We start from the raw sequence: 55061 nt of genomic DNA on the forward strand, positions 1-55061 counted from the left end.
CGTTTTCTTCGCCTTTCTTCTTTCCTTCGCCGCTTGCGGTTGGCAAGGCGCTGGTGGAGCTCACGGCCAACGGAACGCTGCCCCATGCCGTCGCCATCAGCTACTTCCGCATCCTGGTGGGCTGGGCGGTTGGTTGCGCCGCGGCCATTCCGCTGGCGCTCGCCGCGGGCCGGATCGGATTCGTTCGCCAACTGGTCGAGCCGTTCTTCAATTTCTTCCGCTTCGTGCCGCCGATCGCGTTCCTCGGTGTCGCCATCCTGTGGTTCGGCATCGGCGAAGGATCGAAGGTTGCGATCATCATCTACACTTCCCTTTTCACCGTGTTCATGAACACCATGGCCGGCGCCGCCGCGGTGGATGAAACGCCGAGCCGCGCCGCTCTGTGCCTCGGCGCGACCCGGCGGCAGGTTCTGTGGCGGGTCGTCCTGCCCGCGACCGTGCCAGCCATCCTGGTGGGCATGCGGGTGGGCATGGGCTTCTCGTTCATGAGCGTGGTCGCGGCCGAGATGATCGCGGCCAACGAAGGCGTGGGATTCATGATCTACAACGCACGCCTGTTCCTGAAGACCGCCAATGCCTTCGCAGGCATCCTGACGCTGGGCCTGATGGGATTGGTGGCCGATCTGGCCTTCCGGCTCATCGCGCGCAAACTGTTTCCGAAGCACGCACTGCCGTTCTAGCCGGTCTGTCGCGCGCAAGGGCCGTCGGCCCTTCTTGCGCTTTCATGCTTTTTTCTTCTGCCGCGGCGTCATCCGATTGACCCTGCGCGCCGTTCAACAGGGGCGTCACTCGACAGACGTAACCTTTTGGTGCCACCGCTTTCAGAAAGAACCCCATGAAGATCAAGCAACTGATTCTCTCCAGCCTCGTCGCCTTCGCCGGCCTCGCCGTCCTGGCACCCACCATCGCTTCCGCTGCGCCGCACCGTCACAAGGTGTGCCACACGGGCCCGCACCACCACCGCGTCTGCCACTGGGTGCGCTGATTCCGGCGCGGCGTCTTCGCCGCAACGGTCAAAAGCCCGTCTTCGAAAGAAGACGGGCTTTTTGCGTCTAGCGGGAGAGCGGCCCGAAATGGGTCGGATCCTTCTGAAACGCCGCCAGGTCACTGGAGATTCGGGTCAGCGCGGCCGAGGCACCGGGTTCCCGGCGGCGCAAGGCTTCGAGCTGCCTCGCATAGGCATCGGTCAGAACTTGCCAGTGATGAAAGGCCGGGCTGATTCCTTCGCTCGCGGGGCGAAGAAGAGGGTGGGGCAGGAGATGAGCGGTCATGGAAGCTGCGTTCTGGAGGTCGGGTTGTCGCGGGTGCTGCACAACCGCTGTCCTTCCTTATCGGCCGCTTGCTGCAAAACTTAAGTTTGCGTGCTCTCAACTTTTTGTTTTTCTTTGATCGACGCGGCTTCAGAAAAGAACAGTGGCCGCCGAAATGGAAGCAGTGCAGATCCATCGAATAGCGAGCAGGCCATGTCCAGACTCATCGTTCTAGCCCGACACAACAGCGTGAAGCAGGTCAATATCCGCGGGCCGCTCACGACCATCGGGCGCGATCCCGCCTGCGGTGTCCACATCGACAGCCGGGGCGTCAGCCGGCACCATGTGGGGGACTGCCAGCTGCGCTTCCTGTACGACACGCAGCTCCTGCCCCGAGAGGAAGCCTTGCGCCTGGCGACCGTGTTCGACGACTTCATGGACACCGATGCGGCGCGCCAGGGAAGCCTGCGTGCGGCATTCTTCAGCCGGGGCAACGCACCCAGGTACGCCTGAGCCGCGCCGCCCGAGTGTTGGCTAAAGGCTGCAAAGCCTGACGGGCGATGACGCCTGAAAGGCGTTTCATCGGGCGTTGAGCGCCCGCTTCGCGCCACAATGTCATCCAGCATGACGCAGTCTCTCCCTCACCCTGACGACCTCACGGACGATGAACTCGCGGAGCACGCCAAGGCATGGCGCCGGCAGGCTCTGCGCGGCGACCGCAGCGCGCGGGCGCCCGCGCATGCCTATGAGACGGCGCTGCGCGAACGTGTCCGTGCATCGGTCGCCGCGGAACTGATGACCAGCGCCGCCGCGCCCGCGCGCGAGCGCAAGCGCCCCTGGTGGCGTGCATGGTGGCCTTCGCAGGGCGACGGCAGCAGCAGCGGCCGCGCCGTCCCGTGATTCCCGCGCTGCATCGCGGCGCGCATCCGTCCGTCCCTCGAGCCCTGGCCGCCATCCTGCTGGCGCTGGCGGCCCTTCATGCACAGGCCGAACGGATCGACGGCCGCGTCGTCACCGTGGCCGATGGCGACACGATCGTGGTGCTCGATGCCTTGAAGGTGCAGCACCGCATCCGACTCGGCGCCATCGACGCGCCCGAATGGAGCCAGCCCTTCGGCCGCCGCTCGCGCGCGAGCCTTGCGCAACTGATCGCCGGCAAGACCGTGCAGGTGCAGGTGGACCGGCTCGACCGCTACGGCCGTTCGGTGGGCGTGGTGCGGCTGGGCGAGATCGACGTGAACCGGATGCAGATCGAGCGCGGCATGGCGTGGTGGTATCGCCAATACGCCGGCGAACAACGCATCCCCGATCGCCTGGCCTACGAGCGCGCCGAACGCGACGCGCACCGGGCCCGGCGCGGGCTCTGGAGCGATGCCCAGCCGGTGCCTCCCTGGACATGGCGGGCCCGGCACCGCTGACCCTTCTTCGGGTCAATCTGGTTGACATATAAACATTTGAAAAGTAATGTACCTGCACGCCGCGCGCCGTCATGCGCGGCGGTCCATCCCTCTCTATCTCGCGGAGTGCCGGTTCATGAAAATTGCCATCCTGGGCGGAGGCCACGGCTGCTATGCCGCCGCCGCCGACCTGTCCGAAGCCGGCCATGAGGTGCGCCTCTGGCGTCGCGATGCGGCGGCGCTCGCTGCTGTCATCGAGGCCGGCTCGATTCGCCTGAAAGACGCCGAGGGCGCGCGCGACGTGAAGATCGCCGCCGCCACCGCGGACATCGGCGACGCCCTGCGCGGCGCCGAGCTGATCGTGATCCCATCGCCCGCGATCGCGCAGGCGGACATCGCGCGTGCGATGGCGCCGCACTTGGCCGACGGCCAGGTCGTCTTCCTGCCGCCGGGCACCTTCGGCAGCTACGTGATGGCGCAGATCGCGCGCGAGGCCGGCAGCCGCGCCGACGTGGCGTGGGCCGAAACCGGCACGCTGCCGTACCTCGCGCGCAAGCACGGCGAGCGCGAGGTCAACGTCACCGTGCGCGCGGTGCGCCTGCCGACCGGCGTCTATCCGGCGCGCAAGGAAAAGGAAGCGATCGCGCGGATCCGCGAGGCCTATCCCAGCGTGCATGGCTGCGGCGATGCGCTGTCGGGCGCGCTGATGAACGCGGGCCCGGTGATCCACCCGCCGCTGATGGTGATGAACGCCGCGCCGCTGCAGCACTTCGAGCGCTGGGACATCCACAACGAAGGCACGCAGCGCGCGGTCCGCGCCGTGACCGACCGGCTCGACCTGGAGCGCATCGCGGTGCGCGAGGCCTTCGGCCATGCCGCCCCGCACTACCCGCTGGCCGACCACTACAACAACGACCAGTGGATGTACGGCGACGCCCACAAGCAGCTCGTGAAGTCGGGCGACTGGCGCGAGAACATCGACCTCTATGGCCATCGCTACATCACCGAGGACACCGAGCTCGGCCTCGCCTTCCTCGCCTCGGCCGCGCGCCATGCCGGCGTCGATGCGCCGATCGCGCACGGCCTGCTGGCCATCGTCGGCGGCTTTCTGGGCCGCGACCTGCGCCAGGGCGCGCGCACCTTCGAGGCGCTGGGCCTGAGCGGGCTGAGCCGCGATGCGCTGAAAGAGCGTCTGCATGACGGCGCCTGAGTCCGCGCCGCGCTTCGCGGCCGTCGGTGCCGGCCGCATGGGGCGCGGCATCGCGATCGCCTTCGCCTACGCCGGCCATCGCATCTCGCTCATCGACCTGCGCGTGCGCGACGCCGCCGCATGGCACGCGCTGCGTGACGAGGCGCGCGCCGAGATCGAATCCAGCCTGCACGGCCTGGCCCGGCTCGGCGTGTTCGCCAGCGAGCAGGTGCCTGCGATCGCGGCCCGCGTCGAAATCGTGCGGGCCGACGACGCGCCGCGTGCGCTGGCAGCGGCGGAACTGGTGTTCGAGGGCGTGCCCGAAACGCTGGCCGCCAAGCGCGAGGCCTTCGCGCAGATCAATGCGCATTGCCGCGACGATGCGATCCTCACCTCGACCACCAGCAGCATCCTGGTTACGCAGATCGCCGAGTTCGTGAAGCGGCCCGAGCGCTTCCTCAACATCCATTGGCTGAACCCGGCCTATGTGATCCCGGTGGTCGAGCTGAGCCATCACGCCGGCACCGACCCGGCCGTGCTCGCGCGCGCCAGGGCGCTGATGGAATCGATCGGCAAGCTGCCCGTGGTCTGCGGCCCGACGCCGGGCTACATCGTGCCGCGGCTTCAGGCGCTGGTGATGAACGAAGCGGCGCGCATGATCGAGGAGGGCGCTGCCACCGCCGAGGAGATCGACAAGGCCACGCGCTTCGGCCTCGGCCTGCGCTTCGCGGCGCTCGGCGTGGTCGAGTTCATCGACTTCGGCGGCGCCGACATCCTGCATCACGCGAGCCGCGAGATGTCGGCCTCGATCGATGCCGCGCGCTACCGGGCGCCCGCCATCCTCGACCGCATGATGAGCGAGGGCCGCCTCGGCCTCAAGACCGGCAGCGGCTTCTACGACTACCAGGGCCGCGACGTCGCGGCCTACCGCGGCGACGTGTTGTTGCGCACGCTTGGCATGCTCAGGCACGCGGGCCTGTGGCAGCCGCCCGCCGACAAGACCATCGATTGAGGACCACGCCATGAGCGCACTGCGCATCCGCCGCGCCTTCGCCGACCTGTCGGTCGGGCAGGTCCACCATGCATCCGCCGGCGATCCGGCCGCGCCCGCGGTGCTGTTCCTCCACCAGTCGCCGCGCAGCTGGGCCGAGTACCGCGCGGTGCTGCCCCTCGTCGGCCAGCGCCACCACGCGATCGCGATGGACACGGTGGGCTTCGGCGATTCGGCGCCGCCGCCCTGGCCGCCGAGCATCGAGCGCTGGTCGCAGGTCGCTGCCGAGCTGCTCGATGCGCTCGGCATTCGCCGTGCGCATGTCGTGGGCCATCACACCGGCGGCGTCATCGCCGTCGAGCTGGCCGCGGCCTTTCCCGAGCGCGTCGCCTCGCTGGTGCTCTCGTCCACGCCGTTCACCGACGAGGCTTTCCGCCGCGCGCGCGCCGAGCGGCCGCCGATCGATGCGGTCGAACGCAGCGAAGACGGCGCGCACCTGATGCAGATGTGGCGCAACCGGCAATCCTTCTATCCGAAGGGACGGCCCGATCTGCTGGAGGCTTTCGTGCTCGACGGCCTGAAGGCTTCGGGCGACATCGAAGGCGGACATCGCGCGGTGGCCTCGTACCGCATGGAAGACCGCATCGGCCGCGTCACGCAACCGGTGCTCCTCGTGCGCGCGCCGGACGATCCGTTCGCGTCGCCGCATGCCGCCGAGCTGGCCGCGCACCTGCATGACGCGCGTGTCGTCGACATCGAGGGCGGCATGGTGCCGCTGCCCGACCAGTTGCCCGAGGCCTTCGCGCGCGCGGTGCTCGATTTCCTGGACGGCCTGCGATGAAGGCCGTGCGCATCCATGGCTGGAACCAGCCGCCTTCGATCGAAGAGATCGATCCGCCTGCGCGCAGCGCAGGACGAAGCCTCGTGCGGATGCAGGCGGCGACGGTCGGCCACATCGACCGCACGGTCTGGGGCGGACGCTTTCTGCGGCATCCGCCGCTGCCCTATGTCCCCGGCGTCGAAGCGGCCGGCATCGTGATCGAGAGCGATCGCTTCCAGGCTGGCCAGCGCGTCTGGCTGCGCGGCGCCGGTCTCGGCACGCTGACTGACGGCACCTGGCGCGAATGCATCGCCGCGCCCGACGAAGCGCTCGGCCACTTGGCCGACAACGTCCCGATGCCGCTCGGCGCGGCCTTCTTCTCGCCCTGCACCTCGGCCTGGGTCGCGCTGCATGAGATCGCCAAACTCCAAGCTGGCGAGCGCGTGCTCGTGACGGGGGCCACCGGCGCGGTCGGATCGCTGGTCCTGCAACTGGCGCTCGAACTCGGCGCGAAGGCGAGCGCGGTCGTGAGCGACGCGGCCGCTGCGGCCACGCTGCCGGCTGGTGTGGACGCCGTGGTGTTCGACGGCGCAGGCGACGCGCTGTCCGGGCTCGGTGTCGATGCGCTGATCGACACGGTCGGCGGGCCGGTGCTGGCGGCCGCGCTGCCCGGCGTCGTCGCCGGCGGTCGTGCGGTGCTGATCGGCTACACGGCCGGCAACGAACTCAGGCTGGACCTCGCGAACTTCATGCTGCGCGACGTCAGCCTGCTGCCGCTCAACATGTTCCGGCGCGATGCCGTCGGCCGCTCGATGGCGCCCGCCTTGCTGGCGCGATTGGGCGATGGCCGCCTGCGGCTCGAGGTTCGAAGCTTCGCGCTGTCCGAAGCGGCGAGCGCGCTCGAATGGATCGCGCAGCGCGGGCACCGCGGCCGTGCGGTGCTGGTGCCGGACCCCGCTGTCGCGTGATCGCGTGAGCACGGCGCTCTGCGTCGTGCTATGGCTTCACGAGCGTCGCGATGTCGGCGGCCACCTGGCGTGAATTCATGATGACGGTGTGGAAGGTCGGCAGCAGTTGCAGGGGCATCGATCCCAGCTGCACCTCCTTCACCGAGACGATGCCGTCATTCAGTTCGTTGCCGAACAGCGTCCACCGGCCGCGCGGACCCTTGGTGCCCGCATAGATGCGCAAGGGAATGTCCGGAACCGGCAGGCCTTCCATGAAATCGCGGCGTGCCAGCAACTGGCCCATCTCGCCCGTCAGCAAGCGAAACAGCCACCACTTGGACAGCTTGACCGCGAAGCGGGAGGCCGTGCTCGGCGGCGCGAGGAAGACGCCGAGTTCCGGCGCGCATGCCAGGCCCGGCAGCGCTGCCCTGAGCAGGACACCGCCCAGCGAATGCCCCACGACGATGAAGCGCTCGCCCTGCGTGCGCGCGGCGATGAATCTGCGCAGACGCTCGACACAAGGGCGCCAGCGCTCGAACGCGGCCGAATAGCCGAACAGATGCGTCGTCATGCCGGCCGAGCGCAAACGCCCGGCCAGCAGCAGCATCGATGCGGATGTGCGTCCCAGGCCGTGAACCAGGATGGCATGCATCGACTCAGGTCTCGCGGCGCTCCATGCGATAGGGCCGGACCTTGTCCTGCTCGGCCGGGTCGTTGCGCGACACGATGGCGCGCGCCGGCTCCGAAACACTGAGGTTGACCGCGACGTGCGGCACGTCGGGCGGGATGAACAGGAAGTCGCCGGCCTCGCTGATCACCGATTGCGCCAGCCCATCGCCGTACAGCGTCTCGACGCGCCCCTGCAGCACGTAGATCGCCGTTTCATGGCCCTCGTGAAGATGCGGCTCGGAGCGCGCGCCCGGCGGAATCACCACCAGATGCATCGACAGCCCGAGCGCGCCGGCGCTGTGGCCGGAGATGCCGGTGAAGTAGGGCAGGCCCTGGCTCGTGAGCACCTTGCGGTCGGGGCTGATGGCCGTGACCGAGCGCGTTGAAGCGGATTGCATGGAATTTCTCCTGCCGTACCAAGGAACGGAGATGGTGCCAGATCGGCCCGCTGGCGCTCAAGATGTTTCGTGGCGCGGCGTCACCGTGCGCTGTCTCACTCGTCCTCTTGCGTCTCTTCCGAGGGCGCGTTCTCGTGCAGCTCGATCATCCGCCGCAGCGTGGTCTTCAGCGCCTCGGCGCTGGCCAGGCCGAAGGGCTCCAGCACGCGGTGCTCGTGCTCGCGCGCGAGCTCCATCAGCCGCTTCACCGTGCGCTCGCCGGCTTCGGTGATGCGCACCAGCGTGATGCGGCGGTCACTGTCGTGGGGCAGGCGCTCGACATGGCCGCTGGCGCTCATGCGGTCGAGCATGCGCGTGACCGTCGGCTGCTTCATCACCGCCACCTGCGCCAGCCGGCCGATGCTCATCGCATCGCCGCCGGCCAGTGTCGCCATCACGCGCCACTCCGAGACCGAGAACCCGTGCTCGCGCGCGACCTTGTGGAATTCCGACGAGATCAGGTGGCTGGCCTGCGCCAGCAGCGCCGGCAGGTAATCGTCCACGAAGCGCCGGGGCACGGCCGCTGCGGCCGCCGTGCCGTTGCGCGGCAGCTTGGCGGGCACATTGCTTGCGTGTCTAGGGTTATTCATGATTGTGGATAGATTGACTTCTAAAGAATATACGCACTTCGGTCCAATCGGTCCGAGGGTTTTCAAGGAGCATCATGGCTGAACGGTCCTTTGTCGAGGAAGTGAAGAAACTGCGGCTCGGCGCCGGCGAGGTCTTCAGCGGCGAAGGCATCCTGGCGGTGACCAAGGCGCTGCTGGAGTCCGGCGTCGCCTACGTGGCCGGCTACCAGGGCGCGCCGATCTCGCACCTGATGGACGTGCTGGCCGACGCGCAGGACATCCTCGCGGAGCAGGGCATCCGCTTCGAGAACAGCGCCAGCGAAGCCACCGCCGCCGCGACGCTGGCCGCCTCGGTCAACTACCCGCTGCGCGGCGCGGTCACCTTCAAGGCCACGGTGGGTACCAACGTGGCGTCCGATGCGTTGGCCAACCTTGCCTCGGGCGGCGTGAAGGGTGGCGCGCTGGTGATCGTCGGCGAAGATTACGGCGAAGGCTCGTCGATCATGCAGGAGCGCAGCCATGCCTTCGCGATGAAGTCGCAGATCTGGCTGCTCGATCCGCGGCCCAACCTGCCTTCCATCGTCGAGGCGGTCAAGCAGGGCTTCGAGCTCTCGGAGGCCAGCAGCACGCCGGTGATGCTGCAGCTGCGCATCCGCGCCTGCCACGTGCATGGCCAGTTCGTCGCCTCGGACAACCGCCCCTCCGCATTCACGCTGAAGGAGGCGCTCGAAAGCCCGCAGCGCGACACCAGCCGCATCGTGCTGCCGCCCGCGAGCTTCACGCACGAGCAGGAAAAGGTGCAGGACCGCTGGCCGGCGGCCGTGCGCTTCATCGAGGAGCGCCGGCTCAACGAATTCTTCGCCGAAGATGCCGACGACATCGGCGTCATCGTGCAGGGCGGCAGCTACAACACGCTGGTGCGCGTGCTCGAGCGGCTCGGGCTGGCCGACGTCTACGGCCAATCGAAGGTGCCGCTCTACGTGATGAACGTCGCCTACCCGGTGATCGACAGCGAGGTCGTGCGCTTCTGCAAGAACAAGCGCGCCGTGTTGCTGGTCGAGGAAGGCCAGCCCAATTTCGTCGAGCAGAACCTCGCATCCATCCTGCGCCAGGCCGGCATCGGCGCCGCGCTGCACGGCAAGGACATGCTGCCGGTCGCCGGCGAATACACGGCGGCCGCGGTGCTCAAGGGCGCGCGCGCCTTCTTCGAGCGCTACGAGCGCGTGCCGCCATTGCCCGCGCCGCCACGCAAGATCATCCCGCTGACCGCGGTGGCGCCGATCGGGGTCGATTCGGCGCCGGAGCCCTCGCGCCCGATCGAGGAGACCGTGCATGCGCGCCCGCCGGGCTTCTGCACCGGCTGCCCCGAGCGGCCGATCTTCAGCGCGATGAAGCTGGTCGAGCGCGAACTCGGCCCGCACCACATCAGCGCCGACATCGGCTGCCATCTGTTCTCGATCCTGCCGCCCTTCAACCTCGGCAACACCACCATGGGCTACGGCCTCGGCTCGGCCGGCGCCGCGGCGCTCAACGTGCCGGCCGGCAAGCGCGCGATCTCGATGATGGGCGACGGCGGCTTCTGGCACAACGGCCTGACGAGCGGCGTCGCCAACGCGGTCTTCAACCGCAGCGACAACCTCACGATCGTGGTCGACAACAACTACACCTCGGCCACCGGCGGACAGGACGTGCTGTCGTCCGCCGCGATCAATCCGACGCGCAGCACCGGCCACGCGATCGAGCAGGCGGTGCGCGGTGTCGGCGTCAAGTGGGTGAAGACCTTGCGCCGCACCTACGACATCGAAGGCATGCGCGATGCGTTGCGCGAAGCGCTGACGACAACGGAGAAGGGCCCGAAGGTCCTGATCGCGCAATCCGAATGCATGCTCAACAAGCAGCGCCGCGAAAAACCGCTGGTGCGCAAGGCGATCGCCGACGGCAAGCGCATGGTGCGCGAGAAGTTCGGCGTCGATGCCGACACCTGCACCGGCGACCATTCGTGCATTCGCCTCTCGGGCTGTCCTTCGCTGTCGATCAAGCCCAATCCCGACCCCTTGCGCACCGACCCGATCGCGACCGTGCTCGACAGCTGCGTGGGCTGCGGCGTCTGCGGCGAGGTCTCGCATGCGGCCGTGCTGTGCCCCTCGTTCTACAAGGCGCAGATCGTCAGCAACCCGAACGGCTGGGACCGCTTTCGCGAGCGCGTGCGTGCGGCCGTGATCGGCTGGCTGCAGCGCGGCGATGCGCGGCGGCGCGAACGGATGGCGTTCTGACCATGGCAGCTCAACCTATCAAGATTGCGATCCTTGCCATGGGCGGCGAGGGCGGCGGCGTGCTGGCCGACTGGATCGTCGATCTCGGCGAACACAACGGCTTCATCGCGCAGACCACCTCGGTGCCCGGCGTCGCGCAGCGCACCGGCGCGACCATCTACTACGTCGAGCTCTATCCCGGCGCGCAAGCCGCGGCCGACGGCGGTCAGCCGGTGCTGGCGCTGATGCCGTTGCCCGGCGATGTCGACATCGTGCTGGCCTCCGAGCTGATGGAAGCCGGCCGCGCGGTGCAGCGCGGGCTGGTCACGCGCGATCGCACGACGCTGATCGCCTCGACCCACCGCGTCTACTCGATCGCCGAGAAAAGCGCGATGGGCGACGGCCGCGTCGACAGCGCGCAGCTGCTCGCGCATGCCGACGGCGCCGCCAAGCGCTTCATCCGTTTCGACATGGCCGAGGCCGCCGAACGCGCGGGCAGCGTGATCAGCGCCGTGCTGTTCGGTGCGCTCGCGGGCGCCGGCGTGCTGCCCTTCAGCCGGGCGCAGTTCGAGGCCACGGTGGAGCGCGGCGGCGTCGGCGTGAAGCCCAGCCTCAAAGCCTTCGGCGCTGCCTTCGATCGCGCGCAGAAAGCGCCGGACGCCGACGCATCGGAGACCGCGCCGCCGCCGGCCGCCAAGCCCGCGCCGCAGCCTCGCGATCCCGCCGTGCGCGCGCTGGTGGAGCGCGTGCAGCAGTTTCCGGCCTCGGCGCACGAGATCCTGTTCGAAGGCGTGCGCCGCCTGATCGACTACCAGGACCCGGCCTATGCCGGCACCTACCTCGACCGCATGCAGAAGATCCATGCGCTGCAAGCGAACGACGACGGCCGCCTCGCTGAAACGACCGCACGCCATCTCGCGCTCTGGATGTCCTACGAGGACACGGCCCGCGTCGCCGCGCTGAAGACCCGCGCGACGCGCTTCGAGCGCGTGCGCGGCGAGGCGCGCGTGCAGTCCGGCCAGGTGCTGGCCATCAACGAATACATGCATCCGCGCCTGCAGGAAATCTGCGAAACGCTGCCCGGCGGCATCGGCCGCTGGCTGATGAATTCGAGCGCCCCGCGCCGGCTGGTCGAGCGCTTCACGAAGAAGGGCCGCGTGATCCAGACCAGCTCGCTGCACGGCTTCATGATGCTGCGCTGCGTGGCCGGCATGAAGCGCTGGCGCCGCTCGACGATGCGCTTCGCCGAGGAGAACCGGCTCATCGAGCAATGGCTGGCGCGCATCGCGCAGACGGCCGCCTTCAATCCTGCGCTGGCGGTCGAGATCGCGGAATGCCAGCGCCTCGTCAAGGGCTACAGCGACACCCACGAGCGCGGCCTGCGCAACTACGAGGTCGTGATGGAAGCCGCGCAGCGCGCCGGCACCGCGCTGGCGCCGGCCACGCTGCGCGAACTGCGCGACGCGGCGCTGGCCGACGAACATGGCCACAAGCTGCGCGCCGCGCTGGCGCAGCACGCACTCGCCTGAGAGGAAACCGACGCGATGTCCCACGAACGAGCCGCCACCCTCGACCTGCGTGTCGTCGAAGCGCGCACCTTGAACCCGCTGATCCGCATGTTCCGCCTGCGCGCCGCGGACGGCGCGGCGCTGCCGGGCTACACGGCCGGCGCCCACGTGCGCGTGAAGGTCACGCTGGCCGACGGCAGCCAGGACTGGCGGCACTATTCGTTGATCAACACCGAGCCGCAGCCGGACGCGACCGCTGCGCCGCACGACTACCTGATCGCCGTGCGCCGCGAGGACGATGGCCGCGGTGGCTCGCGCTTCATGCACGAGCGGCTGCAGGAGGGCGACACGCTGACCCTCGAAGTGCCGAAGAATGATTTCCCCTTGCATGAAGGCGGTGCGAAGGCAGTGCTGATCGCCGGCGGCATCGGCGTCACGCCGCTGGTCAGCATGGCCGCGCGCCGCAAGGCCGAGGGCGCGCCGGTGCGCATGCACTATGCGGGCCGCAGCCGCGCGCTGATGGCCTTCCTGCCCGAGTTGCAAGGCCTGCTGTCCGACGACCTCGTGCTGCATGCGGATGCCGAAGCCGGTGCGCCGCTTGACGTCGAGGCGCTGCTCGATGGCTGCGCTGCCGACGACCAGCTCTATGTCTGCGGTCCCAAGGTCATGCTCGACGCCGTGCTGGCCGCGACGCAGAAGCGCGGTTGGATGCACGAACGCGTGCATTTCGAGCTCTTCACCACGCCGATGGTGGAGGAGGGCGACCATCCCTTCGAGGTCGAGCTGGCCCAGTCCGGCCAGCGCTACACCGTGCCGGCCGACCAGAGCATCCTCGACTGCCTGATCGACCATGGCTGCGACCCGATGTTCGACTGCAAGCGCGGAGAATGCGGCGTCTGCGCGACGCCGGTGCTCGAAGGCGAGATCGACCATCGCGACTACGTGCTGACGGCGCGCGAGAAGGCCGAAGGCAACGTGATGCAGATCTGCATCTCGCGCGCCAAGGGCGCGCGCCTGGTGCTGGACATCTAGGAGACCCGACGATGACGTCCTATCGTGGAAACCCCGAGGCCATTCGCGCCCTGGTCGAGCAAGATCGCGTGCACCGCGACCTCTACATCAACCCCGAGCTGTTCGAACTCGAGCAGGAGAACTTCTTCGCCAACACCTGGAACTACGTCGGCCACGACAGCCAGCTGCCGAAGCCGGGCGACTACATCCGCAACGAAATCGCCGGACGGCCGCTGATCGTGGTGCGCCACAGCGATGCATCCGTGCGCGTGCTGATGAACCGCTGCGCCCACAAGGGTTCGCGCCTGGTCAGCGCGCCCTGCGGCAACACCGGCAAGTTCTTCCGCTGCCCTTACCACGCCTGGACCTTCAAGACCGACGGTTCGCTGCTGTCGATTCCGCTGAAGAACGGCTACGAAGGCACGGCGCTGCCCGGGTGCGAATCGTCGAAGGGCCTGACGCCGGTGAAGCACGTGCGCCTGTACCGCGGCTTCATCTTCGTCAAGCTCAACGATGGCGGCCCGGATTTCGAGGACTATTTCGGCGAGTCGCTCTCGTCCATCGACAACATGGCGGACCGTTCGCCCGAAGGCGAGCTGGAAATCGCGGGCGGCTGCCTGCGCTTCGTGCACCAGTGCAACTGGAAGATGTTCGTCGAGAACCTCAACGACACCATGCATCCGATGGTGGTGCATGAATCGTCCGCCGGCACCGCGAAGAAGCTGTGGGCCGGCGAGCCCGCGGACGCGCCCAAGCCGATGGCGGTCGAGCAGTTCGTGCCCTTCGTCTCGGACTACAAGTTCTTCGAGGACATGGGCGTGCGCGTGTTCGACAACGGCCACAGCTTCTCGGGCGTGCACTACAGCATCCACAGCAAGTACTCGGCGATCCCCGAGTACGACGCGGCCATGAAGGCGGCCTACGGCGAGGAGCGCACCGCGCAGATCCTCGGCCTCGCGCGCCACAACACGGTCTACTACCCGAACCTCACGATCAAGGGCGCGATCCAGGCCATCCGCGTGGTCAAGCCGATCGCGGTCGACAAGACGCTGGTCGAGAGCTGGACCTTCCGCCTCAAGGGCGCGCCGCCCGAACTGCTGCACCGGACCACGATGTACAACCGGCTGATCAACTCGCCCTTCTCGGTCGTCGGACACGACGACCTGCAGGCCTACCGCGGCATCCAGGCCGGCCTGCATGCGAGCGGCAACGAATGGGTCAGCCTGCATCGCGACTTCGACCCGGCCGAGGTCGGGCAGAAGGATGTGACGGCCGTGGGCACCAGCGAGATCTCGATGCGCAACCAGTACCGCGCCTGGGAACGCTACATGACCGCGGACATGTGAGGCCATCTGCCATGACCGCCATCACCCGCCAGGACCTGATCGACTTCGTCGTCAACGAATCGCGCCTGCTCGACGACCGGCGCTACGACGAATGGAATGCGCTCTTCACCGACGATGCCTACTACTGGGTGCCGCTGGTGCCCGACCAGCAGGACGGCATCCAGCACACCTCGCACCTGTACGAAGACAAGCTCTTGCGCGACCTGCGCATCGAGCGCCTTAAAAGCCCGCGAGCCTTCTCGCAACAGCCGCCGAGCCGCTGCCACCACCTGCTGCAGATGCCGAGCGTCGAGACCTTCGACGAGGCCGCCAACCGCTTCGTGCTGCGTACCGAATTCCACTACACCGAATCGCAGGGCGACGAACTGCAGTTCTATGTCGGCACCTTCTTCCATCACCTGAGCTTGCAGGACGGCGCGCTGCGCATGACGCTCAAGCGCGTCAACATGCTCAACTGCGATGCCGCACTGCCGGCCATCCAGCTTTTCATCTAGCGCCACGATGCACGCCACCGTCCACGACGTCTTCTCGGCCACGGCCGCGCGCACGCCCGATGCCGAGTTCCTCTTCACCGAATCGGTCACGGCCGCGGCCTATGGGATCGCGGCCGGCCCGATCCGCTGGGGCGAGGCCGTTGCCGAAGTCGAGCGCCTGCGCGTTGCCTATGCGAAGGCCGGCCATGGCCATGGCCATCGCGTCGGCCTGCTGCTGGAGAACCGCCCGGCCTTCCTGTTCCACTGGTTCGCGCTCAATGCGCTCGGTGCGAGCGTGGTGCCGATCAATGCCGAGATGCGTTCGGCCGAACTCGCCTACCTGATCGGCCACAGCGAGATCGGCCTGGCCGTCACGCTGCCCGAGCGCGCGGCCGACCTGCACGCCGCCGCGGCAGAGGCGGGCATCGCCTTCGACACCATGCATGCGGACGGCGACGTGCCGCCCGCGAAGACCGCACCGCCGCGCGCCGGCCAGCCCATCGGCGCCGATACCGAATGCGCGCTGCTCTACACCTCGGGCACCACCGGCCGGCCCAAGGGCTGCATCCTGAGCAACACCTATTTTCTGAATGCGGGCGAATGGTATGCGGCGCTCGACGGCGTCTGCAGCATCCGCCGCGACACCGAGCGCGTGATGACGCCGCTGCCGCTCACGCACATGAACGCCATGGCCTGCTCGACGATGGTGGTGCTGGTGGCCGGCGGCTGCCTGGTGCAGCTCGACCGCTTCCATCCCAGGCAGTGGCTGCAGAGCGCGCGCGAAAGCGGCGCCACCATCGTGCACTACCTCGGCGTGATGCCGGCGATGCTGCTCGCGGCGCCGCCGTCACCGGCCGACCGCGAGCATGCGATTCGCTGGGCCTTCGGTGCCGGCGTCGACCCCAAGAACCACGCGCCCTTCGAGGCCCGTTTCGGCTTTCCGCTGGTCGAGGCCTGGGCCATGACCGAGACCGGCGTCGCGGCCTGCATCATGGCGCACCACGAGCCGCGCCTCGTCGGCCGGAGCTGCTTCGGCCGCCAGGAAGATTTCGTCGAGATCCGCCTCGTCGACGACCAGGGCCGCGATGCCGAGACTGGCGCGCCGGGCGAGCTGTGGGTGCGCTCCGCGGGCCGCGATCCGAAGCGTGCCTTCTTCTCGGGCTACCTGAAGGACGACGAAGCCACGCGCGAGGCCTGGGCCGGCGGCTGGTTCCACACCGGCGACCTCGTGCGGCGCGATGCCGAAGGCAACTTCTTCTTCGTCGACCGCAAGAAGAACGTGATCCGCCGCAGCGGCGAGAACATCTCGGCGGTCGAGGTCGAGAGCGTGCTGAACCAGCATCCGGCGGTCAAGGCCTCGGCCGTGGCCGCGACGCCCGACAGCGTGCGCGGCGACGAGGTGCTGGCCTGCATCGTCACGCGCGAGCCGGTGGCCGAGGCCGACTTCGCCACCGTCGCCGCCGGCATCGTGCAGCATGCACTCGATCAGCTGGCCTACTACAAGGCGCCCGGCTATGTCGCCTTCGTACCCGAGCTGCCGCTGACGCCCTCGCAGAAGATCCAGCGCGGCCAGCTGCGCGAGATGGCGCAGGCGCTGCCGGGCCAATTGCATTGCGTCGACACGCGGTCGATGAAGAAGAGGCAAACCCCATGAGCCGTCGTCTCTCCTACGAGGGCGTCGCAGTGGCCGTGCCGGTCACCGTGCCCTATGTGCGCTACTCGACGCTCGGCGCCCACTGGTTCATCGGCCAGGCGCTCGAGGCGCTGGTCAACGCCAGCGGCGTGCCGAAGGCGCAGATCGACGGCCTGTGCCTCAGCAGTTTCTCGCTCGCGCCCGACACCGCGGTCGGCGTCACGCAGCACATGGGCCTGTCGCCGCGCTGGCTCGACCATGTGCCGACCGGCGGCGCCTCGGGCGTGATGTGCCTGCGGCGAGCGGCGCGCGCGGTGCAGGCCGGCGATGCCGAGGTGGTCGCCTGCGTCGCCGCCGACACCAACCATGTCGACTCGTTCCGCCAGACGCTGGGTGCCTTCAGCAACTTCGCGCGCGATGCGACCTATCCCTACGGCTCGGGCGGCCCGAACTCGATCTTCGCCTTCATCACCGCCCACTACATGCGCACCTACGGCGCCAGGCGCGAGGACTTCGGCCGCATCGCGGTCGCGCAGCGCAGCAATGCGCTCGGCAATCCCAACGCGATGTTCAAGAAGCCGCTGACCCTCGACGAGTACATGGGCGCGCGGCCGATCTCCGACCCGATCCATCTGTTCGACTGCGTGATGCCCTGTGCCGGTGCCGAAGCCTTTCTCGTGATGACGGAAGAACGCGCGCGCGACCTGGGCCTGGCGCACGCCGTGATCCGCGGCGCGATCGAGCGCCACAACGCCTTTGCCGACGATCCGGTGATGGTGCGCGGCGGCTGGCTGGTGGATCGCGACGACCTCTATGCGCAGGCCGGCGTGCAGCCCGCCGCGCTCGATTTCGTGCAGACCTACGACGACTACCCGGTGATCGTGATGATGCAGTTCGAGGACCTCGGCTTCTGCGACAAGGGCGAGGGTGCGGCCTTCGTGCAGGCGAACACGCTGACGCACGACGGCAGCTTTCCCAACAACACCAGCGGTGGCCAGCTCTCGGCTGGGCAGGCCGGTGCAGCGGGCGGCTTTCTCGGCATGACCGAGGCGATCCGCCAGCTCACCAGCGATGCGGGACCGCGCGCCGTGTCCGATGCGCGGCTGGGCCTGGTCGCGGGCTTCGGCATGGTCACGTATGACCGCTGCCTGTGCACCGGCGCCGTGATCCTCGGGAGGTCCGCATGACGATGCCGCTCATGCACCCCAAGCGCAAGAACCCGGTCCTGCGCACGCGGCAGATGAACCTGCCGCCGTGGGCGCGCGGCCGCGTCGCGCTCGGCATCACGGCCGCGGCGGCCGAGGGCCGTTTCGAGCTGCAGGTCTGCGAGGTCTGCGGCACCGTGCAGTACCCGCCGCGCGAAGCCTGCCACAAGTGCCTGTCGGCGCGCCTGCGCTGGCGCGCGCAGTCGGGCGAGGGCGAACTGCTCGCCACCACCACGCTGCACCACAGCAACGACCTGTTCTTCCGCGAGCGGCTGCCTTGGCGCCTGGGACTGATCCGTCTCGATGCGGGCCCGACGCTGATGGTGCACATGCACGGCGAGGTGGGCGAGGCACCGGCGCGCGTGCGCGTCGGCGCGCGCCTGGACCGCGCCGGGCAGGCGGTATTGATTGGATTTCCGAACGAAGGGAGCGCCCATATGGCCGACGACAAGATGCTCAGGGAAATGACCAGCGACCCGAAGTTTCGCAAGGCGCTGGTCACCGATGGCAAGACCGAAGTAGGGCAGGCGATCGTGCGCGCGCTGGTCAAGGCCGGTGCCGACATCGTCTGGGTCGGCCATGCCGAGCCGTGGAAGAAGACGGGCGGCCTCGAGGACATCACGGCGTTGCCGCAAGTCACGCTGGTGCCGCTGGACCTGACCAACGGCCGCTCGGTGAGCGAACTCGCGGGCGAGATCGGCGGCAAGGTCGACATCGTGATCAACAACGCCGAGGTGCATCGCAGCTTCGGCATCGGCGCGCGGCGCGGCACCGATGTCGCGCGCGCCGAGATGGACATCAACTACTTCGGCCTGCTGCGCCTGGCGCAGGAGTTCGGTCCGGCGCTCAAGGGTCGCTCGGCCGATGGCACGACGGGCGCGACCGCGTGGGTCAACCTGCTGTCGATCTATGCGCTCAGCAACTTTCCGCCGCATGGCACCTTCAGCGCGTCGAAGGCGGCGGCGCATTCGCTCGCGCAGTGCCTGCGCGCCGAGATGCGGCCGGCCGGCATCCGCGTGATCAATGTGTTTCCGGGGCCGATCGACGACGAGTGGAGCCAGCACGTGCCGCCGCCGAAGGTGGCGCCGGGCGCGTTGGCGAATGCGATCGTGAAGGCACTGCGCGATGGCGTGGAAGACGTGTATCCGGGCGATGTCGCGCAGGAATGGCTGGAGCGCTGGCGCGACAACCCGAAGATTTTGGAGCGCGAGCTCGCCGCAGGTGGCAGCTGAGCCGAAGGAACAAGACATGACGACAAGCACCTTGATCTCCACCGCCGGCATCCTCGGCAGCCTCGTGAGCGCGATGGCGAGCGGCCGCATCCGCGTGGTCGATCTCACACAGACGCTGACGCCCGAATTCCCGCAGATCGCCTTGCCGCCCGAGATGGGCCAGTGCTGGCCCTTCCGCATCGAGGAGGTGTCGAAGTACGACGAGCGCGGACCGGGCTGGTACTGGAACAACTTCTCGTGCGGCGAGCACACCGGCACCCACTTCGATGCGCCGATCCACTGGATCTCGGGCCGCGACCTGCCGAACAACTCGGTCGACACCATCGTCGTGCAGAACTTCGTCGCCGCAGCCTGCGTGATCGACTGCTCCGCACAGGTCAAGGCCGACCCCGACTACCTGATGACGGTGGCCGACATCGAGCGCTTCGAGGCGGCGCACGGCCGCATCCCGAAGGGCGCCTGGGTGCTGATGCGCACCGACTGGTCGCAGCGCCACGACCCCGAGGCCTACCAGAACTTCGACGAGACCGGCCAGCACACGCCCGGGCCGAGCTCGGAGGCGGTCCAGTTCCTGGTCGAGCAGCGCGACGTGCTGGGCTTCGGCTCCGAGGCCATCGGCACCGATGCAGGGCAGGGCTATCACCTGCGTCCGCCTTATCCGTGCCACTACTACATGCACGGCGCGGGGCGCTATGGCTTGCAGTGCCTGTGCAATCTCGACCTCTTGCCGCCGACCGGCGCGGTGCTGATCTGTCCGCCGCTGAAGATCGAGAAGGGCAGCGGCAGTCCCTTGCGCGTGCTGGCCCTGGTGGAGGGCGGATCGTGAGCGCGCCGAAGGTGGCCGCCGTCACGGGCGGCAGCGCGGGCATCGGCCGCGCGATCTGCCAGGACCTGCTCGACAAGGGCTACGAGGTGATCTCGCTCGCGCGCCGCCCGAGCGACATCGCGCATCCGAAGATGCACAGCATCGAGGTCGACCTGATGGACCGCGCCGCCACCTCCGAGGCGGTGCACAAGCTGGTGCATCGCTTCGACGTGACGACCGTGGTGCACAACGCGGGCGTGATTCGTGCCGCGCTGCTGCCGGATGTCAAGCTCGAGGATCTCGATGCGCTCGTCGAACTGCATCTGGCCTGCGCGATCCAGCTCGTGCAGGCCGCCTTGCCCGCGATGCGCGCGCGCCATTTCGGCCGCGTGGTGCTGCTGTCCTCGCGCGCCGCGGTGGGTCTCGCGACACGCACCAGCTATTCGGCGACCAAGGCCGGCATGCTCGGCATGGCGCGCACCTGGGCGCTGGAGCTCGCGGCCGACGGCATCACGGTCAACGTGGTCGCGCCGGGGCCGATCCGCACCGACATGTTCTACGACGTGGTCGAGCAGGGCAGCGAGAAGGAGCGCGCGCTGGCGGCCTCGATCCCGGTCAGGCGCCTCGGCGAATCGGCCGACGTGGCGCGCGCGGTGGGCTTCTTCGCCGACGCGGCCAACAGCTTCGTCACCGGGCAGGTGCTCTATGTGTGCGGCGGCACCAGCGTCGGCAGCCTGGCCCTGTAGCCGCCATGAACCCGGCACGCGCGCCGTCTTCTTCGCGTTCCTTCTATTGTCAGCGCGGCGGCGTCTCGCTAGTATCGTTGACACCTAAACATTTCATAAATCATGCGGTTGGCGCGAAGCTTGCATCGCGATCCCGCCCCGAGACAGCTCTTCGTTCGCCGTTCACTCGTCTTCACCCTGTCCACTTCCGGAGCACTGCCATGAAAGTCCTGACCCGATTCCGCGCCGCGAGCCTCGCCCTCGGTATCGCCACCCTGGGCGCCGCCGGCGCGCAGGCGGCCGACCTCAAGGTCGGCCTGATCACCTCGCTGTCGGGGCCGGTGTCCTCGCTCGGCATTCCCTACGAGAAGGGCATCCGGGCCGCGCAGGCCTACATGCCGGACCTCAACGGCCACAAGGTGCAGGTGATCGTGCTCGATGACGCCTCCGATCCCTCGACCGCCGCGCGCAATGCGCGCAAGCTGATCGAGGAGGACAAGGTCGACATCGTGATCGGCTCGGCCGGCACGCCGTCGTCGCTGGCCATCGCGGCCGTCGCGCGCGAAACCAAGACGCCGCAGATCTCGATCGCGTACGCCGATCTTCCCAAGGAAGACGGCGCCTGGATGTTCACGCTGCCGCAGCCCGCCTCGCTGATGATGAGCGCGATGCTCGAGAACATGAAGAAGTCGGGCGTCAAGACGGTGGGCTACATCGGCTACTCCGACGCCTGGGGCGATCTGGTCTACGACGCGCTGACCAAGGGCGCGCCCTCGTACGGCATCAAGGTGCTCAACAACGAACGCTTCGCGCGGGCCGACTCCTCGGTGGCCGGCCAGGTGCTCAAGACGGTGGCGCTGCACCCGGATGCGGTGATGACCGGCGCCTCCGGCACGCCGGGCGCGCTGCCTTATCTGTCGCTCGCCGAGCGCGGCTACAAGGGCAAGCTGTATGGCATGCATTCGCTGATCAACCCCGACTTCATCCGCGTCGGCGGCACGGCGGTGGACGGCGTGATCGTGCCGACCGGCCCGGTGGTGGTGGCCGACCAGCTGCCGGCCGACAACCCGATGCGCAAGGTCGCGATGGCGTTCCGCGACGCCTACCAGAAGGCCAACGGCGCAGTGCCCACCGATACCTTCTCGGCCTACAGCTTCGACGCCTGGCTGGTGACCATGGATGCCGCCAAGCGCGCCTCCACCAAGGCCGAGCCCGGCACGCCGCAGTTCCGCGCAGCGCTGCGCGACGCGATCGAGAGCACGCACGAACTGGTCGGCACGCACAGCGTCTACAACTTCAAGCCCGACAGCCGCTTCGGCTCCGACGACCGCTCGCGCGTGGTCGTGAAGCTCGAAAAAGGTCAGTGGAAGCTTGTTCCCTAGCTCGCCCCCAGGCTTGCCCACCTCGTGTGGCCGCCCACCCCCTGCCGGGGGCAATACCAGCGGACCGGCTGAGCCGGATCCGCGGTATTTCTGGAAGTGACTCGGCGCTTGACGCGCCTCTCTCGAAATTCATATGACTCGTACATTTGCTCGCTGCTTCGCTGTTTCCGCACTCGCCTTTGGCGTTGCTCAGGCCTTCGCGGCCGATCTGAAGATCGGCTTCATCAGTTCGCTGTCGGGGCCGGTCGCGGCGCTCGGGATTCCGTACGAGAAGGGGATTCGCGCGGCGATCGCGGAGCATCCGGTGATCGCGGGTCACAAGGTCGAGCTGATCGTGCTGGACGATGCCTCCGATCCGACCACGGCCGGGCGCAATGCGCGCAAGCTGGTGGTGGACGACAAGGTCGACGTGCTGATCGGCACCTCGGGCGTGCCGGGGGCGATGGCGATCGCGGCGGTGGCGCGCGAGCTCAATACGCCGCTGATCTCGCCCACGCCGGTCACGCTCGCGCCCGCCGACGCGGCATGGACGGTGACGGTGTCGCAACCCTTTCCGCTGATGGTGGCGGCGGTGGTCGACAGCATGAAGAAGGCGGGTGTGAAGACGGTCGGCTACATCGGTTTTTCCGATGCTCTGGGCGACCTGTCCTACGACTCGCTGCTGAAGGCCACCGGGCCTGCGGGCATCAAGGTGGTGGCGAACGAGCGCTACGGGCGCAGCGATTCGTCGGTGGCGGGGCAGATCCTGAAGATCGTCTCTCAGCACCCGGATGCGGTGTTCGCGGGCAACTCGGGCACGCCGGGGGCGCTGCCCTACCTGGCGCTCGCCGAGCGCGGCTACAAGGGCCGGATCTATGGCACGCACGGGCTCATCAACGCCGACTTCGTGCGCGTCGGCGGCGCTTCGATCGAAGGCCTGGAGGTGCCGAGCGGCCCGGTGCTGGTGGCCGACCAGCTGCCCGACAGCAACCCGATCAAGAAGGTGTCGATGGCTTTCCGCGCCGCTTACGCAAAGACCAACAACGGCACGGTGCCGACCGATGCCTTCTCGGCCTACACGTATGACGCCTACCTGCTGCTTGCCGATGCGGCCGCGCGCGCCAAGGGCGAGCCCGGCACGGCGCAGTACCGCACGGCGCTGCGCGATGCGATCGTCAGCACCAAGGAGCTGGTGGGCACGCATGGCGTCTACAACTTCAAGGCAGGCGGCGATGGCTACGGCTCGGACAAACGTGCCGTGGTGATCATCAAGATGGAGAAGGGCCAGTGGAAGCTGGTTCCCTGATCGATCGCTCGAATCCGAGGGACTACGGGATGTACGACATGCTGTGCTGCGAGGAACGGTCCGCGCATCGGGTCGTCCGCCCGGTCACCGGTGGCGCAGGCGCTGCTGCCTTGCCCCCTCTCCCTCCGGGAGAGGGCTGGGGTGAGGGCGCCGGGCGGTGGATCTGGTCGCACCCTCGCCGAGGCCCGCGGCCATGAATACCTACCGCAACCGCCCTGATGCCATTCGCGCATTGGTACAGGAGGACCGCGTCCACCGCGACCTGTACCTGAGCGAAGAGGTGTTCGCGCTCGAGCAGCAACACTTCTTCGCCAACACCTGGAACTACCTGGGCCACGCGAGCGAGGTGCCGAACGCCGGCGACTATCGCGCGCAGGACATCGCCGGCCGCCCGCTGATGATGGTGCGGCAGGCCGATGGCGGCATCCGGGTGTTCTACAACCGCTGCGCGCACAAGGGCACGCAGCTGGTCAGCGATGAACGCGGCAACGCCGGCAAGTTCTTTCGCTGCCCCTACCACGCCTGGACCTACAAGCTCGACGGCACACCGCTCGCGATCCCGATCAAGGGCGGCTATGAAGGCACGCGCCTGCGGGAATGCGAGTCGGGGCAGGGACTGGTGGCGCTGAAGCACGTGGCCGTGTACCGCGACTTCGTCTTCGTGCGCCTGGGCGATGCCGGCCCCGGTTTCGAAGCCTATTTCGGTGAGGTGCTGCAGGCCATCGACAACATGGTCGACCGCTCGCCCGAAGGCCGCCTGACGCTGGCCGGCGGCGCGATGCGCAACGTCATCCATTGCAACTGGAAGATGTACCTGGAGAACATCAACGACACGGTGCATCCGATGTCGACCCACGAATCGGCGACGGCCGCCGCCAATGCGCTGTGGCAGGGCCGCGCGGCCGACGAGCCCAAGCCGATGGCGATGGAGCAGATCCTGCCCTTCGGCTCGGGCTACGACTTCTTCGACAGGATGGGCGGGCGCGTGTTCGCGCACGGGCACAGCGTGCTCGGTGTCAACTTCAGCATCCACTCGAACTACGCGTCGCTGCCCGCGTACGAGCAGGCGATGCGCGAGGCCCATGGCGCCGAGCGCGCGGCCGACATCCTGCAACGCTCGCCGCAGAACTCGGTGTTCTTTCCGAGCCTGTCGGTCAAGGGCTCGCCGCAGGCGATCCGCGTGATCCGGCCGCTGGCCGCGGACCGCACGCTGGTGGAGGCCTGGGCCTTCCGCGCGGCGGGCGCGCCCGAGCTGCTGTTCGAGCGCGCGATGAGCTACAACCGCCTCGTGTTCTCGCCGATGTCGGTGGTCGCGCACGACGACGTGCATCTGTTCGAGAGCATGCAGAAGGGCCTGCGCGGCGAGGGCAACGAATGGGTCAGCCTGCACCGCGACTACAAGGCCGGCGAATTCGATGTGCCGACGCAGACCACCAACGGCACCAACGAGCTGCTGATGCGCAACCAGTTCCGCGCCTGGGCCGAGTTCATGACGCTGGACATGGTGGAGGCTGCCTTATGAGCCTGACGGCGGACACCACCTTCGCGCCGACCGCACTGTGCGACTTCGTCGCCGCCGAAGCCGCACTGATCGACGAAGGCCGCTTCGACGAATGGCTCGCTTTGTTCGCCGAGGATGGCCGCTACTGGGTGCCGCTGCTCGGCGCGCGCCAGGCCGATCCGCTCGCGCACAACTCCATCGCCTGCGAGGACCGGCTGCTGCTGCAGCTGCGCATCGAGCGCTTGAAGAATCCGCGTGCGCATTCGCAGCATCCGCCGAGCCACTGCCAGCACGTGCTGCAGTGCTCGCGCATCGAGCACATCGATGCGGCAGCCGGCACGGCCGCGCTGCGCACGCCCTTCATCTACATCGAGATGCGCGGCGAGCAGCAAGTGCTGCTCACCGGCGTCTGCCACCACGCGCTGGTGCGCGGCGCGGGCGGCCTGTTGATCCGCCAGAAGCGCATCGACCTGCTGCAGCCCGAGCGTGCGCTGGCGGCCATCCAGTTGTTCATCTGAACGCGCTTTCCCACTCGCATCCATCACCCTTCCAGGAGCAAAGACATGAAGAGCCTGACCCAGACCCTGACCCGCGGCGCCATCGCGGCCGCCGCCGTGGCCGCGATGACCGGTTTCGCTTCCGGCGCGCTGGCTGCCGATTACAAGGTCGGGCTGAGCGTCTCGCTCTCGGGACCCAACTCGTCGCTCGGCGTGCCCTACGTGAAGGGCATGCAGGCCGCGCAGGCCTACAAGCCGGAGATCAACGGCCGCAAGGTGCAGCTCATCGTGCTGGACGACGGTTCCGACCCGACCACGGCCGGCCGCAATGCGCGCAAGCTGATCGAGGAAGACAAGGTCGATGTGCTGATGGGCACCTCGGGCGTGCCGGCGGCCATCGCCATGGCGCAGGTGGCGCGCGAGGACAAGACGCCGATGATCGGGCTGACGCCGATCGCGCTCGATCCGAAGGACAACCCCTGGGTCATGACCGTGGCCCAGCCGACGCAGCTCATGATCGACGCGGTGGTGGAGCGCATGAAGCGCAACGGCGTGAAGACGGTCGGCTACATCGGCTTCTCCGACGCCTGGGGCGACCTGGTCTACGACGCGCTGATGAAGGCCGCGCCGGCCGCCGGCATCAAGGTGGTGAGCAATGAGCGCTATGCGCGCGCCGACGCCTCGGTGACCGGGCAGATCCTGAAGATCGTGGCGCTCAAGCCCGACGCGGTGATGACCGGCGGCGCCGGCACGCCCGGCGCCTTGCCTTTCCTCGCGCTGAAGGAGCGTGGCTTCAAGGGCGGCGTGTACGGCCAGCACGGGCTCATCAACCCCGACTTCGTGCGCGTGGTCGGCGCCGCCGGCCAGGACGCGCTGATGCCGACCGGCCCGGTGATCGTGGCCGAGCAGCTGCCCGATGACAACCCGACCAAGAAGATCGGCCTGGCCTTCCGCGAGGTGTTCCAGAAGGTCAACAACGCACCGACCACCGATGCCTTCTCGGCCTATTCCTTCGACGGCTGGCTGGTGTTCGCCGATGCCGCCGCGCGTGTGGGCAACAAGGCGCAGCCCGGCACGCCGGAGTTCCGCACCGCGCTGCGCGATGCGATCTTCAGCACCAAGGAAGTGGTGGGCACGCACGGCGTCTACACCTTCAAGCCGGGCGACCTGTACGGCGTCGACCAGCGTGCGCGCGTGATCGTCAAGCTCGACAACGGCCAGTGGAAGCTCGCGCCCTGAACGCGCGCGTCGAGAAAAAAGGCATGGGGAGGAATTTCCAATGACATGGGACGTGGCGCTCATCCTGATCACCGATGGGCTGGCCAACGGTGCCGTCTATCTGCTGGCCGGGCTCGGGCTGGTGCTGATCTTCTCGGTCACGCGGGTGGTGTTCGTGCCCTTCGGCGACATCGCCGCCTTCGCCGCGCTGACGCTGGCCGCCTTCGAGACCGGCCGCGTGCCGGCCACGATCGGCCTGGTGCTGACGCTGGCGGCGCTGGCGACGCTGACCGAGGTCGCCGGCCTCGCGCGGCGGCGCGAGTTCGCGCGCATTCCGAAGTCGATCGCGCTCTGGGCCTTGGGGCCCGCCGTGCCCTGCGCGCTGGCGTGGCTGGCGGCGCATTTCGGCGCGCCGGCACCGCTCAGGATCGCGGCCGCGGTGCTGCTGGTGGTCCCGATCGCGCCGCTGCTCGCGCGGATCGTGTTCCAGCCGATCGCCGATGCCTCGGTGCTGGTGCTGCTGATCGTGTCGCTGGCGCTGCACTTCCTGCTGTCGGGCCTCGGCCTGCTGTTCTTCGGGCCGGAGGGCTCGCGCACCAATCCGCTGGCGACCGGGGCGCTGTCGATCGGCGACAGCTTCACCGTCAGCGGGCAGGTGATCCTGATGGTGGCCTCGGCCATCGTGCTGAGCGGGCTCTTCTTCCTCGTCTTCGAACGCACCGTGGCCGGCAAGGCGCTGCGCGCGACCGCGGTCAACCGCGTCGGCGCGCGGCTGGTCGGCATCCGGCCGGCGCGCACCGCGATGCTGGCCTACGGCGCTGCCTCGCTGCTGGCCGGGCTGATCGGCGTGCTGATCGCGCCCGTGACCACGATGTACTACGACTCGGGCTTCATCATCGGCCTGAAGGCCTTCGTCGCCGCGATCATCGGCGGGCTGGTGAGTTATCCGATGACGGCGGTCGGCGCGCTCGCGGTCGGCCTGGTCGAGAGCTTCGCCTCGTTCTGGAGCGGCGCACTGAAGGACGTGATCGTGTTCAGCCTGCTGATCCCGGTGCTGATGCTGCAATCCTTCATGAGCCGGCACGTCGAGGAAGAGGAAGAAGAGGTGGACCAATGAACCGCCGCTCGAACGTCCGCCTGCTCGTCGGCGTGATCGTGGTCGCGATTGCGATCGCGCCGCTGCTGATCGGCAGTTTCACCGTCTCGCTGATGAATGACATCGGCGTCGGCGCGCTGGTCGCGCTCGGGCTGGTGCTGCTCACCGGCGTCGGCGGGGCGACCTCTTTCGGACAGGCGGCCTTCGTCGGCATCGCGGCCTATTCGACTGCCTGGCTGACCACCGCGCATGCGGTGTCGCCCTGGATCGGCCTGCTGTTTGCGCTCCTGCTCACCGGGCTGTCGGCGTTGTTCATCGGGATGCTGACGCTGCGCCTGGGCGGGCATTTCCTGCCGCTGTCGACCATCGCGTGGGGGCTGTCGATTGCGATGCTGTTCGGAAACGTCGATGCGCTCGGCCGCCACACCGGGCTGTCGAACATTCCGGCCTTGCGGATCGCGGGCTGGTCGCTGATCGAGCCGCGCGCGATCTACTACCTGATCTGGGCGATCGTCGGGCTGTCGTTCCTGTTCAGCTACAACCTGCTGGGCTCGCGGCCGGGCCGGGCCATCCGCAGCCTGCGCGGCGGCGCCACGCTGCTGGCCAGCGTGGGCGCGGATGCGTACCGCGTGCGGCTGTCGCTGTTCGTCACGGCCGCCTTGTTCGCGGGGCTGGCAGGCTGGCTCTATGCGCACATGAACCGCTTCGTCAGCCCGGCGCCCTTCGACGTGCAGGCCAGCATCGAGTACCTGCTGATGGCGGTGGCCGGCGGCCTGGGGCAACTCGGCGGTGCGCTGCTGGGCTCGGCGCTGGTGCTGATCCTGCGCAACGGCCTGCAGGACGTGCTGCCGCTCTTGACGCAGCGCGCCGGCCAGCTCGAGGCGATCGCGTTCGCGACGCTCTTCATCCTGCTGGTGCACTTCGCGCGCGGCGGCCTGATGGGCTTCGTGCGGCGCATGACGCGCGGGCGCTTCGCGGCGTCGGGCCCGCCGGCGGCCGAGCTTGCGGTGCCGGTCGCGCCGCTGGCGCACCGCAAGCTGCCGGAGCGCGGCACGCGCATCCTGTCGGTCGAAGGTGCGGTCAAGCGCTTCGGCGGGCTGGTGGCGGTGAACGAGGTGAGCTTCGATGTGAACGCGGGCGAGATCATCGGCCTGATCGGTCCCAACGGCGCCGGCAAGTCGACCATGTTCAACCTGCTGACCTGCACCTTGCCGATGACGGCCGGGCGCGTGCGTTTCCTGGACCACGACATCGCCGGCATGCCGCAGCGCGAGGTCGCGCGGCTGGGGCTGGCGCGCACCTTCCAGCACGTCAAGCTGCGGCCGCACATGAACCTGCTGGACAACGTCGCGCTCGGCGCGCATTCGCGCACGCGCGCCGGCCTGCTGCGCGCGGGCCTGCGGCTGGACCGCACCGAGGAGCGCCAGATCCTGCAGGAGGCCCGGCGCCAGCTCGACCGCATCGGCCTCGGCGATCGCGCCCACGAGCTCGCGGGCAGCCTGCCGCTCGGCACGCAGCGCATCCTGGAGATCGCGCGTGCGCTGGCCGCCGACCCGGTGCTGCTGGTGCTGGACGAACCCGCCGCGGGCCTGCGGCGCAAGGAGAAGATGGCGCTCGGCGATCTGCTGCGCAAGCTGCGCGAGGAGGGGGTGACGATCCTGATCGTCGAACATGACATGGACTTCGTGATGAAACTCGTCGATCGGCTGGTGGTGATGAACTTCGGCTCCAAGCTGGTCGAGGGCGTGCCGTCGGCGGTGCGGGCGGACGAGCGGGTGCAGGCTGCGTACCTCGGGAGTGTCGTATGACTGCGATGCTCGAAATCGGCGATCTGCATGTGTCCTACGGGCAAGTCGATGCGGTGCGCGGCGTGTCGCTGTCGCTGGCCAAGGGCCAGATCATCTCGGTGATCGGCCCCAACGGCGCCGGCAAGACCACGCTGCTCGCGGCCGCAATGGGCCTGCTGCCATCGAAGGGCGTGCTGCGCTTCGAGGGCGAGGATCTGCACGCGCTCGATGTCGAATCGCGCGTCGAGCGCGGCCTGTGCCTGGTGCCCGAGAAGCGCGAACTCTTCGGCGAACTCACGGTGCTGGACAACCTTCAGCTCGGTGCCTACACGAAGCGGCTGCGCAGCGATGCGCTGAAGCAGCGGCTGCAATCGGTGTACGACCGCTTCCCGCGGCTGGCCGAGCGCAGGACGCAGCGCGCCAACACGCTCTCGGGCGGCGAGCGGCAGATGCTCGCCGTCGGCCGGGCACTGATGTCGGCGCCGCGCCTCCTGATGCTCGACGAGCCGAGCCTCGGCCTCGCGCCGCTGATCGTGCGCGACATCCTCACCATCGTGCGAAAGCTGCGCGACGACGGCGTGTCGATCCTGCTGGTCGAGCAGAACGCGCGCGCGGCGCTCGAGAGTTCCGACGAAGGCTACGTGCTGGAGACCGGCGAGATCGCGCTGTCGGGCAAGTCGCAGGAACTGGCCAGCGATCCGCGGGTGCAGGCCACCTACCTCGGCGGCGGCACGCACGACGATGACTGAGAACGCCTTCGACGTGCTGCCGCCCGCGGCACGAACGCTGCCGGCGATGCTGCGCAGGCAGGCCGAGGCCTTCGGTGCGCGGCCGCTGCTGTCGATCGCCGGCACGCGCTGGACGCATGCCGACGCGGCCGCCATCGTCGCGCGGCGTGCGGCCGCATTGCAGCGCGCGGGTGTGCAGCGCGGCGAGCGCGTCGCGCTGATGTGCGGCAACCGCGTCGAATGCCTCGAGACCTTTCTGGCCTGCGGCTGGATCGGCGCGGTGGCGGTGCCGATCAACACCGCATCGATGGGGCCGCAGATCCAGTACTTCCTGGCCAACAGCGGTGCGCGGCTGCTGCTGATCGAGGACGCGTTCATCGAGCGGCTGCGCACCGCCGACCTGTCGCAGACCGCGCTCGCGGCGATCTGGACGGTGGGCGAGGGCGACGCGGCGGCGGACCGCTGCGGCGACGTGCCGGTCGAGGCCTTTCCCGCGCCCGGCATTGCCGCGGAGCCGGCCGACGTGCAGCCGGGCGACACGCTCGCGATCCTCTACACCTCGGGCACGACCGGTCCCGCGAAGGGCGTGATCTGTCCGCATGCGCAGTACTACTGGTGGGGCGTGCACACGGCGCACATCCTCGATGTCGGCCGCGACGACGTTCTGTGCACCACGCTGCCGCTCTTTCACATCAACGCGCTCAACACCTTCGCGCAGGCCGCGCTCACGGGCGCCGAGGTGGTCTATGCGCCGCGCTTCTCGGCCTCGGGCTTCTGGTCGGCGATGCGCGATTGCGGCGCCACGGTGGTCTATCTGCTCGGCGCCATGGTGCCGATCCTGCTCGCGCAGCCCGAAGGCGCGCACGAGCGCGCGCACCGCGTGCGCATCGGCCTCGGGCCCGGCGTGCCGGCCTCGGCGAGCGAGGCTTTCGCGCGGCGCACCGGCGTCGGGCTGCTCGAAGGCTATGGCTCGACGGAGACCAACTTCGTCATCGCGACGCGCCCGGATGCGCCGCGTTCGGGCGTGATGGGCTGGCTGCAGCCGGGCTTCGAGGCGCGGGTGGCCGATGCGACGGATGCCGCGCTGCCCGACGGCGAGGCGGGCGAACTGCTGCTGCGCGCCGATGAGCCTTTCGCTTTCGCGACCGGTTATTTCGGCATGCCCGACAAGACGGTCGAGGCCTGGCGCAACCTGTGGTTCCACACCGGCGACCGCGTGCTGCGCGAGGCGGACGGCGCGTTCCGTTTCATCGACCGCCTCAAGGACGCGATCCGGCGGCGCGGCGAGAACATCTCTTCCTACGAGGTCGAGCAGGTGCTGCTCGGCCATCCGTCGGTCGCGGCCGTAGCGGTCTATCCGGTGGGCTCGGAACTTGCCGAGGACGAGGTCATGGCGGCGCTCATCGCACGGCCCGGCGCGGCCGTCGACATGGCCGAACTCGTGCGCTATTGCGAAACGCGGCTGCCGTATTTCGCGGTGCCGCGCTACATCGAGCTCTTCGCGGATCTGCCGCGCACCGAGAACGGCAAGGTGCAGAAGTTCAGGCTGCGCGAGCGCGGCGTCACCGCCGCCACGTGGGACCGCGGACCTGCGTCGCGGCCGCCGCCCAGGGCCTGAGGAGGCCGGCCGATGCACTCGACCGCCGGCCGTTGCGCAGCGCCGAAATGATTTAGAAGTAAACTAATTGCACCGAACCCTGTTGCGTGCGCTGGAGACATCGATGCCCGAATCTGCCTTTCTCGAGAACCGACATGCGCTGGTCACCGGCGCTGCGCGCGGCATCGGCGCCGAGATCGCGCGCACGCTGGCCGCCGCCGGCGCCAGGCTCACGCTGCTGGGCCGCCAGCGCGAGACGCTGCAGCGCCTGGCCGGCGAGCTGCCGGGCAGCGGCCACGGGATCGTGGTCGCCGACGTGGCCGATGAACAGTCGGTGGCCGCCGCGTTCACCGAGGCGCGCACGGCACGCGGGCCGCTGGCGATCCTGATCAACAACGCGGGGCAGGCCGAGAGCGCGCCCTTTCTCAAGACCTCGGCCGAGCTCTGGCAGCGCATGCTGGGCGTCAATCTCACGGGCAGCTTCCTGTGCGCGCAGGCGGCGCTGCCCGACATGCTGCAGGCAGGCTGGGGACGCATCGTCAACATCGCCAGCACGGCGGGGCAGAAGGGCTATCCGTACGTGAGCGCCTATACGGCCGCCAAGCACGGCGTGGTCGGGCTCACGCGCTCGCTCGCGCTCGAGGTGGCGAAGAAGGGCGTGACCGTCAACGCGGTCTGTCCGGGCTACACCGACACCGACATCCTTCGTGCCAGCGTGGCCAACGTGGTCGCCAAGACCGGTCGCAGCGCGCAGGACGCGATGGCCGAGTTCTCCGCCGGCAATCCGCAGCAGCGCATCGTGCAGCCGGCCGAGGTGGCGGACGCGGTGCGCTGGCTGTGCGGCGAAGGCGCGGCATCGATCAACGGGCAGTCGATCTCGGTGTCGGGCGGAGAGGTGACATGAAGAGCCACGATGCCTCGCACGCCGCCTTGAGCGACGCGCGCGAACTCGGCCACGAGGCGCGCGCCGGCAGCGGCGACCACGCGGTGCTCAAGCTGTGGCTGCGCATGCTGGCCAGCACGACGCAGATCGAAAAGGAAATCCGCACGCGCCTGCGCGAACGCTTCGGCATCTCGCTGGCGCGCTTCGACTACATGGCGCAGCTCTACCGCTACCGCGAGGGCCTGACCATGCGCGTGCTGTCGCGCTACCTGATGGTGACCGGCGGCAACGTGACCGGCCTGACCGACGAGCTCGAACGCGAGGGCGCGGTGGTGCGCAAGAGCAGCCCCGACGATCGCCGTTCGTGGATCGTGAGCCTCACCCCCAAGGGCCGGCGCAGCTTCGAGGCCATGGCCAAGGAGCACGAACAGTGGGTCCTCGAAATGTTCTCCTCGCTCGACGTGGGCACGGTGCAGCAGTTGCACACCCACCTGGGCCAGCTGCGCGTGCACCTGGTGCGCAACGACGCATGAATGCGGCGCAGCGGCCAGGCGCCATGCCCTTCGTGCGCGAGCGGCTGATCCGTTTCTCGGATTGCGATCCGGCCGGCATCGTGTTCTATCCGCAGTACTTCGTGATGTTCAACGGGCTGGTCGAGGACTGGGTCGACGAGGCGCTGGGCATCGGCTATCGCGCGCTGGTGATCGAGCGCCGCATCGGCTTGCCGACGGTCCGGCTCGAAGCCGATTTCCGCGCGGTGAGCCGGATGGGCGACCGTGTCGCGCTGTCGCTCGAAGTCGAGCGCCTCGGCGGCCGTTCGCTGACGCTGGCATTGCGCTGTGTCGGCGCCGGCGGCGAACTGCGCATGCAGATGCGGCAGGTGCTGGTGCTGACCTCCCTCGACACCCATCGCGCGATCGACGTGCCGGCCGACCTGAAGGCCGCGATCGAAGGAAGGCCGGGCGCGGCAAAGCAATGAGGCGCGGCGGGCCTTGCGGCGCTGCCTATGATGGTTCCCTTTGAAGAGGATGCCGAGATGAGCCCAACGCTTCCCCGACGCCTGCTGATCGTGTCGCTGCTGCCGATCCTGGCGCTGGCGGCTTGCAGCGCCCGCGACAAGGAGGCCCAGGCGAAAGAGATCGATCGCTGCCGGGCCCAGGTCAAGGACTTTCCGGATCCAACGCAGCAGGACGCGAAGCGGCGCTTCTGCGCCAAGCTCGAATTCGACTATCGCAACAAGTACGAGAGTCAGCCCGACCCGCGCTGAGCGGGCCGCGGCGGTACTCACGACCCGTGGCGGTCGTGCCTGAGCTCGTCGATCACGGTGATCGATTGCTCGATGCGCTGCGTGATCTCGTCGTGCAGGATCTTCGGCGATCGGCTGACCGCGACCATGATCAGGACGCCGGCGCCCACCACCGAAAAGAGCGCCACGAGCAAGTCCATGTATGTGAATGCGTTCATCGAAGTCCTGCCATCGGTGGTTCGAAATCGGTGGTTCGAAACGGGGAAGGCGCGTAGTCTGGCAGCAGTACCGTTACATTTCAATACACCGTTTGGGGGAGAGACAGCGCCGCGCCGGGCGCTCCTTATTTGACGACCAGCCCGTCGAGGGCCGGATCGGACGGCGGCAGCGTGAGTTTCATCTCGCGCAGCGTCTTGACCAGCAGGCGGGCGATCATCAGGTTGCGATGGCGCTTGCTGTTGGCCGGTATCACGTGCCAGGGTGCCCACGCGCTCGAGGTGGCGGCCAGCGCCTTCTCGTAGGCGCGCTGGTAGGCATCCCATTTCGTGCGCACGGCCAGGTCCCCCATGCTGAATTTCCAGCGCTTGCCGACCTCGTCGACGCGCGCCTGCAGCCGCTCGCGCTGCGTGTCCTTGCCGATGTGCAGCATGCACTTGATGACGACGGTGCCGGTCTCGGCGAGCAGCCGTTCGAAGTCGTTGATCTGCGCATAGCGGCGCGCGGTCTCTGCCTTGTCGATCCAGCCTTCGACCACGGGCACCAGCACGTCTTCGTAGTGGCTCCGGTTCCAGACCGCGATCTCGCCCGTGCGGGGCACCACCGCGTGGCAGCGCCACAGGTAGTCGTGCGCGCGTTCCTCGTCGTTCGGCGCCTTGAACGCGGCCACCCGCACGCCCAGCGGCGAGGTGCGCGAGAACACCCAGCGGATGGTGCCGTCCTTGCCGCTCGTGTCCATGCCCTGCAGCACCAGCAGCAGCTTGCGCCGGCCTTCGGCATGCAGCACGTTCTGCAGGTCGTCGAGCTCGACGGCCAGCGTGTCGAGCTGCTCGCGCTGCGCCGACTCGGAGCCGCCGAGGAAGGGCGTGTCGCCCGGGTCGACGTCGGCGAGCTTGAACTTGCGGCCGACGCGGTATTTCTTGAAACTGGCCATGACGGGAGGTCTCCTTGCACAGGGCTGGAAGGGCGCCGGCGTGCGGTGCCCCGGGATGTGTACCAATGAGGTCCCCCGAACAGGCGAGGGCCTTTGATTGAAGCGCGTTCATGCCAATTAGTTCACGTGCATTCCAGCGCAATAGAGTTCAAACTACAGTCTCGGTTTCTCTTAGGGGATTGCTCAAAGCGCAATCATTCGGCTCGCTTCATGCGAGCCGTTTTTTTTGGAAGTGTCTATTCGTCCTCGGCGTCCAGCGAAGCGCTCCAGCGGTTGTCCCACTCGGGGTGCCGCGCCACGCCCTCGAGGCTGCGCCGATCGCGCTTGGTGGGCCGTCCCTGCTCGATGCTGAGCGCCGGCTCGGTGCCCATGCGCCGCTGCTCGCGCGCAGCCGCCTGCGCCGCGAGGCTTTCGGGCGTTTCCTCGTAGAGCTGTTGCGCGACCGGCGCCGGCCCGCGCTGGCCGCTGAGGCCGCGCACCTGTACCACGCGGGTCAGGCTACCGAGCCGGATCGACACGGTGTCACCCGCCTTGACCTCGCGCGAGGCCTTGGCGATGTCGCCATTGACCTGGATGCGGTTCTTGCCGATCTCGTCGGCCGCGAGCGAGCGGGTCTTGAAGAAGCGCGCGGCCCAGAGCCATTTGTCGATGCGTAGACGGTCCATGGTTCAGGGATTGTCGCGGACGCGCGGCAGCCGCGCGACAGCGTCCAGCCCGACCCTGCGTGCGCCGGATTCCCTGTTGTCCAATGCGATGCGGCCGCCCAGCGCCAGCACGATCTCGCGGCAGATGGCCAGGCCCAGCCCGGAGCCGCTGGCGATATCGCCGGCAGCGAAGGGCGCAAAGAGGCGCTGCCGCAGCTCGGCGGAAATGCCGGGGCCTTCGTCCTGTACCGCCAGCACGGCATCGTCGCCCTCGGTCCGCACGCGCACGGCGAGCGCGCCGCCCTGCGGGCTGTGCCGGATGGCGTTGTGCAGCAGATTGCGCGCGAGTTCCTGCAACATCCAGCGGTGTGCGCGCACCAGCGCCGGCGCGGCCGAGAGTTCGAAGTCGAGCGCCTTGTCGGCGATCAGCGGCGAGAGGTCGAGCGCGACCTGGCGCACCATCTCGCCGAGGTCCAGCACCATCGACTCGGGCTGCTGGCGCAACTGCTCGACCTTGGCGAGCGACAGCATCTGGTTGGCCAGCGTGGTCGCGCGCTCCACCGTGTGCGCGATCTCGCCCAGCGCCTGCGCGGCCGGCACGTCGCCGCGCTGCGCCGACTGCACCTGCGCCTTGAGCACGGCCAGCGGCGTGCGCAGCTGGTGCGCGCTGTCGCGCACGAAGCGCTTCTGGTGGTCGAGCAGGCGCTGCAGCCGGCCCATGGCCTGGGTGGTGGCGTCGATCAGCGGCCGCAGTTCGCGCGGCGCGTCCGGTGCGTCGATCGGCGACAGGTCGTCGGCCGCGCGCGCCTCGATCGCGCGGCCCAGCTCGCGCACCGGCCGCGTCGCGCGCTGCACCACCCCCACGGTGACGCCTGCGATCACGCCGAGCAGCGCCAGCTGGCGCCAGAGCGTGGCGACGAGCAGCCGGCGCGCCAGCGTCTCGCGCAATTCCAGCGTTTCCGCCACCTGCACCACGGCCATGCCGCGGCCCCGCGCGCTCGCGACCGGCTGCAGCAGCACCGCCACGCGCACCGGCCGGTCGCGAAACCGGTCGTCGTAGAAATCGACCAGCGCCGCATAGGGTGGACGGTCGGGCAGCTTGCCGCGCCAGAAAGGCAGCTCGGCAAAGCCCGAGATCATCTCGCCGTCCTGCGCCGACACGCGGTAGTACATGCGGCTCTGGTTGTCGGCCTCGAAGGCTTCGAGGGCCGAGTAGGGAACGATCGCGCGCAGCGATGCGGCCTCGTCATAGCCTTCGACGTCCAGCTGCTCGCCGATGGTCTTGGCCGAGGCGAGCAGCGTGCGGTCGTAAGCGGTGGTCGCAGCCGCGAGGCTCTGGCGGTACAGGCTCACGCTGTTGATCACGATGAACAGCGCGATCGGCACCAGGATGCCGAGCAGCAGCCGGGCGCGCAGCGACGAGGCGCGGTTCATGCCTTCTTTTCCTCTTCTTCGCGCAGCAGGTAACCCAGGCCGCGCAGCGTCATCAGCGCGGCGCCGGTGCCGGCCAGCTTCTTGCGCAGCCGGTAGACCACGACCTCGACCGCCTCGTATTGCACCTCCGCCTCGCCGGGAAAGACGAGTTCGAACAGGCGTTCCTTGGCGATCGCATGGCCGGGCTTGACCATCAGGGCCTTGAGCAGCGCGAGTTCGCGCGGCGTGAGCTCGAGCACCTCGGCGCGGTGGTAGATCGCACCGCTGTCGATTTCGTAGCGCAGGCCGCCGACCTCGCGAGGGCCGCCGGAAGGGTCCGGCCCGGCGTTGCCGTGGCGGCGGTTCAGCGCCCGGAGCCGGGCTTCGAGCTCGTCGAGGTCGAAGGGCTTGGGCAGGTAGTCGTCGGCGCCGGCGTTGAGGCCCATGACCCGGTCGCCCACCGTGCCGCGCGCGGTCAGGAGCAGCACCGGCGTGCGCAGCCCGGCCGCGCGCGCCTGGGCCAGCACCTGCAGGCCGTCGACATGGGGCAGGTTGAGGTCGAGCGCCACCACGTCGGGCTCGAGCGCGCGCCACTGGGCCAGCGCCAGGGCGCCGTCGCCGCAGATGCGCACGTCGATCCGGCGGCGGCCCAGGGTGCGCTGCAACGTGGTTTGCATCGACGGATCGTCTTCGATTAGCAGCAGCTTCATGCCCTGGATTTCAGTGTTTACCCCAATGCGCGCGACAGCCAACTGACAGGGCGGCGGCGCATCATAGTGGCGATCAGGTTCTGGTCAGGTTTGATTTTTCGAAGGAGACACGGATGCGCAGAGACACTTTCCTTAAATCGCTGGCCGCGCTCGCGGCCACCGGTTCGTTGCCACTCTCGGCCTGGGCCGCGGCCAACGTCAAGATGATGATCCCGGCCAACCCGGGCGGCGGTTGGGACACCACCGGCCGCGCGCTGGGCAAGGCCCTGACCGACGGCAAGCTGGCCGATACCGTCACCTACGACAACAAGGGCGGCGCCGCCGGCGCGCTGGGGCTGGCGCAGTTCGTGAACGGTTCCAAGGGCGACTCGAATGCGCTGATGGTGATGGGCGCCGTGATGCTCGGCGGCATCATCACCGGCAAGCCGCCGGTGAACCTGTCGCAGGCCACGCCGATCGCGCGCATCACCAGCGAATACAACGTGTTCGTGCTGCCGGCCGCCTCGCCGCTGAAGACCATGAAGGACGTGGTCGAGCAGCTCAAGAAGGATCCGGGCAGCGTGAAGTGGGGCGGCGGTTCGCGCGGCTCCACCGAGCACATCGCGGCGGCGATGATCGCGCAGAAGGTCGGCGTCGACCCGTCCAAGATCAACTACGTCGCCTTCCGCGGCGGCGGCGAGGCGACGGCGGCCATCCTGGGCGGCAACGTCACCGTCGGCGGCAGCGGCTACAGCGAGTTCGCGGAGTACATCCATGCCGGCAAGATGAGGGCCATCGCGGTCACCTCCGGCACGCGGCTGCCCGGCATCGACGTGCCGACGCTCAAGGAGCAGGGCATCGACGTCGAGATCGGCAACTGGCGCGGCGTCTATGGCGCGCCGGGCATCACGGCCGAGCAGCGCAAGGCGTTGACCGACATGGTGCTGGCTGCGCTCAAGACGCCGGCGTGGAACGAGGCGCTGAAGAAGAACGACTGGACGCCGGCCGTCATGTCGGGCGATGCCTTCGCCAGGTTCGTCGATGACGAATTCGCGAGCCTGCGCGCGACGATGGCCAAATCGGGAATGGTCTAAGCCCACCCCCAGTCTTCGCGCACTTCGTGTCGCTTCGCCAACCCCCTTGCAGGGGCAACACCTGCGGCCCGGCAGAGCCGGATCCGCGGTGTTTCTGGAAGGGGACAGGCGGCACCTCGATTGCTTTTTGGAGCACAGAACAAATGACAACAAGCTCGAACCCTCCGGTCGGGGCGTCCGCTGAAACGCCAGCAGCGCTCTGGCCGCAAACCCTGGTCGGGGTCGGCGTTCTGGTCGTGGGCCTGGCGCTCGCGTTCGGCGCGATCGGCATTTCGTCCGAGGCCGGCTACGGCGGCGTCGGGCCCAATTTCCTGCCGTGGCTGGTGGCGGTCGCGCTCACCGTGTGCGGTGCGTGGATCGTCTGGGAGGCCCGCACCGGCGGCTTTCGCGAGATGGATGCGCCTTCGGGCGCGACGCACAGCGACTGGGCCGGCTTCGTCTGGGTGTCGGCGGGGCTGCTGCTCAATGCGGCGCTGATCACGACGCTCGGCTTCGTCCTCAGCTGCACGCTGTGCTACCTGCTCGCGGTGCAGGGCCTGCGCCGGGCCGGCGGGCAGGGCGGCGTGAATGCGCCGCGCACCTGGCTTGTCGACTGCGTGACAGGCCTCCTGATCTCGGCGCCGGTGTTCTGGACGTTCACGAAATTCCTGGCCATCAACCTGCCAGGCCTGAGCGCCACGGGGTGGATCTGAATGGATATCTTCAATGCATTGATGCATGGCTTCGCGCTGGCGATCACGCCGGCGAACCTGCTGTGGTGCCTGGTCGGCTGCGCGCTCGGCACGGCGGTCGGCGTGCTGCCCGGCATCGGGCCGGCGGTGGCAGTGGCGATGCTGCTGCCGATCACCGGCAAGGTCGACGTCACGGCCTCGATGATCTTCTTCTCGGGCATCTATTACGGCGCCATGTATGGCGGCTCGACCACCTCCATCCTGCTGAACACGCCAGGCGAGACGGCCAGCATGGTGACCGCAATGGAGGGCAACAAGATGGCCAAGAGCGGCCGCGCGGGCGCGGCGCTCGCGACCGCGGCCATCGGCTCCTTTGTTGCCGGCACGATCGCGACCGTGATCGTCACGCTGTTCGCGCCCTTCGTGGCCGACTTCGCGGTCAAGCTCGGGCCGCCCGAGTATTTCCTCTTGATGCTGCTGGCCTTCACGACCGTGAGCGCGGTGCTCGGCAAGAGCACGTTGCGTGGCATGACGGCGCTGTTCGTCGGCCTGGCCGCGGGCTGCGTCGGACTCGACCAGATCTCGGGCCAGGGCCGCTACACCGGCGGCGTTCCCGAACTGCTCGACGGCATCGAGATCGTGCTGGTCGCGGTCGGCCTGTTCGCAGTGGCCGAGGTGCTGTATGCGGTGCTCTACGAAGGCAAGGTCGTGGAGGCACAGAACAGGCTGAGCCGCGTGCACATGAGCGCGCGCGACTGGAAGCGCTCGGTGCCGGCCTGGCTGCGCGGCACGGCCATCGGCACGCCCTTCGGCTGCATTCCGGCCGGCGGCACCGAGATCCCGACCTTCCTGAGCTATGCGACCGAGAAGAAGCTGGCCAAGGGCGAGGCCCGGTCCGAGTTCGGCACGGCGGGCGCGATCGAAGGCGTGGCCGGTCCCGAGGCCGCCAACAACGCGACGGTGACGGCGGCGCTGATTCCGCTGCTCACGCTCGGCATCCCGACCTCGAACACCACCGCCATCCTGCTCGGTGCCTTCCAGAATTACGGCATCCAGCCCGGGCCGCAGCTCTTCACCACCTCGGCCGCGCTGGTGTGGGCGCTGATCGCCTCGCTCTACATCGGCAACGTGATGCTGCTGGTGCTCAACCTGCCGATGGTCGGGCTCTGGGTCAAGCTGCTGAAGATTCCGAAGCCGCAGCTCTACGCGGGCATCCTGATCTTCGCGACGGTGGGCGCCTATGGCATGCGCCAGAGTGCGTTCGACCTGTTCCTGCTCTATGCGATCGGCGTGCTCGGCGTGCTGATGCGGCGCTTCGACTTTCCGACCGCGCCGGTGGTGGTGGGCATGATCCTCGGGCCGCTGGCCGAGGCCCAGCTGCGCAACGCGATGTCGATCGGTGAGGGCAGCGCGGTGGTCTTCTTCCAGCGGCCGATGTCGATCGTGCTGATCGTCATCGTGCTGGCCGTCATGATCCTGCCGCGCGTGGCCCGGCGGATGGGCGAGCGCAAGCTGCGGGCGGTGAACGCGGGCTGAGCGCCCGACGCATCAATAGACCGTGAGCGAGGAGAGCGGGCGCGGGCCGTAGGGAAAGCGCTCCGCGTTGCCGGCTTGCTTGCGCGCCGTCTGGAGGATCTTTCGGATGACGACCGTCCAGAGGAAGACCTGCATCAGCAGCAGATCCAACGCCAGGATCATGCCCTGGAAGTGGTGTCTTGCCGGCACAGCGATCAGGGCGCCGTAGAAGAGAAGCGCCAGCACGCAGAAGGGTTTGAACCAGCGCGCCCGGCGCGTGCGTGCAAGCCTGAGCACACTCGGAACGCCGGGGACGCGGCGATGTTCCCGACCCAGTGCTTCCGCTTCCTGCAGGAAGGGGACGAAGACCAGGTTGAAAGCGATCAGCAGCAGTGTGTCCATGATGGCGTTCCGAGTGGCTGAGGGATGCGTGACAGCAAGCAGAGGCAGTGTCGTGCGCGCCACCGTTTTTCGCATCGCTCGCAGGAGCCAATGGCCCGGTCGCGACGGGCCAATCCCGACCGGCCGCCGTGACTTATTTCGCTGGCGGAGCGTCCGCCGGCAGCACGATGGTCGCGCGCCCGTCGCGCGAGGTCGTGGCATCGGAGCCGCTCGATGGCGGCGTCGCACCTGCCGGGCTGACGATGACCGCGCGGCCGTCGGGCGTGGGTGCCACGACATCCGTCGCCGGGCCGCCGCGTGCGCGGTCCAGCGCCTGGCCCGCATTGCGGATGCAGCCTTCGCGTGCGGGCGCGGGCAGGCTGCCGTTGTTGCAGGCCGCGATCTCGCGCTCGTAGCGCTGCTGTGCCTGCGCGAGCCCGGGTGCCGGCTGGGCATGGGCGGCGGCGGCCATCAGCAGCGCAGCGGCGAGGCCCGTGGCCTGAAGACGGAATCGATGCATGGCGCAGCTCCGGTCGGTGGACAGGAAGGCATGTTGCCGCTGCACGGGCGCCCACGGTGTGCGAAGCCGGAGCGTGCCGGGGTAGGTGGGCGGCGCATTGTCCGGTCGCGACTCAGTGCGGCGCCGGCTGCGCCGCCTCCGGCGCTTCGGCCGGCTTGCCGCGCAGGCGCCGCACGGTGCGCCGCAGCCAGTGCTCGATGTCGTCGACGTAGGTGAACACCGCGGGCACCACCAGCAGGCTCAGCACGGTCGAGGTGATCAGGCCGCCGATCACCGCCATCGCCATCGGCGAGCGAAAGCTCGAGTCGGCCGCGCCGAGCCCGATCGCGATCGGCAGCATGCCGGCGCCCATCGCGAGCGTGGTCATGATGATCGGCCGCGCGCGCTTGTGGCAGGCGTCGCGCAGCGCGTCCCAGCGGCTCATGCCATGGTCGCGGCGCGCGACGATCGCGTACTCCACCAGCAGGATCGAGTTCTTGGTCGCGATGCCCATCAGCATGATCAGCCCGATCAGCGAGGGCATCGACAGCGCCTTCTGCCCGATCAGCAGGCCGACGAAGGCGCCGCCCAGCGCCAGCGGCAGCGCGCACAGGATGGTCACCGGATGCAGGAAGTCCTTGAACAGCAGCACCAGCACGATGTAGATGCACAGCACGCCGGTCAGCATCGCGAGGCCGAAGCTCTGGAACAGCTCGGTCATCACCTCGGCGTCGCCGACCTCGGCCACGCGCACGCCGGGCGGCAACTGGCGGATCGAGGGCAGCTTCATCGCCGCCTCCTTCGCATCGCCCAGGCCCACGCCCGAGAGTTCGATCTCGAAGTTGACGTTGCGCGAGCGGTCGTAGCGGTCGATGACGGCCGGGCCGCCCTCGACCGACAGCGCGGCGACCTGGCTCAGCATCACCGGGCCGCGCGCCCCGGGCACGGTGAGCCGGCCGAGCAGTTCGAGATCCTGCCGCGCCGAATCCTCGAGCTTCACAACGATCGGCACCTGGCGCTGCGCCAGGTTGAGCTTGGCCAGCGCCTGGTCGTAGTCGCCGAGCGTCGCGACGCGCAGCGTCTCGGCGATGGCGGAGCTGGTCACGCCGAGGTCGGCCGCGCGCGCGAAGTCCGGCCGCACTGCGATCTCGGGCCGGATCAGGCTGGCGGTGGAGGTGATGTTGCCCAGGCCCGGGATGGTGCGCAGGTCGCGCTCGACCGCGCGCGCGGCGGTGGTCAACGCGTCGGGATCGTCGCCGCTCAGCGCCAGGATGTATTTCTCGCCCGAGCCGCCGAGGCCCACGGTGGTCCGCACGCCGGGCAGCGATTCGAGCGCGGCGCGGATCTGGTTCTCGATCACCTGCTTGCGCGGCCGGTCGCCGCGCGGATCGAGCTGGATGGTGAGCGTGGCGCGGCTCGTCTCGGGCGTGCCGAAGTTGGCGAAGGGGTCGCCGCCCGCGCTGCCGCCGCCGATGGTGGTGTAGACGCTCTTCACGTGCGCCACGCCCATCACGCGGCGCCGCGTCTCCTCGGCCGCGGCCGTGGTCTTCGCCAGCGTCGAGCCGGGCGGCAGCGAGAGGTAGACCTGGGTCTGCGAGTTGTCGTCGGGCGGGATGAAGCCAGTCTTGAGCAGCGGGATCATCGCCACAGAGCCGAAGAAGAACAGCGTCGCCAGCACCATGGTCGCGAAGCGATGCCGCAGGCACCACTCGGCCATGCGCATGTAGGCCTTCAGCCAGCCGGCTTCCTTCTCGGCGCCGACGATCGGCTTGAGGATGTAGGCCGCCATCATCGGCGTCAGCACCCGCGCCACCACCAGCGAGGCGAACACCGCGAGCGAGGCGGTCCAGCCGAACTGCTTGAAGAACTTGCCGGCGATGCCGCTCATGAAGGCGGTGGGCAGGAAGACGGCGATCAGCGTGAAGGTGGTGGCGATCACCGCCAGCCCGATCTCGTCGGCCGCTTCCATCGCCGCCTGGAAGGGCGTCTTGCCCATGCGCAGGTGGCGCACGATGTTCTCGACCTCGACGATCGCGTCGTCCACCAGGATGCCGACCACCAGCGAGAGCGCGAGCAGCGACACCACGTTGATCGAGAAGCCCAGCAGGTACATGCCCGCGAAGGCCGGGATCGCCGACATCGGCAGCGCCACGGCAGAGATGAAGGTCGCGCGCAGGTCGCGCAGGAACAGCCACACCACCAGCACCGCAAGGATCGCGCCTTCGTAGAGCAGATGCAGCGAGCCGTCGTATTCCTCCTGCGCCGGCTGCACGAAGTTGAAGGCTTCGGTGAGCCGGATGTCGGGTCGCTGGGCGCGCATGTCGTCGAGCGCCTTGTGCACCGCGGCGCCGACCTCGATCTCGCTCGCGCCGCGGCTGCGCGCGACCTCGAAGCCGACCACCGGCTTGCCGTCGAGCAGCGCGGCGGCGCGCGGCTCGGCGATGCCGTCGCCGATGCGCGCGACCTGGTCGAGCCGGATGCGCCGGCCATCCGAGAGCGCGATCTGCATGTCCGCGAGCTGGTCGGCCGACTGCACGGTGGCCAGCGTGCGCACCGGTTGCTCGCTGCCCGAGAGGTCGGTGCGGCCGCCGGCGCTCTCGGTCTGCACCTGGCGCAGCTGGCGCGAGATGTCGGCGGCGGTGGCGCCGAGCGCCTGCAGCTTCATCGGATCGAGATCGACATTCACCTGCCGCGTGACGCCGCCGACGCGGTTGATCGCGCCCACGCCGGGCAGCGCGAGCAGCTTCCTGCTGACGTCGTTGTCGACGAACCAGGACAGCGCCTCGTCGTCCATGCGATTGGACGAGATGGTGAAGGCCAGCACCGGCTGCGCCGCGAAGTCGAGCTTGGTGACGACCGGATCGCGCACGTCCGCCGGCAGGTCGGCGCGCACGCGCTGCACCGCGGAGCGCACGTCGTCGACCGCTTCCTGCACCGGCTTCTCGAGGCGGAACTCGACGATCAGCGTGGCCGCGCCGTCCTGCACCTTGGTCGTGATGTGCTTGAGGCCCTGGATGGTGGCGATCGAGTTCTCGAGCTTGCGCGCGACATCGGTCTCCAGCTGCGAGGGCGCCGCGCCCGGCAGCGCGGCCGACACGGTGACGGTCGGCAGGTCGATGTCGGGAAAGTTCTGCACCTTCATCGCGTTGAAGGACAGCAGCCCGGCGAAGCTGAGCAGCACGAACAGCATCACCGCCGGGATCGGGTTGCGGATGGACCAGGCCGAGACGTTCATCGCCGTTCCTACCTGGCCGCTTCGGCGGCGGGCGCATCCACCACCCGCACCAGGTCGCCGTCGTTGAGGAAGCCCGCGCCATCGACCACCACGCGCGCACCGGCCGGCAGCGGCGTGGTGATCTCGACGCGGTCGCCGACGCGGCGTCCGGTCTGCACCTTGAGCGCCGCGACCCGGCTGTCCGGCTGCAGCACCATCAGGTGGTTGAAGCCGTCGCGCGGCACGATCGCCGCCTGCGGCACCGTGAGCGCGCTGCTGCGCCCGAGTAGAAAGTCGCCGCGCGCGAACATGCCGGCCTTGACGGCGCTGTTCTGCCGGATGTCGGGAATGTCGGCATAGACCAGCGCCGCGCGGGTCTGCGGATCGACCGTCGGGGCCACGGCGCGCACCTTGCCGCGCACCTCGGCGCCGCTGGCGCTGACGATCACGACCGGCGTGCCGACCGCGACGCGGCCGAGTTCGGCCGAAGTCACTTCGGCGCGCCATTCGAGCCGGCCCTGGCGGATCAGGCGAAACAGCTCGGTGCCGGCGCTGACCACGCTGCCGACGGTCGCGGTGCGCGCCGAGATCACGCCGTCGTCGGGCGCCAGCACCTGCGTGTTGCGGCCGCGCACCTGCTGCGCGGCCAGCACGGCCTCGGCCGCTTCGACGCGGGCCTTGGCGGTCTGTGCCGAGGTCTGGTACTGGTTGATCTGCTGCTGGCTCAGCGCACCGGTCTGCTGCAGGGTGCGCGCACGCGCTGCGTTGCCTTCTGCGTCGGCCGCGGTGGCGCGGGCCTCGGCCAGCGAGGCGCGCGCCTGGGCGACCTCGGCCTGCACCGTCTCGCCGGAGAAGGTCGCGAGCACCTGGCCCTTCTTGACTGCGTCGCCCACGTTCACGCGCACCTCGGCAAGCTTGAGGCCCGTGGATTCGGATCCGATGCTGGCCTCCTGCCAGGCCGCGATGTTGCCGTTGGCGCTCAGCGTCTCGGCCAGCTCGCTGGTTTCGGGTCGGGCGACGGTCACCGTCAATGTCGGCCGCGGCGCGGCGGCTTCCTTCGGCTTGGCGGCGTGGTCCGGGGACTTGCCGCGCACGACGAAGAAGGCGGTGCCGGCGATCAGCAGCACCGCGACGAGCAGGACGAGAAGGGTGGAACGCTTCATTCTTTTCATGGCGAGGTGGCGGCGGAAGAGCTTGTCGCGGCAACGGCGCCGGGCCGCGACCAGCCGCCGCCCATGGCGCGATAGAGCGACACCCAGGCCTCGGCGCGCTCGCGCTGGAGCGAGACGCGGGAGGTCTGGGCGGCGAACAGCGTGCGCCGCGCGTCCTCGAGTTCGAACAGGCTTGCGAGGCCGCTGTCGTAGCGGGCCTGGGTGGCGTTGAAGGAGGCCTGGTAGTTTTGCACCGCGGCATCGGCATCGCCGCTGCGCGCATCGGTGGCCTGCAGGTTGACCAGCGCTTCCTCGACCTCGCGCACGGCCTGCCGCACGTTGGAACGGTACAGCGCCACGGCTTCGTCGTAGCGCGCCCTGGCGGCATCGGTGTTGGCCGTGCGCGCACCGCCGTCGAGCAGCGGCAGCGTGAGCGAGACCGGGCCCACGCTCCAGCTCTCGAGCGATTCGCTGAAGCCGCCGGTGCGGAACTGCATGCGACCGATCGAGCCGCTCAGCGTGAGCTTGGGATAGCGCTCGGCCTCGGCCGACCCGACATCGGCGCTGGCTGCCGCGACGGCCTGTTCGGCCGCATAGACATCGGGCCGCTGGGTCAGCGCCTCGGCCGGCACGCTGGCGATCGCATGCACCGCCGGCAGCGCGCGCTGCAGCGGCGCCGTGGCAAGCCGGGCCTGCAGCGCCGGCTCGTCGAGGCCGGTCATCGCGACCAGGCCCTTGCGCAGCACCGCGCACTGCGCGCGCTGCTGGGTGAGGCGCGCCGATGCATCGGAAGCGCCGGCGCGGGCCAGCGCGGCATCGGCCGGCGCCGTGAAGCCGGCGCGCGCCGAGAGATCGGTGAGCCGCGCGGTCTCGCTGCGCGAGCGGGTGTCCGACTCGGCCACCGCGAGCTGCTCTTCGCAGGCGCGCTCGCCGAAGTAGGCATTGGCCGTCTCGGCCGCGACCGAGACACGCGCGTCGTGCCACTTGGCCTCGGCGCCGGTCTGCCGCGCGCCCGCTGCATCGCGGTCGGCGCGCAGCCGGCCGAACAGGTCGATCTCCCAGCGCGATTGCAGGCCGGCCTGCACGGTGGTGATCGGCGTGGTCAGCGACGAGGCGCCGAGGGCGCTGCCGGCCGCGCCCGTGGATCCGGTCGTGCCGGTCGGCGTCGCGACCGGGGAGGTGCCGAACGCGGAGTTGCCGCGCGTGGCCGAGAGCGTGCCGTCGAGGCTCGGCAGCAGGGCGGCGCCGGCCGCGACGCGCGTCGCGCGTGCCTCTGCAATGCGCGCGGCGGCACTGGCGATGGTCGGGCTCGCGGCCTGCGCGGCATCGATCAGCTCGACCAGCAGCGGATCATCGAGCTGGCGCCACCATTCGGCCAGCGACGGCAGCGAGGCGCCGTGGACCGGCCCGGCGCCGGGCAAGGGCGCGTTCCATTGCGCCGGCGCGGGCGACGCGACCTGTCCGGGCGGCCGCGACAGCGCGCAGGCCGACAGCAGCAGCGGCGCGGCGAGCCAGAGCGTGGAAAGCCGTGAATTCCTCATGGCAAAAAACCTTGCATGCTAACCAATCCCGGTTCGCGGATGAACGACGATGGCCCCGCGCATCGATGCAGGAGGGCGGCGCGCTACGATCCAGCCATGCCCGCCGCCACCGCCGTCCAACCCGCACTGCCTCTCGACGCCGATGGCATCCTCGCACTTGCCGCGCGCTCGATGTTTCATTTGTTTTCCAGCATCAGCCAGGGCATGTTCCTGGTCGATCGCAGCGGGCGCATCGTGTGGGTCAACGAAGGCTACCGCCGCTTCCTGCCGGCGCTCGGCTTCTCGTCGATCGACCAGTTCCTCGGCCATCTGGTGGAGGACGTGATCCCCAACACGCAGATGCGCCGCGTGCTGGAGACCGGCGAGGCCTTCCTGATCGACCTGCTCACCAACAAGGCCGGCACCTTCGTCGTCAGCCGCATTCCGCTGCGCGAGGAGCGCGAAGGCGCGGTGGGCGAGGTCATCGGCGCCATCGGCATCGTGCTGTTCGACCATCCGGAGACCACGCTGCAGCCGCTCATCAGCAAGTTCGCGCTGCTGCAGCGCGACCTCGACGATGCGCGGCGCGAGCTCGCGAGCCAGCGCAACAACCCGCTCTACCAGCAATCGGCCGACGGGCAGCGGCGTTCCAAGTACACCTTCGCGAGCTTCATCGGCAGCAGTCCGGCGGCGGTCGAGGTCAAGCGCCATGCGCGGCGTGCGGCGCAGTCGTCCAGCCCGGTGCTGCTGCTCGGCGAGACCGGCACCGGCAAGGAGCTGCTGGCGCATGCGATCCATGCGGCCTCGGCACGCGCGAAGAAGCTGTTCGTCAGCGTCAACATCGCCGCCGTGCCGGACACGCTGCTCGAAGCCGAATTCTTCGGCGTCGCGCCCGGCGCCTTCACCGGCGCCGACCGCAAGGCGCGCGAAGGCAAGTTCAAGCTGGCCGACGGCGGCACCCTGTTCCTCGACGAGATCGGCGACATGCCGCTCGGCCTGCAGGCCAAGCTGCTGCGCGCGCTGCAGGAGGGCGAGATCGAACCGCTGGGCTCGAACAAGCTGGTGCCCTTCGATGCGCGCCTGATCGCCGCGACCTCGCGCGACCTCGCGGCACTGGTGCGCGAAGGGCGTTTTCGCGAAGACCTGTACTACCGGCTCAACGTGCTGCCGGTGCGCGTGCCGCCGCTGCGCGAGCGGCGCGCCGACATCCCGGCGCTGGTCGAGGCGCTGGGCGAGGACATGGCCCTGCGCAGCGGCGAGGCGCCGCCCGAACTCACGCCCGATGCGCTGGCGCTGCTCGCCGCGCAGCACTGGCGCGGCAACATCCGCGAGCTGCGCAATGTGCTGGAGCAGGTGACCATGCGCAGCGACTCGCAGCGCATCGACGCGGCGCAGCTCGAGCGCATCCTGCGCGAGGCCGGCCTGGAAAAGATCGCTCCCGCCGAGCCGTCGCCCGCCGACCCCGCGCAGCCATCGACCACGCTGCTGCGCCCCCTCGCACAGCAGATCGCCGAACTCGAACGCAAGGCCATCGCCGCCGCGATGGCCGCCACCAGCGGCAACAAGCTCGCTGCCTCGCGCCTGCTCGGCATCTCCCGCGCAACCCTCTACGAACGTCTGGAAAACCCTGACTGAACAACAGGCAGATGTCTGAAAATGAGGCAATCTGACTGTCTCACCCTCAGCCACGCCAAGCGAAGCAACGCCATTCGTGAAACACCGCGGATCCGGCTCGGCCGGTCCGCTGGTGTTGCCCCCGGTAGGGGATTGGCGTAGCGACACGAAGTGCGCGAAGCCTGGGGGCGAGCTGGTACAGCTTTTGCAGTATTCAGCCATCATCTTCAGGAGACAAAACAAATGCATCGTCGTCACGTCGTCGCCATTGCAGCGATCGCCACCCTCGCCGCGTCCGCCTTCACCGCACCGGCCTGGGCCCAGTCCAACGACATCCGCATCGCCCACATCTACAGCAAGACCGGCCCGCTCGAAGCCTACGGCAAGCAGACGCAGACCGGCCTCATGATGGGCTTCGACTACGCGACCGGCGGCACCATGATGGTCAACGGCCACAAGCTGGTCGTGATCGAGAAGGACGACCAGGGCAAGCCCGATCTCGGCAAGTCGCTGCTCGCGGCGGCCTATGCCGACGACAAGGCCGCGCTCGCGATCGGCCCGACGGCCTCGGGCGTCGCGCTCGCGATGCTGCCGGTGGCCGAGGAGTACAAGAAGATCCTGCTGGTCGAGCCCGCGGTGGCCGACTCGATCACCGGCGACAAGTGGAACAAGTACATCTTCCGCACCGGCCGCAACAGCTCGCAGGATGCGATCTCCAATGCGGTCGCGGTCGACAAGCCCGGCGTGACGATCGCGACGCTGGCGCAGGACAACGCCTTCGGCCGCGACGGTGTCAAGGCCTTCAAGGATGCGATCAAGAAGGCCAAGGTGGTGCACGAGGAATACCTGCCGCCGGCCACCACCGATTTCACTGCGGGCGCGCAGCACCTGATCGACAAGCTCAAGGACCAGCCGGGCCGCAAGATCATCTGGATCGTCTGGGCCGGCGCGGGCAATCCGTTCAAGATCGTCGACCTCGACCTCAAGCGCTACGGCATCGAGATCTCCACCGGCGGCAACATCCTGCCGGCGATGGCGGCCTACAAGAGCCTGCCCGGCATGGAGGGCGCGGCCTACTACTACTTCGGGATTCCGAAGAACCCGGTCAACGATGCGATGGTGTCGATGCACTACAAGGAATTCAAGTCGCCGCCGGACTTCTTCACGGCCGGCGGCTTCTCGGCCGCGATGGCGATCGTGACCGCGCTCAAGAAGACGGGCGGCGACACCGGCACCAACAAGCTGATCTCGACCATGGAAGGCATGAGCTTCGACACGCCCAAGGGCAAGATGACCTTCCGCAAGGAAGACCATCAGGCGATGCAGAGCATGTACCACTTCAAGATCAAGGTGGACCCGGCCTTCGCGTGGGGCGTGCCTGAACTCGTGCACGAGATCAAGCCCGAAGAAATGGACATCCCCATCCGAAACAAGCGCTGAGCCGGCGCATGCTGGAGACGCGCGGACTCACCGTTCGCTTCGGCGGCCACATCGCGGTCAACGATGTCAGTTGCAGTTTTGCACCCGGCACGCTGACGGCGATCGTCGGGCCGAACGGCGCGGGCAAGACCACCTACTTCAATCTGATCTCGGGTCAGTTGAAGGCGAGCGCGGGCACAGTGTCGCTCGACGGCCAACTGCTCTCGGGCCTGCCGGCCTCGGCGCGCACGCGGGCCGGGCTCGGGCGGGCGTTCCAGTTGACCAACCTGTTTCCGCACCTCACGGTGCTGGAGAACGTGCGGCTCGCGGTGCAGGCCACGCGCGGGGGCGCGCACCGGCGCGGGCTCAACCTGTGGAGCATCTGGAGCGATCACCGCGCGCTGACCGAGCGCGCCGATGAACTGCTCGCGCAGATCAACCTCAAGGCCAGGGAGCATGCAGTCGTCGCAAGCCTGCCGCACGGCGACCAGCGCAAGCTGGAAGTGGCGTTGCTGATGGCGCTCGAGCCCAAGGTCTTCATGTTCGACGAACCGACTGCCGGCATGAATGCTGCCGAGGCGCCGGTGATCCTGGACCTGATCCGCCAGCTGAAGCAGGACAAGCGCAAGACCATCCTGCTGGTCGAGCACAAGATGGACGTGGTGCGCGAACTGGCGGACCGCATCATCGTGCTGCACAACGGGCAATTGGTGGCGGATGGCGAGCCTGCAGAGGTGATCGCGTCACCCATCGTGCAGGAGGCTTACCTTGGGGTCGCGAAGGAGGCGGCCCCCATCCCAACCTTCCCCCAGAGGGGGAAGGAGCCAGACACATGAGTGCGAATCTGCTCAGCCTCGAGGGCGTGCACACGCACATCGGGGCGTACCACATCCTGCATGGCGTCGACCTCGCCGTGCCGCGCGGCCAGCTCACGATGCTGCTGGGCCGCAACGGCGCGGGCAAGACCACCACGCTCAGGACCATCATGGGCCTGTGGCATGCATCGCAGGGCCGCGTGCGTTTCGGGGATGCCGACATCACGGCGCTGCACACGCCGCAGATTGCCGGGCTCGGCATCGCCTATGTGCCGGAGAACATGGGCATCTTCTCGGACCTCACGGTCAAGGAGAACATGCTGCTGGCCGCGCGCGGCGCGAGGCATGCCGAGCAGCTGGACGAGGCGCGCCTCGCATGGATCTTCAAGCTCTTCCCGGCGGTGGAGAAGTTCTGGAACCATCCGGCCGGCAAGCTCTCCGGCGGACAGAAGCAGATGCTGGCCGTCTCGCGCGCGATCGTCGAGCCGCGCGAGCTGCTGATCGTCGACGAACCGAGCAAGGGCCTTGCGCCTGCCATCATCAACAACATGATCGACGCCTTCGGCGAACTCAAGCGCAGCGGCGTCACCATCCTGCTGGTCGAGCAGAACATCCACTTCGCCCAGCGTCTGGGCGACACGGTGGCCGTGATGGACAACGGGCGCGTGGTGCACAGCGGCAGCATGGCGGCGTTCTCGGCGGACGCGCAACTGCAGCAGTCGCTCTTGGGGTTGGCGTTATGAAGATCGAGTTCGACTGGAAGCCCTTGCTGCTCGTGCCGGTCATCGCGCTGATCGCGCTGCCGCTCACCGGCTCCGCATCGACCTGGCTCACGCTCACCGTCGCGGGCCTGGCGATGGGCATGATCATCTTCATCATCGCCTCGGGCCTGACGCTGATCTTCGGGCTGATGGACGTGCTCAATTTCGGCCACGGCGTCTTCATCGCGTTCGGCGCCTTCGTCGCCAGCAGCGTGCTCGGTGCGATGGGCGACTGGACGGGCTCGGGCGAACTCTGGCGCAACCTGGTCGCGGTCTTTCCCGCGATGCTGGTCGCGATGGCAGCGGCCGGCGCGGTCGGCCTCGCCTTCGAGCGCTTCATCGTGCGGCCGGTCTATGGCCAGCACCTGAAGCAGATCCTCATCACCATGGGCGGCATGATCATCGGCGAGGAACTGATCAAGGTGATCTGGGGCCCGGCGCAGATTCCGCTGCCGCTGCCCGAGGCGCTGCGCGGTTCGCTGTTCGTCGGCGATGCGGCGATCAGCAAGTACCGCCTGCTGGCGGTGGCCGTCGGCATCGTGGTGTTCGGCCTGCTCGCGTGGACACTGGGCCGCACCAAGATCGGCCTCCTGATCCGCGCCGGCGTGCAGGACCGCGAGATGGTCGAGTCGCTCGGCTACCGCATCGGCCGGCTGTTCGTCGGCGTGTTCGTGGTCGGCAGCGCGCTGGCCGGACTGGGCGGCGTGATGTGGGGCCTGTTCCAGCAGAACCTGGTGCCGCAGATGGGCGCGCAGGTCAATGTGCTGATCTTCATCGTCATCATCATCGGCGGCCTGGGCTCGACCACCGGCGCGCTGATCGGTGCCTTGCTGGTCGGCCTGATGACCAACTACGTCGGCTTCCTGCTGCCCACGGCGACGCAGTTCGCGAGCATCTTCCTGATGGTCGCGGTGCTGCTGTGGCGCCCGCAGGGCGTCTATCCGGTCGCGAACCGATGAAGGGACGGCCATGCTGAAACGTCTCCTGTCCAACGACCTGCCGCGCAGCCGCGTGCTTGCGGTGCTGCTGGTCGCGCTGGTGCTCGGGCTGGCGTTCGCGCCCTTCATCTTTCCGGGCGTGAAGGCGCTCAGCGTCGCGGCCAAGGTGCTGGTGTTCGTCGTGCTGGTCGCGAGCTTCGACCTGCTGCTGGGCTACACCGGCATCGTGAGCTTCGCGCACACCATGTTCTTCGGCATCGGCGCCTACGGCATCGCGATCGCGGCGACGCGGCTGGGCGCGGGGTGGGGCGCGATGGGGGCCGGGCTCGGCGCGGCGCTGGCACTGTCGCTGGTGCTGTCGCTCGCGATCGGTCTCTTCTCGCTCCGGGTGCGCGCGATCTTCTTCGCGATGATCACGCTGGCGGTGGCCTCGGCCTTCCAGACGCTGGCCTCGCAGCTCTCCGCCTTCACCGGTGGCGAGGACGGCCTGACCTTCAAGCTGCCGGAACTGATCTCGCCGAGCTTCGAGTTCCGCGAGGATCCGTTCCTGGGCGTGTCGCTCGATGGCCGGCTGCTGTGCTACTACCTGCTCTTCGTGGTGGCGGTGGTGCTGGTGCTCGCGTTGCTGCGCATCGTCAACTCGCCCTTCGGCCGCGTGCTGCAGGCGATCCGCGAGAACGAGTTCCGCGCCGAGGCGATCGGCTACCGCGTGGTGGTCTATCGCACGACGGCGTCGGTGCTGTCGGCGCTGTTCGCGACGCTGGCCGGCGCGATGCTCGCGATCTGGCTGCGCTACAACGGGCCGGACACCTCGCTGAGCTTCGAGATCATGATCGACGTGCTGCTGATCGTGGTCATCGGCGGCATGGGAACGATGTATGGCGCCGTGGTGGGCGCGGTGCTCTTCGTCGTCGCGCAGAGCTACCTGCAGGATCTGCTGCGTCTGGCGAGCGAATCGGCCAGCGCGCTGCCTTGGCTGGCGGCGCTTCTCTCGCCGGACCGCTGGCTGCTGTGGCTGGGCGTGCTGTTCGTGCTCTCGGTCTATTACTTTCCGACCGGTGTCGTCGGACGACTGAGGGCGAGGAGCTTGCGATGAATAGGCCGACATCGAATTTCGTGCAGATCGCCGGACGCGAGATCCACTGGATGGATTGGGGCGAGCGCGATGCGCCGGTGGTCGTCGCCTGGCACGGCCTGGCGCGCACCGGCCGCGACATGGACGAGCTCGCCGCGCATTTCGTCGCGTGCGGCTATCGCGTGATCTGCCCCGACACCCTCGGACGCGGGCTGAGCCAGTGGAGCCCGGCGCCGGACGACGAGTACCAGCTCTCGTTCTACGCGCGGCTCGCCGCCGGGCTCTGCGATGCGCTGCAGCTCGCGCGCGTGCACTGGGTCGGCACCTCGATGGGCGGCGCGATCGGCATGGTCTGTGCGTCGGGCCTGGCCGAGCCGTCGATGAAGCCGCGCATCGCGAGCCTGGTGCTCAACGACACCGCGCCGCAGATCGCGGCATCGGCCGTCGAGCGGATCCGCGCCTATGCGGGGCAGCCGCCGGCCTTCGACACGGTGATGGAACTCGAGGCCTTCTTCCGCACGGTCTACAAGCCCTACGGCTGGCTCAGCGACGCGCAGTGGCGCCGGTTGACCGAGACCTCGACGCGCCGGCTTCCCGACGGCCGCGTCACGCCGCATTACGACCCGGCGATGGTGCGGCAATTCAGCGCCCATCCGGAGGACTACGCGATCTGGCAGCACTACGACGCCATCGAAGCGCCCGTGCTGCTGCTGCGCGGGGCCGAATCCGACCTGGTGCTGCGCGAGACGGTCGAAGCGATGCATCGCCGCGGGCCGGGCGCGAAGGGGCGCTTAGAGGCCTTCGAGGTGCCGGGTTGCG

The 55061-nt window shown here is 68.7% G+C and carries 56 protein-coding genes (2 of these 56 cut by a window edge); 42 read left to right on the top strand and 14 right to left on the bottom strand.

The features are described 5' to 3' along the window. On the top strand, positions 1-680 hold the 3' portion of the coding sequence (locus tag E5P2_RS11370) for an ABC transporter permease (protein WP_162567180.1). The gene continues 130 nt to the left of window position 1, outside the view; the window shows 680 of its 810 coding nt (coding positions 131-810); its start codon lies off the left edge, out of view; its stop codon occupies positions 678-680. Positions 681-835: 155 nt separating this feature from the next. Next, positions 836-985 (top strand): HHHH-motif protein, encoded by a 150-nt coding sequence (locus E5P2_RS11375; protein WP_174259862.1) that lies wholly within the window; start codon positions 836-838, stop codon positions 983-985. A 67-nt stretch (positions 986-1052) separates the two neighbouring features. Here E5P2_RS11375 and E5P2_RS11380 read toward each other — a convergent pair whose 3' ends face one another. Next, positions 1053-1271, bottom strand: coding sequence for a hypothetical protein (locus tag E5P2_RS11380; protein WP_162567181.1), 219 nt, complete (start codon positions 1269-1271; stop codon positions 1053-1055). Between the two features lie 192 nt (positions 1272-1463). On the opposite strand from E5P2_RS11380, the gene E5P2_RS11385 reads away from it, so the two are divergent. The 7 genes from E5P2_RS11385 to E5P2_RS11415 all read left to right on the top strand — a co-directional run bounded on the left by E5P2_RS11385 (position 1464) and on the right by E5P2_RS11415 (position 6615). Beyond that, entirely contained in the window at positions 1464-1763 is a 300-nt protein-coding gene (locus tag E5P2_RS11385; protein WP_162567182.1) for an FHA domain-containing protein, read from the top strand. Between the two features lie 111 nt (positions 1764-1874). Beyond that, positions 1875-2150 (top strand): hypothetical protein, encoded by a 276-nt coding sequence (locus E5P2_RS11390; protein ID WP_162567183.1) that lies wholly within the window; start codon positions 1875-1877, stop codon positions 2148-2150. Beyond that, entirely contained in the window at positions 2099-2668 is a 570-nt protein-coding gene (locus E5P2_RS11395; RefSeq protein ID WP_162567184.1) for a thermonuclease family protein, read from the top strand. The genes E5P2_RS11390 and E5P2_RS11395 overlap by 52 nt, the downstream gene beginning before the upstream one ends. 115 nt (positions 2669-2783) lie before the next feature. Beyond that, positions 2784-3857 (top strand): NAD/NADP-dependent octopine/nopaline dehydrogenase family protein, encoded by a 1074-nt coding sequence (locus E5P2_RS11400; RefSeq protein ID WP_162567185.1) that lies wholly within the window; start codon positions 2784-2786, stop codon positions 3855-3857. After that, positions 3844-4848, top strand: coding sequence for a 3-hydroxybutyryl-CoA dehydrogenase (locus tag E5P2_RS11405; RefSeq protein ID WP_162567186.1), 1005 nt, complete (start codon positions 3844-3846; stop codon positions 4846-4848). Before E5P2_RS11400 ends, E5P2_RS11405 begins: the two co-directional genes overlap by 14 nt. A gap of 10 nt (positions 4849-4858) precedes the next feature. After that, a complete protein-coding gene (locus tag E5P2_RS11410; RefSeq protein WP_162567187.1) occupies positions 4859-5668 on the top strand; it encodes an alpha/beta fold hydrolase in 810 nt (269 codons plus the stop codon). After that, positions 5665-6615: a quinone oxidoreductase family protein gene (locus E5P2_RS11415; protein ID WP_162567188.1), complete on the top strand. Its 951-nt coding sequence runs from the start codon at positions 5665-5667 to the stop codon at positions 6613-6615. The genes E5P2_RS11410 and E5P2_RS11415 overlap by 4 nt, the downstream gene beginning before the upstream one ends. 28 nt (positions 6616-6643) lie before the next feature. Here E5P2_RS11415 and E5P2_RS11420 read toward each other — a convergent pair whose 3' ends face one another. The 3 genes from E5P2_RS11420 to E5P2_RS11430 all read right to left on the bottom strand — a co-directional run bounded on the left by E5P2_RS11420 (position 6644) and on the right by E5P2_RS11430 (position 8263). Further along, positions 6644-7246 (bottom strand): esterase/lipase family protein, encoded by a 603-nt coding sequence (locus E5P2_RS11420; RefSeq protein WP_162567189.1) that lies wholly within the window; start codon positions 7244-7246, stop codon positions 6644-6646. A gap of 4 nt (positions 7247-7250) precedes the next feature. Then, positions 7251-7661 (bottom strand): cupin domain-containing protein, encoded by a 411-nt coding sequence (locus E5P2_RS11425; RefSeq protein ID WP_162567190.1) that lies wholly within the window; start codon positions 7659-7661, stop codon positions 7251-7253. A 95-nt stretch (positions 7662-7756) separates the two neighbouring features. Continuing rightward, positions 7757-8263, bottom strand: a complete 507-nt coding sequence (locus E5P2_RS11430) for a MarR family winged helix-turn-helix transcriptional regulator (protein WP_232077035.1) — start codon at positions 8261-8263, stop codon at positions 7757-7759. 101 nt (positions 8264-8364) lie between these two features. Between E5P2_RS11430 and E5P2_RS11435 the strand changes: the two genes are divergently transcribed. From E5P2_RS11435 to E5P2_RS11545, 23 genes are all read left to right on the top strand, one after another. After that, a complete protein-coding gene (locus tag E5P2_RS11435; protein WP_162567192.1) occupies positions 8365-10542 on the top strand; it encodes a thiamine pyrophosphate-dependent enzyme in 2178 nt (725 codons plus the stop codon). 2 nt (positions 10543-10544) lie between these two features. Next, on the top strand, positions 10545-12050 hold the full coding sequence (locus E5P2_RS11440; RefSeq protein ID WP_174262659.1) for an indolepyruvate oxidoreductase subunit beta family protein: 1506 nt from the start codon (positions 10545-10547) through the stop codon (positions 12048-12050). A 15-nt stretch (positions 12051-12065) separates the two neighbouring features. Further along, positions 12066-13061: a PDR/VanB family oxidoreductase gene (locus E5P2_RS11445; RefSeq protein ID WP_162567193.1), complete on the top strand. Its 996-nt coding sequence runs from the start codon at positions 12066-12068 to the stop codon at positions 13059-13061. 11 nt (positions 13062-13072) lie between these two features. Next, positions 13073-14386 (top strand): aromatic ring-hydroxylating dioxygenase subunit alpha, encoded by a 1314-nt coding sequence (locus tag E5P2_RS11450; protein ID WP_162567194.1) that lies wholly within the window; start codon positions 13073-13075, stop codon positions 14384-14386. An 11-nt stretch (positions 14387-14397) separates the two neighbouring features. Further along, positions 14398-14880: an aromatic-ring-hydroxylating dioxygenase subunit beta gene (locus E5P2_RS11455; protein WP_162567195.1), complete on the top strand. Its 483-nt coding sequence runs from the start codon at positions 14398-14400 to the stop codon at positions 14878-14880. A gap of 7 nt (positions 14881-14887) precedes the next feature. Further along, on the top strand, positions 14888-16513 hold the full coding sequence (locus E5P2_RS11460; RefSeq protein ID WP_162567196.1) for an AMP-binding protein: 1626 nt from the start codon (positions 14888-14890) through the stop codon (positions 16511-16513). Continuing rightward, positions 16510-17679: a thiolase family protein gene (locus E5P2_RS11465; RefSeq protein WP_162567197.1), complete on the top strand. Its 1170-nt coding sequence runs from the start codon at positions 16510-16512 to the stop codon at positions 17677-17679. The genes E5P2_RS11460 and E5P2_RS11465 overlap by 4 nt, the downstream gene beginning before the upstream one ends. Next, positions 17676-18929 carry an SDR family NAD(P)-dependent oxidoreductase gene (locus tag E5P2_RS11470; RefSeq protein ID WP_162567198.1) on the top strand — a complete coding sequence of 418 codons (1254 nt, stop codon included), beginning with the start codon at positions 17676-17678 and terminating at the stop codon, positions 18927-18929. The genes E5P2_RS11465 and E5P2_RS11470 overlap by 4 nt, the downstream gene beginning before the upstream one ends. A gap of 16 nt (positions 18930-18945) precedes the next feature. After that, entirely contained in the window at positions 18946-19755 is an 810-nt protein-coding gene (locus tag E5P2_RS11475) for a cyclase family protein (RefSeq protein WP_162567199.1), read from the top strand. Beyond that, positions 19752-20480, top strand: a complete 729-nt coding sequence (locus tag E5P2_RS11480) for an SDR family oxidoreductase (RefSeq protein ID WP_162567200.1) — start codon at positions 19752-19754, stop codon at positions 20478-20480. Before E5P2_RS11475 ends, E5P2_RS11480 begins: the two co-directional genes overlap by 4 nt. Positions 20481-20680: 200 nt before the next feature. Next, positions 20681-21841, top strand: a complete 1161-nt coding sequence (locus E5P2_RS11485; protein ID WP_162567201.1) for an ABC transporter substrate-binding protein — start codon at positions 20681-20683, stop codon at positions 21839-21841. A gap of 133 nt (positions 21842-21974) precedes the next feature. Continuing rightward, entirely contained in the window at positions 21975-23126 is a 1152-nt protein-coding gene (locus tag E5P2_RS11490; RefSeq protein WP_162567202.1) for an ABC transporter substrate-binding protein, read from the top strand. Between the two features lie 193 nt (positions 23127-23319). Beyond that, positions 23320-24648, top strand: a complete 1329-nt coding sequence (locus E5P2_RS11495) for an aromatic ring-hydroxylating dioxygenase subunit alpha (RefSeq protein ID WP_162567203.1) — start codon at positions 23320-23322, stop codon at positions 24646-24648. After that, complete coding sequence (locus E5P2_RS11500) at positions 24645-25145, top strand: aromatic-ring-hydroxylating dioxygenase subunit beta (protein WP_162567204.1); 501 nt, start codon at positions 24645-24647, stop codon at positions 25143-25145. Before E5P2_RS11495 ends, E5P2_RS11500 begins: the two co-directional genes overlap by 4 nt. Positions 25146-25190: 45 nt before the next feature. Further along, entirely contained in the window at positions 25191-26363 is a 1173-nt protein-coding gene (locus E5P2_RS11505; RefSeq protein WP_162567205.1) for an ABC transporter substrate-binding protein, read from the top strand. Positions 26364-26403: 40 nt separating this feature from the next. Then, complete coding sequence (locus E5P2_RS11510) at positions 26404-27459, top strand: branched-chain amino acid ABC transporter permease (protein ID WP_162567206.1); 1056 nt, start codon at positions 26404-26406, stop codon at positions 27457-27459. After that, positions 27456-29246: a branched-chain amino acid ABC transporter ATP-binding protein/permease gene (locus tag E5P2_RS11515; RefSeq protein WP_162567207.1), complete on the top strand. Its 1791-nt coding sequence runs from the start codon at positions 27456-27458 to the stop codon at positions 29244-29246. The genes E5P2_RS11510 and E5P2_RS11515 overlap by 4 nt, the downstream gene beginning before the upstream one ends. Next, positions 29243-29974 (top strand): ABC transporter ATP-binding protein, encoded by a 732-nt coding sequence (locus E5P2_RS11520; protein ID WP_162567208.1) that lies wholly within the window; start codon positions 29243-29245, stop codon positions 29972-29974. The genes E5P2_RS11515 and E5P2_RS11520 overlap by 4 nt, the downstream gene beginning before the upstream one ends. Continuing rightward, on the top strand, positions 29967-31571 hold the full coding sequence (locus E5P2_RS11525; protein WP_162567209.1) for an ATP-dependent acyl-CoA ligase: 1605 nt from the start codon (positions 29967-29969) through the stop codon (positions 31569-31571). Before E5P2_RS11520 ends, E5P2_RS11525 begins: the two co-directional genes overlap by 8 nt. A gap of 103 nt (positions 31572-31674) precedes the next feature. Further along, positions 31675-32454: an SDR family NAD(P)-dependent oxidoreductase gene (locus tag E5P2_RS11530; RefSeq protein ID WP_162567210.1), complete on the top strand. Its 780-nt coding sequence runs from the start codon at positions 31675-31677 to the stop codon at positions 32452-32454. Beyond that, positions 32451-32966, top strand: a complete 516-nt coding sequence (locus tag E5P2_RS11535) for a MarR family winged helix-turn-helix transcriptional regulator (protein WP_162567211.1) — start codon at positions 32451-32453, stop codon at positions 32964-32966. The genes E5P2_RS11530 and E5P2_RS11535 overlap by 4 nt, the downstream gene beginning before the upstream one ends. Continuing rightward, positions 32963-33412 (top strand): acyl-CoA thioesterase, encoded by a 450-nt coding sequence (locus E5P2_RS11540; protein WP_162567212.1) that lies wholly within the window; start codon positions 32963-32965, stop codon positions 33410-33412. The genes E5P2_RS11535 and E5P2_RS11540 overlap by 4 nt, the downstream gene beginning before the upstream one ends. A gap of 57 nt (positions 33413-33469) precedes the next feature. Continuing rightward, positions 33470-33700, top strand: coding sequence for a hypothetical protein (locus E5P2_RS11545; protein ID WP_162567213.1), 231 nt, complete (start codon positions 33470-33472; stop codon positions 33698-33700). 17 nt (positions 33701-33717) lie between these two features. On the opposite strand, the gene E5P2_RS11550 is transcribed toward E5P2_RS11545, so the two are convergent. From E5P2_RS11550 to E5P2_RS11570, 5 genes are all read right to left on the bottom strand, one after another. Then, positions 33718-33897, bottom strand: a complete 180-nt coding sequence (locus E5P2_RS11550) for a hypothetical protein (RefSeq protein WP_162567214.1) — start codon at positions 33895-33897, stop codon at positions 33718-33720. A gap of 125 nt (positions 33898-34022) precedes the next feature. Continuing rightward, the gene (locus E5P2_RS11555; protein ID WP_162567215.1) at positions 34023-34829 is read right to left on the bottom strand and encodes a PPK2 family polyphosphate kinase; all 807 of its coding nucleotides are present in this window, start codon (positions 34827-34829) and stop codon (positions 34023-34025) included. Positions 34830-35065: 236 nt separating this feature from the next. Continuing rightward, complete coding sequence (locus E5P2_RS11560) at positions 35066-35494, bottom strand: RNA-binding S4 domain-containing protein (protein WP_162567216.1); 429 nt, start codon at positions 35492-35494, stop codon at positions 35066-35068. Positions 35495-35497: 3 nt separating this feature from the next. Then, positions 35498-36907 (bottom strand): sensor histidine kinase, encoded by a 1410-nt coding sequence (locus E5P2_RS11565; RefSeq protein WP_162567217.1) that lies wholly within the window; start codon positions 36905-36907, stop codon positions 35498-35500. Further along, positions 36904-37596, bottom strand: coding sequence for a response regulator transcription factor (locus tag E5P2_RS11570; protein WP_162567218.1), 693 nt, complete (start codon positions 37594-37596; stop codon positions 36904-36906). Before E5P2_RS11570 ends, E5P2_RS11565 begins: the two co-directional genes overlap by 4 nt. A 113-nt stretch (positions 37597-37709) precedes the next feature. Here E5P2_RS11570 and E5P2_RS11575 point away from each other — a divergent pair, with 113 nt between their 5' ends. The 3 genes from E5P2_RS11575 (at position 37710) to E5P2_RS11585 (ending at position 40876) form a co-directional block, all read left to right on the top strand. Beyond that, positions 37710-38669: a Bug family tripartite tricarboxylate transporter substrate binding protein gene (locus E5P2_RS11575; protein WP_162567219.1), complete on the top strand. Its 960-nt coding sequence runs from the start codon at positions 37710-37712 to the stop codon at positions 38667-38669. Positions 38670-38812: 143 nt separating this feature from the next. Continuing rightward, entirely contained in the window at positions 38813-39361 is a 549-nt protein-coding gene (locus E5P2_RS11580; protein WP_162567220.1) for a tripartite tricarboxylate transporter TctB family protein, read from the top strand. Further along, complete coding sequence (locus E5P2_RS11585) at positions 39362-40876, top strand: tripartite tricarboxylate transporter permease (protein ID WP_162567221.1); 1515 nt, start codon at positions 39362-39364, stop codon at positions 40874-40876. Between the two features lie 12 nt (positions 40877-40888). Here the strand turns inward: E5P2_RS11585 and E5P2_RS11590 are convergent, their stop codons facing one another. The 5 genes from E5P2_RS11590 to E5P2_RS11610 form a co-directional block, all read right to left on the bottom strand. Then, positions 40889-41257, bottom strand: coding sequence for a hypothetical protein (locus tag E5P2_RS11590; RefSeq protein WP_162567222.1), 369 nt, complete (start codon positions 41255-41257; stop codon positions 40889-40891). 133 nt (positions 41258-41390) lie between these two features. Next, on the bottom strand, positions 41391-41756 hold the full coding sequence (locus tag E5P2_RS11595) for a hypothetical protein (protein ID WP_162567223.1): 366 nt from the start codon (positions 41754-41756) through the stop codon (positions 41391-41393). Between the two features lie 112 nt (positions 41757-41868). Continuing rightward, on the bottom strand, positions 41869-44970 hold the full coding sequence (locus E5P2_RS11600) for an efflux RND transporter permease subunit (RefSeq protein ID WP_162567224.1): 3102 nt from the start codon (positions 44968-44970) through the stop codon (positions 41869-41871). Between the two features lie 8 nt (positions 44971-44978). Then, positions 44979-46121, bottom strand: a complete 1143-nt coding sequence (locus E5P2_RS11605; RefSeq protein WP_162567225.1) for an efflux RND transporter periplasmic adaptor subunit — start codon at positions 46119-46121, stop codon at positions 44979-44981. Then, positions 46118-47641, bottom strand: a complete 1524-nt coding sequence (locus E5P2_RS11610; RefSeq protein ID WP_162567226.1) for an efflux transporter outer membrane subunit — start codon at positions 47639-47641, stop codon at positions 46118-46120. The genes E5P2_RS11605 and E5P2_RS11610 overlap by 4 nt, the downstream gene beginning before the upstream one ends. Positions 47642-47737: 96 nt before the next feature. Here E5P2_RS11610 and E5P2_RS11615 point away from each other — a divergent pair, with 96 nt between their 5' ends. From E5P2_RS11615 to E5P2_RS11645, 7 genes are all read left to right on the top strand, one after another. Next, entirely contained in the window at positions 47738-49255 is a 1518-nt protein-coding gene (locus tag E5P2_RS11615; RefSeq protein ID WP_162567227.1) for a sigma-54 interaction domain-containing protein, read from the top strand. 222 nt (positions 49256-49477) lie between these two features. Further along, positions 49478-50674 (top strand): substrate-binding domain-containing protein, encoded by a 1197-nt coding sequence (locus E5P2_RS11620; RefSeq protein ID WP_162567228.1) that lies wholly within the window; start codon positions 49478-49480, stop codon positions 50672-50674. 8 nt (positions 50675-50682) lie between these two features. Further along, complete coding sequence (locus E5P2_RS11625; protein ID WP_162567229.1) at positions 50683-51489, top strand: ABC transporter ATP-binding protein; 807 nt, start codon at positions 50683-50685, stop codon at positions 51487-51489. After that, positions 51486-52211 carry an ABC transporter ATP-binding protein gene (locus E5P2_RS11630; RefSeq protein ID WP_162567230.1) on the top strand — a complete coding sequence of 242 codons (726 nt, stop codon included), beginning with the start codon at positions 51486-51488 and terminating at the stop codon, positions 52209-52211. The genes E5P2_RS11625 and E5P2_RS11630 overlap by 4 nt, the downstream gene beginning before the upstream one ends. Further along, positions 52208-53188, top strand: coding sequence for a branched-chain amino acid ABC transporter permease (locus E5P2_RS11635; protein ID WP_162567231.1), 981 nt, complete (start codon positions 52208-52210; stop codon positions 53186-53188). The genes E5P2_RS11630 and E5P2_RS11635 overlap by 4 nt, the downstream gene beginning before the upstream one ends. A gap of 10 nt (positions 53189-53198) precedes the next feature. Continuing rightward, positions 53199-54263 (top strand): branched-chain amino acid ABC transporter permease, encoded by a 1065-nt coding sequence (locus tag E5P2_RS11640; RefSeq protein ID WP_162567232.1) that lies wholly within the window; start codon positions 53199-53201, stop codon positions 54261-54263. Further along, positions 54260-55061 carry the 5' portion of an alpha/beta fold hydrolase gene (locus E5P2_RS11645; RefSeq protein WP_232080666.1) on the top strand. Its footprint extends 71 nt past the window's final position, so 802 of the gene's 873 nt are visible here — the first part of the coding sequence; it begins with the start codon at positions 54260-54262; its stop codon lies off the right edge, out of view. The genes E5P2_RS11640 and E5P2_RS11645 overlap by 4 nt, the downstream gene beginning before the upstream one ends.

The sequence above is a fragment of the Variovorax sp. SRS16 genome (genome assembly GCF_901827165.1).
Classification (GTDB): Bacteria; Pseudomonadota; Gammaproteobacteria; order Burkholderiales; family Burkholderiaceae_C; genus Variovorax.

Coding starts and splice junctions, on each gene's coding strand:
- E5P2_RS11535 (WP_162567211.1), top strand. CDS start 32,451: ATGAAGAGCCACGATGCCTCGCACGCCGCCTTGAGCGACGCGCGCGAA.
- E5P2_RS11380 (WP_162567181.1), bottom strand. CDS start 1,271: ATGACCGCTCATCTCCTGCCCCACCCTCTTCTTCGCCCCGCGAGCGAA.
- E5P2_RS11590 (WP_162567222.1), bottom strand. CDS start 41,257: ATGGACACACTGCTGCTGATCGCTTTCAACCTGGTCTTCGTCCCCTTC.
- E5P2_RS11410 (WP_162567187.1), top strand. CDS start 4,859: ATGAGCGCACTGCGCATCCGCCGCGCCTTCGCCGACCTGTCGGTCGGG.
- E5P2_RS11375 (WP_174259862.1), top strand. CDS start 836: ATGAAGATCAAGCAACTGATTCTCTCCAGCCTCGTCGCCTTCGCCGGC.
- E5P2_RS11490 (WP_162567202.1), top strand. CDS start 21,975: ATGACTCGTACATTTGCTCGCTGCTTCGCTGTTTCCGCACTCGCCTTT.
- E5P2_RS11385 (WP_162567182.1), top strand. CDS start 1,464: ATGTCCAGACTCATCGTTCTAGCCCGACACAACAGCGTGAAGCAGGTC.
- E5P2_RS11640 (WP_162567232.1), top strand. CDS start 53,199: ATGCTGAAACGTCTCCTGTCCAACGACCTGCCGCGCAGCCGCGTGCTT.
- E5P2_RS11465 (WP_162567197.1), top strand. CDS start 16,510: ATGAGCCGTCGTCTCTCCTACGAGGGCGTCGCAGTGGCCGTGCCGGTC.
- E5P2_RS11615 (WP_162567227.1), top strand. CDS start 47,738: ATGCCCGCCGCCACCGCCGTCCAACCCGCACTGCCTCTCGACGCCGAT.
- E5P2_RS11595 (WP_162567223.1), bottom strand. CDS start 41,756: ATGCATCGATTCCGTCTTCAGGCCACGGGCCTCGCCGCTGCGCTGCTG.
- E5P2_RS11520 (WP_162567208.1), top strand. CDS start 29,243: ATGACTGCGATGCTCGAAATCGGCGATCTGCATGTGTCCTACGGGCAA.
- E5P2_RS11570 (WP_162567218.1), bottom strand. CDS start 37,596: ATGAAGCTGCTGCTAATCGAAGACGATCCGTCGATGCAAACCACGTTG.
- E5P2_RS11540 (WP_162567212.1), top strand. CDS start 32,963: ATGAATGCGGCGCAGCGGCCAGGCGCCATGCCCTTCGTGCGCGAGCGG.
- E5P2_RS11555 (WP_162567215.1), bottom strand. CDS start 34,829: ATGGCCAGTTTCAAGAAATACCGCGTCGGCCGCAAGTTCAAGCTCGCC.
- E5P2_RS11600 (WP_162567224.1), bottom strand. CDS start 44,970: ATGAACGTCTCGGCCTGGTCCATCCGCAACCCGATCCCGGCGGTGATG.
- E5P2_RS11405 (WP_162567186.1), top strand. CDS start 3,844: ATGACGGCGCCTGAGTCCGCGCCGCGCTTCGCGGCCGTCGGTGCCGGC.
- E5P2_RS11545 (WP_162567213.1), top strand. CDS start 33,470: ATGAGCCCAACGCTTCCCCGACGCCTGCTGATCGTGTCGCTGCTGCCG.
- E5P2_RS11515 (WP_162567207.1), top strand. CDS start 27,456: ATGAACCGCCGCTCGAACGTCCGCCTGCTCGTCGGCGTGATCGTGGTC.
- E5P2_RS11390 (WP_162567183.1), top strand. CDS start 1,875: ATGACGCAGTCTCTCCCTCACCCTGACGACCTCACGGACGATGAACTC.
- E5P2_RS11530 (WP_162567210.1), top strand. CDS start 31,675: ATGCCCGAATCTGCCTTTCTCGAGAACCGACATGCGCTGGTCACCGGC.
- E5P2_RS11455 (WP_162567195.1), top strand. CDS start 14,398: ATGACCGCCATCACCCGCCAGGACCTGATCGACTTCGTCGTCAACGAA.
- E5P2_RS11400 (WP_162567185.1), top strand. CDS start 2,784: ATGAAAATTGCCATCCTGGGCGGAGGCCACGGCTGCTATGCCGCCGCC.
- E5P2_RS11470 (WP_162567198.1), top strand. CDS start 17,676: ATGACGATGCCGCTCATGCACCCCAAGCGCAAGAACCCGGTCCTGCGC.
- E5P2_RS11415 (WP_162567188.1), top strand. CDS start 5,665: ATGAAGGCCGTGCGCATCCATGGCTGGAACCAGCCGCCTTCGATCGAA.
- E5P2_RS11635 (WP_162567231.1), top strand. CDS start 52,208: ATGAAGATCGAGTTCGACTGGAAGCCCTTGCTGCTCGTGCCGGTCATC.
- E5P2_RS11475 (WP_162567199.1), top strand. CDS start 18,946: ATGACGACAAGCACCTTGATCTCCACCGCCGGCATCCTCGGCAGCCTC.
- E5P2_RS11495 (WP_162567203.1), top strand. CDS start 23,320: ATGAATACCTACCGCAACCGCCCTGATGCCATTCGCGCATTGGTACAG.
- E5P2_RS11620 (WP_162567228.1), top strand. CDS start 49,478: ATGCATCGTCGTCACGTCGTCGCCATTGCAGCGATCGCCACCCTCGCC.
- E5P2_RS11500 (WP_162567204.1), top strand. CDS start 24,645: ATGAGCCTGACGGCGGACACCACCTTCGCGCCGACCGCACTGTGCGAC.
- E5P2_RS11395 (WP_162567184.1), top strand. CDS start 2,099: ATGGTGGCCTTCGCAGGGCGACGGCAGCAGCAGCGGCCGCGCCGTCCC.
- E5P2_RS11585 (WP_162567221.1), top strand. CDS start 39,362: ATGGATATCTTCAATGCATTGATGCATGGCTTCGCGCTGGCGATCACG.
- E5P2_RS11460 (WP_162567196.1), top strand. CDS start 14,888: ATGCACGCCACCGTCCACGACGTCTTCTCGGCCACGGCCGCGCGCACG.
- E5P2_RS11580 (WP_162567220.1), top strand. CDS start 38,813: ATGACAACAAGCTCGAACCCTCCGGTCGGGGCGTCCGCTGAAACGCCA.
- E5P2_RS11450 (WP_162567194.1), top strand. CDS start 13,073: ATGACGTCCTATCGTGGAAACCCCGAGGCCATTCGCGCCCTGGTCGAG.
- E5P2_RS11505 (WP_162567205.1), top strand. CDS start 25,191: ATGAAGAGCCTGACCCAGACCCTGACCCGCGGCGCCATCGCGGCCGCC.
- E5P2_RS11440 (WP_174262659.1), top strand. CDS start 10,545: ATGGCAGCTCAACCTATCAAGATTGCGATCCTTGCCATGGGCGGCGAG.
- E5P2_RS11575 (WP_162567219.1), top strand. CDS start 37,710: ATGCGCAGAGACACTTTCCTTAAATCGCTGGCCGCGCTCGCGGCCACC.
- E5P2_RS11510 (WP_162567206.1), top strand. CDS start 26,404: ATGACATGGGACGTGGCGCTCATCCTGATCACCGATGGGCTGGCCAAC.
- E5P2_RS11565 (WP_162567217.1), bottom strand. CDS start 36,907: ATGAACCGCGCCTCGTCGCTGCGCGCCCGGCTGCTGCTCGGCATCCTG.
- E5P2_RS11420 (WP_162567189.1), bottom strand. CDS start 7,246: ATGCATGCCATCCTGGTTCACGGCCTGGGACGCACATCCGCATCGATG.
- E5P2_RS11525 (WP_162567209.1), top strand. CDS start 29,967: ATGACTGAGAACGCCTTCGACGTGCTGCCGCCCGCGGCACGAACGCTG.
- E5P2_RS11435 (WP_162567192.1), top strand. CDS start 8,365: ATGGCTGAACGGTCCTTTGTCGAGGAAGTGAAGAAACTGCGGCTCGGC.
- E5P2_RS11560 (WP_162567216.1), bottom strand. CDS start 35,494: ATGGACCGTCTACGCATCGACAAATGGCTCTGGGCCGCGCGCTTCTTC.
- E5P2_RS11485 (WP_162567201.1), top strand. CDS start 20,681: ATGAAAGTCCTGACCCGATTCCGCGCCGCGAGCCTCGCCCTCGGTATC.
- E5P2_RS11550 (WP_162567214.1), bottom strand. CDS start 33,897: ATGAACGCATTCACATACATGGACTTGCTCGTGGCGCTCTTTTCGGTG.
- E5P2_RS11610 (WP_162567226.1), bottom strand. CDS start 47,641: ATGAGGAATTCACGGCTTTCCACGCTCTGGCTCGCCGCGCCGCTGCTG.
- E5P2_RS11625 (WP_162567229.1), top strand. CDS start 50,683: ATGCTGGAGACGCGCGGACTCACCGTTCGCTTCGGCGGCCACATCGCG.
- E5P2_RS11425 (WP_162567190.1), bottom strand. CDS start 7,661: ATGCAATCCGCTTCAACGCGCTCGGTCACGGCCATCAGCCCCGACCGC.
- E5P2_RS11605 (WP_162567225.1), bottom strand. CDS start 46,121: ATGAAAAGAATGAAGCGTTCCACCCTTCTCGTCCTGCTCGTCGCGGTG.
- E5P2_RS11445 (WP_162567193.1), top strand. CDS start 12,066: ATGTCCCACGAACGAGCCGCCACCCTCGACCTGCGTGTCGTCGAAGCG.
- E5P2_RS11630 (WP_162567230.1), top strand. CDS start 51,486: ATGAGTGCGAATCTGCTCAGCCTCGAGGGCGTGCACACGCACATCGGG.